The following is a 57,671-nucleotide window of genomic DNA, read 5'->3' as shown; positions in this document are numbered from 1 at the left end:
AGGATTCACATTTTCTATCCCAATTTTGGCAAAGATAGTTGTCAATGCTGCAAAGCCAGCTGACAATAATGCATATATCCACCATGTTGTGGTGTTGCTTTCCATCTTAGCCTCCTGATTTGCTAGTCAAAATTAGCAGTGTAATTTAAGAAGAGTGTTAAATTCAATTACTTGTCTGTAAAGTTTGACTTGCTAGGTTCGTAGTTTACGCTCTACCGTTTCACTCTCTTAGCCACTCAGCACTACTGAAGCAGACGATTCTCGTCGAACTTGCGCTAACTTAATATCAGGAACAAATTTCAACTGCTATTAGGTCTAAAGTTTAAACATTTTATCAAAATTATCACATTACTTTAAGTTCCTAATATGTTAAGCTGAGTATAATTAAATAACTACTAGTAGCATCTATTACTAGTATTCATCTAAGTTATGAAGCGATCGTATTTGTAATACTAGTACTATCTCTGACTAAAGTTAACATTTAAAGTAACTAGGATGGGTTGCCCCAGATGAAATCCCCACCTTCTTCAAATTCTTGGAATGGTCGCTTCGTAGGTGATAACCAGCGATACCGTTTGGACAGACGGTTAGGCGGGGGTGGCATGGGAGAAGTCTTCCTAGCAACAGATACCCGTGTTGGTCAACAGGTAGCGTTGAAGTTGCTCAAAGATACGCTAGTGGCATCACTCGAAATGAGAAAGCGTTTTGAGCGGGAGGTGGCAGTTTGTGCTGCTTTGCAAAGCGACCATATTGTTAAGATTAGTGATTGTGGTGTAACCCCGGAAGGTTTTCCATTTTACGTCATGGAATATTTGCGGGGGCAAACGCTTAGACAATTACTGCTGCGCGAAAAGCGGCTGTCTGTTGAGCGGACGGTGAAGATTATGGCGCAAGTTTGTCAAGGTCTACAGCTTGCCCATCAAGGAGTTACTCTCCAACGGGATGGCGGCAAAACCACTGAACATATTCAGGTAGTTCACCGCGACCTGAAGCCAGATAATATATTTCTAATGTCGACAGATTTGGGAGAGTGGGTGAAGGTTTTGGACTTTGGTGTTGCCAAAATTCGTAGTGAATCTTCAGAAAATTCCAATATTACAAATATAACTAGTACCTTTATCGGGACATTTCGTTACGCACCTCCTGAACAAATCCAAAGCGATCGCAACCTGGATGCTAGAGGTGATATTTACAGCTTAGGGATTATCCTTTATGAAATGCTGAGTGCAGCCGACCCTTTTGGAATCAGCATTAAGGGTAGTCATATCAGTGAGGCTTCTTGGGTATTAGCTCACGCTTATGAGCCACCAAAACCACTGCGCGAGCAACCAGGGTGTGAGCATTTACCCGTACAATTGGAAGAAGTGGTGATGAAATGCCTCCACAAGAACCCAGCTAACCGATTTGCAACGGTAGAAGAACTGAATCAAGGTTTACAAGCTGCTGCCAAATTTGCCACAGATAATAGTAGTGTACCCGGACAAATTACTGGGCGATCGCAACCTTCTTCTAATCAAGGCTCAAATCACGAAACTGTTCCCAGACAATCAAACGACGATACGATTCTGCGTCCTCCATCTGGTTTCAATCAGGGTTCAAATCACGAAACTGTTCCCAGACAATCAAACGATGACACGATTCTGCGTCCTCCATCTGGTTTCAATCAGGGTTCAAATCACGAAACTGTTCCCAGACAATCAAACGACGACACGATTCTGCGTCCTCCATCTGCTTTCAATCAAGGCTCAAATCACGAAACCGTTCCCAGACCATTTAACCCAGTTGAGCAAAATCAACAGAGTCCTGGGAATAATCCGAACGCCAGCAAACCTGATGTGACGTTATATCAACCACGACCAGGAGCTAATCAAGGCGGGCAACAAGTACCACCAGATAAGACGTTGTTTCAACCGCGACCAGGAGCTAATCAAGGCGGTCAACAAGTGCCACCAGACAAGACGTTGTTTCAACCGCGACCAGGAGCTAATCAAGGCGGGCAACAAGTGTCACCAGACAAGACGTTGTTTCAACCGCGACCAGTATCTAATCAAGGCGGGCAACAAGTGCCACCAGATGTGACTTTATATCAGCCACGACCTCCGTCTAATCAACGCAGACCACAAGCGCGAACGGATGATACTATTTACCAACCAAAGCTAAGTGAGCAGCTAACTACGAGAATTACTCCCAATTTCTTGCGAATTGTAGGGGTGGTGTTGGCTATTGGGCTGACTTTAGCAGTAGTAACCTATATATATACTCAATCGCAATCTGGTAAACAGCCAAACAACCAGCAAAATTTACCTAACAGCGATCAGCGCATTTAGAACTAATCAGTTTTCAATCAATACGGTTCGGTTAAGTTAAGGTTTTTTGATGAAAATTATAGATCGCAAAGCAAAGACGCGATAAATCGCCGTCTCTACAATATGAGTCTGTTGTAGAGACGGCGATTCATCGCGTCTCCCGACTTGGGCGAATTGACGTACTACTCATAGGGGTACACCAATCAGCATTGCTGTGCCCCTATAATTCATCCCAAACTATGGGAAAAGAATAATCTGAAAACGCCGAGAAATCACGATTTTCGCTGCGGGTTTCTTCATCCAGAACTTTGACAACTTTGTTATAAATGTCTTGTGCTTGTTGCGGTGAATCACCGATGCTGGTTAATCCCACCTTGCCAAACTGCGAAAGGCAACCCATAAGATGAAACACTGTACCCGTTTCTGTACCGCTGTCAAACTGCAATCTGTGGTGAGCGATGATATCCATTAAATCATTAGGTAATAATCCCTGATAACGCTCTTTTTGGAGATTATCAGTGGCTACGTAGTATTTTGGACGACCTTGTTGACTATAAAATAAACCCGTGGAAAGGTCATAGCGACCGTTCGTTAATAATTTCAGGGTCATGAATGGATGAGTTGTACCGCCTTTACGTAGGTTAATTTCGATCGCCTGAATATCCCACTCTCCATTACCCTTGTCAACGGCGATAAAATCTACACCAAACCGCTCTAAAGTACCTTTCTCTGCTAGCTTTTTGCCAACTTTAAGTCCCAATTGCTGTAATTGCAATCGATATCTTTCATCAGCAGGAAAGCTGCAACCAAGATAAATTTGACCGTCTGGGCCTCCGAGAATTTGGTCGTGAGTTGAAAGGATTTCCACTTCACCTTGGGGCGTGATCCGTCCTTGAACGCTGGGCGATCGCTTAATTTCCCCTTCCACAAATGCTTCAGCGATTGCCCCTAACTCAGGCATTTTTCCCAAAAAACTATCCCAAGTTTCTTGTTTTGCTTGAAAGCGCATCGTTGATAAGCGATCGCTAATTGCTGCTATCCTTTCAGCATGAGTACCAATGTTTGGTGCTAAATTCTCAATCGGTCTAAGATCCAGCAATGCATTGCCCTCTCCAGAAATGCCCTCGTTGAGTTTTACTACTACCCGTTTTAATGTTGGTTGGCGTTCCCACAAATCAACGGTAGCTTCTGCCATATCTGTGTGGTTCCAAACTTTTTCGCTGCCATCTGGATGTGGTACTCCGCTTTCCTTGAAAATTTGCCGACTACCACTTTTTGTCCCCCAAATCTGTAAATCTGGTGCAGCAGCATACAGTGGTACACCTAATTTTAAAGACAATTCGCCTTCCCAGTGCGAAGAGTTGTAGCAGATCATAAATGATTTATCTAGCCTCAAAGATTGCTGAATCCGCTCTAGCAGACGGGGGCGTTCTAAAATCTTTTGGCTCAGAGGCTTAAGGGAGGAATCGTAAGTTGAAAGTAACAGCAAGCGATTGCGAGCATGAGAAAAGGGAATTCCTGGCAACAGTTGCAAATAATAATCAATGATACTTGGATGCAGCGGTACTGATGTTACATAAATCAGCCGAGTTTTGGGATTCCGCAACCGAATTAAAGAAAATAGTAATCTTTCTTCATAATGCTCGCAGCCCTCGATCTTTTGGAGTTCGCGCTGGTCGAGACTCAAGGAGGGAATAATTAAAATATCCGCTTCGCTATTGTCAAATAGTTCGCTCGTTTTCCAGCGATCGCGCAGGGTTAATTGTAAGTGGTGAAACTTTTCAACCTGTTCTAACTCGGAAATATTTAATGTTGCCATAACCCCTGCCCTCTAATGATCTCAATGTAGCGCACCACGCACCCTTTTGGACGATGTATAGTCGCCGTGTCAGGATTCAGATAGTTTTGCAAAAAATTTCTGGAAGTCCGCAAGGATCGAGCAAACTATAGCAACCCGCAAATCGCCGACTTCTTTAATTCTTTTCCCTCTTAAGGTTGAGCTAATTGCTGCTTACTTTACCTCTAGGGGGCGATAAAGTACAGCAATATAATAGTTAACTTTAAAGCAGATCAAAAAGATAAATTCTTCATCACATGAGAGTTGTGTACTTATTTTCATGGTGAGGCGTGAGGATAACTAATGTTAGTTGCGTAGAGTTGCGGAAATAAGTAAGTTTGGCAAACATCCAGGATATAAATGCCTAAAATTGCAAATGGCTAGTGAAAGCCAAAGCAAAAAATAAACCTTGGGTTGAATTTTCGATCCAAGGTTTAGTTATGAAATAGGAGAAATATGGAGTGTAACTAATTCCCAATGCCCCATTCAATATTCAATTATCAAGGTAAAACAGATGGCTAAATCAAAAGAACCAAAAGAGAAAAAAGAGCAAAAATTGCAACCGCCACAGCAACAAGAAGCACCAGGTGTTGAATCAGAAATGACACCAAAACCCAAAGCTGACGATGCTCAGTATCGGGGTAGTGGCAAGTTACAAGATAAAGTAGCATTGATTACGGGTGCAGATAGTGGGATTGGTCGTGCTGTTGCGATCGCATTTGCAAAAGAAGGTGCAGATGTGGCGATCCTTTACCTTAACGAACACGATGATGCCAAAGAAACAAAACATTTAGTAGAAAAACAAGGGCGTCGTGCAGTAACCATTGCAGGTGATATTGGCAATGAAACTTTTTGTCAGCAAGCCATACAGCAAACAGTTGGTGAATTTGGCAAACTTGATATTCTCATCAACAACGCCGCCGAACAACATCCGAAAGAAAGTATTGAAGAAATCACCGAAGAACAACTAGAGCGAACCTTCCGCACTAATATCTTCTCGATGTTTTTCATGACTAAAGCTGCACTTAAGCATCTACAAGCGGGCAGTACTATCGTCAATACCACATCGGTAACAGCTTATAAAGGTAGCCCACAACTACTAGATTATTCCTCTACAAAAGGTGCGATCGTTGCTTTTACTCGTTCCTTATCAAAAAATTTGGTATCAAAAGGAATTCGGGTTAATGCTGTTGCACCAGGGCCAATTTGGACACCTTTAATTCCCTCAACTTTCCCCGAAGAGAAAGTTGAAAATTTTGGGAAACAAGTACCAATGGAACGAGCAGGACAACCTGAAGAAGTTGCTCCTAGCTATGTATATTTAGCCTCAGATGATAGTTCTTATGTCTCTGGACAAGTGTTACACGTCAATGGTGGAGATGTTATCAATGGTTAAGTGAAAAACTTAGTCATTAGTTATTAGTCATTAGTTATTCACTTGGGATCGAAGACTAATGACTAATGACAAAGAAATAATTACTTCTAATTCTACCCTCATGGTCTTCCATTGGAGGGATGAGTAAATGTGGGAATATTGATAGTCTATCTAGCAGCAAACATTTAATAAATAATAACTACGTCTATGGCATCTCCTACACCACTGAATGGCAGAGAACTAGTAGATTGTGCTAGAGCAAATGCCCAGCAAGGAATTGAAACTGCTGCTTATCAATGTGGCTATGGTCAAGACCTCAACAAATTTGCCACAGAACTTAGACAAGCTTGTGAAGACATGAATTTACAAGTGAAGGAACTTAGCGGATTGATTACTGACCAGGACATGATACTGCAATTGGGTACTGGCGAAATTGTTGCCCCAGATTCGGAATCAGAATTGTAAAAGTTAAGTTAGTCATTTGTCCTTTATCATTTGTAGTGTGTTATTCACTAATGACTAATGACTAATGACTCTTTTCATAACTTTAAAATTACCCGCGCCAAATTGAAATAAATTAAAACACCTACGACATCAACGGCTGTGGTAATGAATGGTGCTGACATTAATGCCGGATCTAAACGAAGATAGCGAAATAGAAATGGCAGTGCTGAACCGGAGATCGAAGCTAAAATAGAAATAGCTATCAGACTAGTGCCTACAGCGATCGCTACTTCTAATCGTCCTTGCAGAAAATAAGCCCAGACAGTAGCGATCGTACCTAACATTCCTCCCAATAGAGCGCCTGCGATCGCTTCCCGGCCGATTACCTGCAATGCACCAAGCGATCGGATTTCATCGGTGTTCATCCCGCGAATCACCACTGTGGAAGATTGAGCGCCTACATTACCCCCAGTACCAGTCAACAAGGGGATAAAGGCCGTCAGTGTCACCACTTTTGCTAAAAGATCCTCTTGTGACTTAATAATTGTCCCTGTGACGGTATTGGTTATAAGTAAGACCAATAACCAGACAACTCGCTTCCGAGCAATTTCTAGCAAATTCATTTGAAAATAATTGTCGCCCCCCGACTGCACACCACCACCCAAGGCATAGATATCTTCGGTGGTTTCTTGTTGCAAAATATCAATTACATCATCTACGGTGACAATACCTACTAGAAGCTGTTCTCGATCTACCACAGGCACAGCCAAAAAATCATATCTTTGGATTAATCTTGCGACTTCTTCCTGGTCTGTATCAGTGTAGACAAACACCACATCACGGGTCATAATCTCGCCAATAATTTGCTCAGGCTGAGACGTTACTAATTCTCGCAACGATACAATCCCCGTCAAGCGCCTTGCCGCATCCATGACATAAAGATAATAAATCATCTCACTGGCATTAGCTAAGTTGCGAATTCGCTCTAGAGCTTGAGATACTGTCAAGTTTTCTTTCAGCGAGATTAGCTCTAGCGTCATGATTCGCCCAGCTGTATCAGCTTCATAACCCAATAGTTGAGCTGTAGCTTGACGTTCTGCTGGACTCAGTTGTTCTAGCAAGCGATTGACGACTTTTGCTGGTAATTCATCAAATAACCTAGCTCGGTCATCCGGCGACATTTGATCGACAATATCGCAGACTTCCTGGCTTTTAAGTTCTTCAATTAACCGTTCTTGAACACTGTAGTCGAGATATTCATAAACTTCTATAGCTTCATCCTTAGAAAGCAAGCGAAAAGCCAAAGCGTGCATCGCTTCTGGCAAACCCTCAATCGCCTCGGCTATATCCGCAGGCTGCACAGGCACGAGAATAGATTTTGCTCCCTGCAAGTCTCCTGCCTCTAGGAGCATTTGCAGCTGAGTCCGCACTAAATCTCGCAATTCCCTGCGTGAGAGATTCTGGATGGTAGAGTTTAAATTGTTTGTCTCAGTCAAAATCCACTTTCCTCAGCCAGTTTGAACAAGGTTGCTGCCCCTAGTCTAGGGGAAAGTGGGATGTGCAAGGTCAAACTTGTAATTTTTCTGACTTTGAGTAAATTGAAAACTTATGTAAATGAACGAAAGAGTAGGGTTTCGGATGCTGACAATTCTTTGCGTTCAGCGATATCACAGCGTCTCGTTGACGCTGCGCTATCCACCAGTCGTACAGAATACCCGACTGAATTCTGACTCCTGACTCCTGAATTCTGTTCGATAAAGTAATAGTCAAGATGAAGTATGGATAAATATTAGTTTTTTAAATCTTTAAATATTAAAAGTTTTCTTTATCTAATTTTTATATAGTTAATAAATCTGTAGATAAAATACGCTAAATTATCCGGTATTTTGGCAATTTTTACTTAAACATCATCAAAACTTTTGTATTCCTTTAAAAAAGAATATATTAATGTGAATATTTAAACAAAGTTCCATAAACAAGATAGACATAACACCGCTATCTATTGTCAAATATGTAGAAGTAAAAGAATACTTAAGTAATCTATGTAAAGTTATTACATTTGACTAATTACGCATGTATTTGCTTTCTTGAGCATTGCTTGCCTTACTGAATATCAGTGAAATTTAGAAGGTCTCAAAAACTCAGTAATTTTTTTAAAGCAAACCAAAGACTAATATGTTCTTCAAGTAATTATTCATAATTAGTAATTAATAAAGATATATTTATAAGCCAATCAATGATTAGCCAATCAATATATTTATATCAAGCTTTATGATGCATTCTTGGTTGAAATATTCAATCTAAAACTAATCCTGCAACATTAATTATGGCATCAAATCAAAACTTATCAACATCTGTAAGCCCAGTAATTACGACTAAATCATCTCTAGAAAGCATTGACCAAGGGCAAACCAGCATTTCTGCTCGGTCTAGCCTAATCTCTCAAGGAGATGGACTCAAGGCAGAGTATTACGACAACATCGACTTCACCAATCTCAAGCAAACTCGCACAGATCCGACGGTGAACTTTAACTGGCGCGCTGGTTCCCCCGATCCGTCGATTGATGTAGATACCTTCTCAGCGCGGTGGACAGGTCAGGTAGAAGCCAAGTACAGCGAAACTTACAAGTTCTACACCACTGCTGATGATGGTGTGCGACTGTGGGTGAATGGTCAACAAATCATCAATCAGTTTATCGATCAACCTGCCACCGAATCCAGTGGCTCGATCGCACTAGTTGCAGGTCAGAAATACGATATTAAACTTGAGTACTACGAAAATAAAAACAATGCCGTTTCTCAACTGCGTTGGTCAAGCACCTCTCAGGCGAAGGAAATCATTCCTCAGTCCCAACTGTATAGTAATGTCAGCACACCTAGTAATGTTAGTAATGCTAGTAATGGCAACGGACTAAAAGCAGAGTATTACGACAACATCGACTTCACCAACCTCAAGCAAACTCGCATAGATCCGACGGTGAACTTTAACTGGGGCGCTGGTTCCCCCAATGCGTCGATTGATGCAGATACCTTCTCAGCGCGGTGGACAGGTCAGGTAGAAGCCAAGTACAGCGAAACTTACAAGTTCTACACCACTGCTGATGATGGTGTGCGACTGTGGGTGAATGGTCAACAAATCATCAATCAGTTTATCGATCAACCTGCCACCGAATCCAGTGGCTCGATCGCACTAGTTGCAGGTCAGAAATACGATATTAAACTTGAGTACTACGAAAATAAAAACAATGCCGTTTCTCAACTGCGTTGGTCAAGCACCTCTCAGGCGAAGGAAATCATTCCTCAGTCCCAACTGTATAGTAATGTCAGCACACCTAGTAATGTTAGTAATGCTAGTAATGGCAACGGACTAAAAGCAGAGTATTACGACAACATCGACTTCACCAACCTCAAGCAAACTCGCATAGATCCGACGGTGAACTTTAACTGGGGCGCTGGTTCCCCCAATGCGTCGATTGATGCAGATACCTTCTCAGCGCGGTGGACAGGTCAGGTAGAAGCCAAGTACAGCGAAACTTACAAGTTCTACACCACTGCTGATGATGGTGTGCGACTATGGGTGAATGGTCAACAAATCATCAATCAGTTTATCGATCAACCTGCCACCGAATCCAGTGGCTCGATCGCACTAGTTGCAGGTCAGAAGTACGATATTAAACTTGAGTACTACGAAAATAAAAACAATGCCGTTTCTCAACTGCGTTGGTCAAGCGCCTCTCAGGTGAAAGAAATCATTCCTCAGTCTCAACTTTATTCACCAGTTCTTCCGACCACTATCACCTTAGGTTCGTCTTCGATGACTGTGAACGAAGGCAGTGATAGTGTTACCGTTAAATTACTTAGAACTGGAGATTTAAGTAGTACATCTTCAATCAAGTATGCAACTATAGCTAATACTGCTACAAAAGGAGTTGACTATGGGAGTGAAGGCATTGAAAGTGCTGGAATACTTACTTTTGCGCCGGGACAAAGCAGCACGCAAGTATCCATTCCGATCAATGATGATTCCTCGATAGAAGGAGATGAAACCTTTAATTTTGTCATCGATCAGGCAGAGGGGGCAACACTCGGAGTCCAAAGAACTCTCGCAATTACGATTCAAGACAACGATCGCTCCGGCCTCGATTTCAGTCAGCCAGTAGTTAGTGAGGGTGACGGTACTGCTAAGGTGATAGTTACACGGGGCAACGCTTCGGCGGCGGCTAGCGTCAACTACATAACCCAAGATGGGACTGCTAAAGCTGGATCTGACTACCAAGCTGTATCTGGAAGCTTAAGTTTTGCAGTTGGACAAACCAGTAACACCATTGTTATCCCCATTCTTAATGACAACGTTGGGGAATCAAATGAAACATTTGCTTTGAAGTTCAGTAACGCAGTTGGAGTGCAGCTAACTAATCAACAGACAAGTATCAGTATTATTGATAATGACTCTGGTAACTTTGCTTTAGATACAGTAGCTTCTGGTTTGAATCAACCCACAGCTTTTGAATGGGCACCTGATGGTAACAGTATGTTCATTGCCCAGAAAGATGGGGTAGTGCGAGTCATGAAAAACGGTAGCTTATTATCCACACCATTTACTGATATTCGCCAAGAGGTAAATGATACGCGCGATCGCGGTCTGTTAGGCATTGCCGTACATCCAGATTTTGGCAAAAATCCCAACGGCAACAACTATGTTTACCTGTTGTATACCTACGATCCACCAGAAACTAATACAAGCAATTCTAAGAACAATCCCAATAGTACATTGGACGATCCTGACCAGAATGGGAATCGGACTGCACGGCTAAGTCGCTTTACAGCCGACCCCAACACTAATTACACTACTGCGATCGCTGGCAGCGAAGTTGTGTTACTCGGTACAAATGGCACTTGGGCGAATATTATCAAGCCAGATGGAAATAGTACAAATGTCACACTTGGCTATGCACCATCAGGAATTCTCAACAAAGATACTGGTAAGCCGTTTACCAGCTTGCAGGATTATCTCAATAATCTCGATAAAGTCCAAAATATCCAGAATTTTATAGCCAATGATAGTGAATCTCACTCAGTTGGTTCTGTACGTTTTGGTACTGATGGTTCTCTGTTTGTTAGCTTAGGAGATGGTACTTCCTACAATGGAGTAGACCCGCGAGCAATTCGCGTCCAGGATAAGAATAATCTATCCGGCAAGATTCTGCGGATTGACCCGATTACTGGTCAAGGCTTATCAAGCAATCCTTTCTATAACGGTGACGCCAATAGCAATATTTCCAAAGTTTATGACTTAGGTCTGCGTAACCCCTTCCGTTTCACAATTGATAAAAAGACCAATACCCCCGTAATTGGTGATGTTGGCTTCGGTACTTACGAAGAGGTGAATGTCGGAAAACCAGGAGCTAACTTTGGCTGGCCATTCTATGAAGGTGGACTTGATGCAAATGGTAATGTCGTCAGTCTGAAACAACCAGTTTACGCTAATTTAGATGCAGCAAAAGCCTTCTATAATAGTGGCTCATCTGTTACACAACCACTATACACTTACAAGCATTCTGGTTCTAATTCGATCCTTGTGGGTGACTTTTACACAGGTAATACTTTCCCTTCAATCTATCAAGGTGCCTTATTCATTGGTGATTTCAGTCAAGGAACTATCGATGCTTTGATATTAGATAGTCAAGGTAAAGTTACCTCAGTTAAGCGGTTTGCTTCCCCAGCAGACAGGCCTAATCTAGGACTGCCTACACAAATTACCACTGGCCCTGATGGTAATCTGTATTACGCAAACTTGACCGGAGGCGAGATCGATCGTTTCCGACCTGTTTAGAGATGACTTGAAGGAGGCAGGAGGCAGAAAGAAAGTTCTTGATGTCTGATTTTGACTCCTGTACTTTATACTTCATCTAGTTGAAAACTGCTGTATCAGTTATCAGTGAACAGTTATCCGACTGTTCACTGATTTTGGTTAAGATAACTTTGTCAGAAATCCCAACAGTTTTTTGGTATTTGATGTTAAAAGTGTTCGGCGATAAGCATCAGCAGCTTTTTTAATTGCTTCAGCTTGAGTGGGATAAGGATGAATTACACTGCTTAACTTGCTCAAACCGATCTTATTCACCATTGCCGTAGTCACTTCTGAAATCATCTCACCCGCGTGACTGGCGACAATAGTTGCACCGATAATTTCATCAGACCCCTTTTTATGGTGGATTTTGAGAAATCCTAACTCTTCACCATCTGCGATCGCTCGGTCTACACTATTAAAAGGTATGTTGATAGTCGTGACCTCAATACCCAATTTCTGCGCCTCGTGTTCGTATAACCCTACGTGAGCAATTTCTGGGTCAGTATAAGTTACCCAAGGCATCACCAGACTACTAAGTTTCGAGCGTCCTATGCCAAAGGGAGAAAACAGCGTATTTTTAATTACAATCCGCGCCGCTGCATCAGCAGCATGGGTAAACTTCCAGTTCATGCAAATATCGCCAGCTGCATAAATTTTGGGATTGGTCGTCTGGAGGTAATCATTTACCTTCACGCCTTGGTGCTTGTCATATTCTACACCCACAGCTTCTAAATTTAGATTTTCGACATTTGGCGATCGCCCCGCACCAACTAAAATTTCATCGACTGTTACCGAATCTCGATGACCATTAGAGGAAAAGTAAAGGCGTTTCCCTTCGGTGACAGTTACCACTTCCTCCAACTTGGAATCGAGTACTACACGAATTCCTTCGTTAATCAAAACCTTTTGGAGAATTGTAGCGGCTTCAGCGTCTTCTTTATTCAGGAGATGAGAACCGTTATGGAAAAGCACCACCTCACAACCCAAACGCCGGAAAGCTTGCGCCAATTCGCAACCAATGGGCCCGCCACCAATCACCGCCAAACGTTCCGGTCGTTGAATCAGGGAAAAAACCGTCTCATTAGTTAGATAACCCGCCTGTTCAATTCCCGGAATCGACAGTTGTGCAGGTCTTGCGCCAGTTGCAATTACAGCTTTTTTAAACTTGAGGGTTTTGTCGCCAACTTCCACGGTATTTTTACTTGCAAATCGACCGCTACCCAAAAAGACATCAACACCCAAGTTTTGAAACCGTTCCGCCGAGTCGTTAGGGCTGATATCAGCCCTGATTCGCCGCATCCTGGCCATAACTTTGGAAAAATCAACATCAATATTATGTTGGGGAATATTAACTCCCAAGTCTTTAGCATCCCAGATTTCGCCAACGACGCGGGCAGAGCGAATAATAGTTTTAGATGGTACACAACCAACATTTAAGCAATCTCCACCCATGAGATGCTTTTCAATTATCGCCACTTTTAAACCCAAATCTAGACCCGCCGCACCCGCAGCCACTACTAATCCCGCCGTACCAGCCCCAATTACTACCAAATCGTAAACATCGGCGGGTTGAGGATTAACCCAATTTGGCGGATGGACGTAAGACACCAACTTTTGGTTATACTCATCTATTGGGCGAACTGTGACTCTCTCTAAATCTGAACTGGTCATTGGCAAAACCTCTTTTAAAATTAAGAATCCCGATTAATTTAGGCGGCTCAGTCTTTTATTTTTTATGCTTGTTTATAGCGTCGATTGAGTGAACTACAAAAACCCCTTCCCTTGCGGGGCTACGGTGTACACACATCTTTGTATAAAACCAAAATCGTTGAATATCCCCCTAAATCCACGCCACTTGCTCCACTTGGGGAGACCCCAAGACCGCAGTGGCTCCCCTTAAAAAGGGGGACTTTGACTCTGGTTCCCCCTTTTTTAAGGGGGGTTAGGGGGGATCTAAACGCTGTGAGGCAACTCTCAAAGACTTGTGTGTACACCGTAGCCTTGCGGGGTGGGTTGCAATGACTATGGGAATCATAACTAATTACGCGGACATGATATTACAGCAATTTGCAGTTGACATAGACTTGTACAGTGGTGCTACCCTACAATTCCTCTTCTAAAGCTTTCCGCGCAATCCGGGTTACATAAACTGTAACAGCGACCGTTGCAATCAAACCCAAGATGCGAATTGCCCATTGTAAAGTCGGGTTGGTAGGTTGAGTCTCAGTCCCAATCATCGCCAGATTACCTGCAAGGGAACCAATATAAACGTACATAATGGTTCCAGGAATCATCCCTAGAGAGCCGATGAAGTAATCTTGAAGTGAAACTCCCGTGATGCCAAAGGCATAATTGAGCAAATTGAAAGGAAATATGGGGGACAATCGCGTTAACAGGACAATTTTTAATCCTTCTTTACCTACCGCTTGGTCAATGGCGGCAAATTTTTTGTTATCTGCGATTTTACCAGTAACCCAACCCCTTGCTAAATAACGTCCCACAAGAAAAGCAGCGGTAGCGCCAAGGGTTGCACCGATAAACACGTAGAGAGAACCCCAAACTGCGCCAAAAATTACACCAGCCCCCAAAGTGAGAATAGAACCTGGGAAAAAAGCAACGGTAGCGATAATATAAAGGGCAATAAAAGCTATGGCTCCCACGGCACCCAGGCTATCAATCCACTGCAAGGCTTCGCGTAAAATTGCTTGGGGATTGAAAGAATTTGAATTTGCCAATTCTTGTGCTAAAGCCGGGTCTGTGTTTAATGATAAACTACTTACCAATATTAGTAATATTAATACATTGAGGTTAAAAAACTTATGCAAGTTTCCGGCATCAATACTTTTAAATATCTGAATGATTGTTAGTTTTTTCATGAGTTGTGATTTCTTCTACTGCCACACTTTGAGCTAATGCTTTCTGAGCAATTTTTGTGATATATAAAGTCACAGCAACGGTAGCAATTAACCCAACTACTCGCATTATCCATTGCCAAACTTGAGTTTTTGGAGTAATTGGTTGATGAGAGGTGTTAATCATGGCAAGATTACCAGCTAAAGAACCAATATAAACGTACATCACAGTACCGGGAATAATGCCGAAGGAACCTAATATATAGTCTTTAAAAGAAACTTGTGTTACTCCAAATGCATAATTTAATAAATTGAAAGGAAAAATAGGTGAAAGACGAGTTAGCAAAACAATTTTCCATCCCTCTTTGGAAACTGCTAAATCAATCGCTTTAAATTTAGGATGTTTGTCCATTTGTCGAGAAACCCAATCCCGCGATAGGTAGCGTCCAATGAGAAAAGCCAAGGTTGCTCCAATTGTTGCAGCAATTAGCACATATATTGATCCCCAAAATACACCAAACAGACAACCACCTTTAAGGGTTAGAAGAGAACCCGGTATAAATAGTAATGTCGCTAAGTTGTAAATAACTATGTAGGCAATAGGTCCGAAAGCACCAAGACTGTGAACCCAAATGACTGAAGTCTGTAAAAGTCCCTGAAAATTTAACTGTTTAGCAGCAATTATTAGAGTGATAATCAGGCAACTTAGCAGTAGTAGTTTGAGTTTGGAATTGAATAAACGCTTGTTCATTTTTATAAGTTTCACCCTCAGAGGCTCGACGTTGACCTTTTGAAGCTCAATGTTGACCTTCTGAAGCTCAATGTTGACCTTTTGAAGCTCAATGTTGGCCTTCTGAGGCTCGACGTTGACCTTCTGAGGCTCGACGTTGACCTTCTGAGGCTCGACGTTGACCTTCTGAGGCTCAATGTTGACCTTCTGAGGCTCGATGTTGACCTTCTGAGGCTCAATGTTGACCTTGTGAGGCTCGATGTTGACCTTCTGAGGCTCAATGTTGACCTTCTGAAGCTCAACTTTAAAATTTACACCTCAAATCCAATGCCCCTAAGATATATCACCTATATGAGAAACAGCTTAAAGCCTCTTAAATTTTTCTCGCCGATACCAACTACAAATTCGCTCAGGTGAAACGCCGAGCAAATAAGCAATAATTACTATTTGATTAAGTAGCGTAGTTTTCAATACTCCCTTTTGCAACCATCTACGGGCTGAGGTGACAACTGGTGTAGGAATAATTACAACGCGTCCGATGCGTTTTAAACGACGCATGAGTTCAAAGTCTTCCATAATAGGCAATTCGGGAAAGCCGCTTATTTGCTGAAAGACTTCCTTGGTTAAAAAAATTGCTTGGTCGCCATAGGGCATTTGATAAAAATGCGATCGCACATTTACTCCCCACTCCACCCATCGTAAACTTAAAAGTGACGCATCAATCCGCAACTTAAAAGCACCAGCCACACTCCCCGGTTGTTGTAGCGCTGTGCAAATCATCTCATCAAACCCAGTTGGCAAACGGGTATCCGCGTGGAGAAATAACAGAATCTCACCGCTAGCCGCTACAGCACCCGCGTTCATTTGCACAGCACGACCGGGAGATGATGAGATAACTTTGACATTTAAAGACTGAGCGATCGCTACAGTATCATCACTAGAGCCACCATCGACTACAATGACTTCTATCTTTAGATTGGCTTGAGTAGTAGCAATGGCTTTTTTAATATTCCCCGCTTCATTAATAGCCGGAATAATAATCGAAATTTTTGCTGCGTCAATACTCTCACTCATGATGGCTGAGTTTTCTTTTCCGGTTGGTCAGGAAATGAACACTCTACTGTTATCTTAAGATTGCTTTCAGCCGTGCCTTTAGTCACGTAAGGTATACCTGCTTCACCGCCAACTTTGATGCCAAATTCAAGAGTGACTTTATCAATATTAGCAACAGGGATTTTTTTAAAAGCATTGAGTGAATAAACAGTGTAAGCCCGAATTGTACCTTCAATTGCTTGGAAATTTTGCACTATCTGTTTTTGTGCAGCATCAACATCCCATCCTTTATCAATTAGCGCTTCTTCTTCTCCCTCTGGGGATTCGGTAATGACTGGTGGAGCATTTATATTATCTGTAGCTTCAATGTAAATAATAGTGCCATCTTCTAACTGAATAGGTGTGAGTTGAGTCATGGGATAAATCTCGCCTAAAAGAATTGCGTTTAAGGTAGTCCAGCTATGCTTATCTACAAAATTTTACGGAAAATGCGGTAAATTTCTTGTAGAAGCTGGAAATAATTCGGCACAACTATCATAGGGCTTTGCAGGATGAGTCGAGACGCTTTGGTCGTGGGAATTAATACGTATGACCGCTTAAAATGTCTCAACGCACCAGCTGCCGATGCTGAAGCGATCGCTCAAATTTTACAACAATATGGGGAATTTCAGGTAACGCGGCTCCCAGCAGTCAAAGATAAGGAAAACCAGACGATTCGCATTGGTAAGCAAACTAAAGTTAGTTTAACTCAGTTAGAAAGAGCGATCGTCCAATTGTTTAAGCCAGACGGGAAGCCGCCAGACACAGCACTGCTGTATTTTTCTGGTCATGGATTGCGGAAAAACTTAGGAATTCAGGAAGGCTTTTTAGCGACAAGTGAAGTCAACCCCGATGCGGGGAATTGGGGATTATCTCTACAATGGCTGCGGCGACTGCTGCAAGAGAGTGAAGTCAGACAACAAATTGTGATTTTGGATTGCTGCTATAGCGGAGAAGTGCTAAATTTTGCTGAGGCAGATCCAGGCGATCGCGGTAAAGGCAGAGACAGGTGTTTTATTGCGGCTTCTCGTGATTTTGAAGTTGCTTTTGAAGAGATTAATAGCCAACACAGCGTACTAACTGCCGCACTGCTGAAAGGTTTGGAACCAAAAAAAGACCGTTGGGTGAGTAACTACACTTTAGTAGACTTGCTCAATCAAGAACATCACCCATTCCCCCAGCGTCCCATTTTTGCTAACTCTGGTGAAGCAATCAATTTCACCCGCAAATGGAATTACTCTGTTGTTAACTCTACGGTAAAAATATCAGCTATTTGTCCTTACAAAGGCTTGTCTTATTTTGATTGCACAGAAGCAGATGCTAACTTATTTTATGGCAGAACAGCATTAACCGACGAATTATTAGAAAAAGTGCGCTCTGGAAATTTCCTCGCTGTGTTGGGAGCATCAGGAAGTGGTAAATCTAGTGTCGTCAGAGCGGGTTTACTTTATCAATTAAAGTTAGGACGTAGGTTATCAGGTAGCGATACTTGGCAATTGAAAATATTTCGACCAGGGATTAACCCCTTACAAAATTTAGCACTGGCATTTGTAGAATCAGAATTATCAGATATTGAACGCGCATCACAATTAGCAAAAGCAGAAGAATTAATTGCCAAAGGCGCAGTTGGTTTAGGACAGTTAATTACTGCTGCACAAACTCAGCGCGTAGTGCTAGTGGTAGACCAGTTTGAGGAAGCTTTTACTCAATGTCAAGACATTACAAAACGACAGCAGTTTTTTGAATGTGTACTAGGTGCTTTGCAACGGGATGACAATAAACTCTGCCTAATAATTACAATGCGGGCTGATTTCTTTGGTAAATGTGTGGAACAAGAGTATGGCGGACTAGCTAAGAAAATTCAAGAGCATTTAGTAACAGTAACACCAATGATTTGGGAGGAATTAGAAACAGCAATTATCAAACCTGCTGAACAGGTGAACTTAGCAGTAGAACCGGAATTAGTTTCTCAAATGATTTCAGATGTAGAAAATTCACCGGGGAGTTTACCGTTGTTGCAGTACACGCTAACAGAACTATGGCAGCAAAGAACTCGACCTCAGCGATGCCGACCTCAGGGGTGCCGACCTCAGCGATGCCGACCTCAGGGGTGCCGACCTCAGCCATGCCAACCTCAGCCATGCCGACCTCATCTGGGCCAACCTCAGCCGTGCCGACCTCAGCAATGCCTACCTCAGCCATGCCTACCTCAGCTATGCCAACCTCAACGGTGCCGACCTCACCGGTGCCAACCTCAGCGATGCCGACCTCAAAGGTGCTACTTACACTCATAAAACTAAGTTTCCTGAGAATTTCGAGCCTACTAAGCAACAAATGTACTTAATTGCTCCTAATGCCGACCTCAGGAGTGCAAACCTCATCAGTGCCGACCTCAGCGGTGCCGACCTCAGCGGTGCCGACCTCAGCGGTGCCGACCTCAGCCATGCCGACCTCAGCAGTGCCGACCTCAGCAGTGCCGACCTCAGCAGTGCCAACCTCAGCCATGCCAACCTCAGTGGTGCCAACCTCAGCCATGCCAACCTCAGTGGTGCCAACCTCAGCCATGCCAACCTCAAAGGTGCTACTTACACTCATAAAACTAAGTTTCCTGAGAATTTCGAGCCTACTAAGCAACAAATGTACTTAATTGCTCCTAATGCCGACCTCAGGAGTGCAAACCTCATCAGTGCCGACCTCAGCGGTGCCGACCTCAGCGGTGCCGACCTCAGCCGTGCTAACCTCAGCCGTGCTAACCTCACCGATGTCGACCTCATCAGTGCCGACCTCAGTAGTGCCGACCTCAGCTATGTCATAAACCTTACTTCTGAGCAAGTTCAATTTGCTAAAAATTGGGAGAAAGCAAAATACGAAAACGATTTTCGTGCCAAGCTCGGTTTACCACCAGAACCAGCTAAGTGAATACTTTGGGGTTGCGTTTTTACTTCTAACCAATCTTGCAATGCAACTTTTTACAAACTTTTTCTACATTATTATTCGACTAAAAGTAGTTCTTTTGCGGTCTTTTTTGCGTCTATGGGCAAAACAAAAAGATTTATTTGTCAGAGCGAGTAAAGCGAATCGTAAGGCTCGGAGATTGCTTTGCTGGCAATGAGTTTTTATAATTAAGCGATCGCACAGTTAATCTTCAAAAATGGCATCAAAGAGCGATCGCTTTACTCTGAAATTCATTGCCAGGATGTCTTGATACAATTGGTCTGTGCTACTAATGGTGATTTTGCCATCTACCTGAAGTTTCTTGATGACTGCTAAAGTTCCCTTAACATTTAATCCCAGTCGAGTTGCTTCTTTTCTAGCTGCGAAGTCATCTAAAATTATGTAATCTGTTTGTAATTCAGTGCCTAAAGCAATGGTCTCTGATTCTCCTCTCCCTAGTCGCATATTTAGACGATTGGCTAAGGAAAGTAATTTAATTTCTTTGACTAATATTTTTTCAGCATCAATTAAAGCTTTTACCTGCTGACTAGCTGCATCAGATTTTGCACTTATTTCTTCTGCAACAAAATTAGGCAAATAAAACTCATCGGCAGAATCTAGAAAAATATCGAGAAATTCCAGACGCGATAAAAAGATTAATGGAGAAGAGTTAAAAACAATCTTCACACACCTTACCAATCCTTTTCTATAGCGATATCTTGTTCAGTTAAGTACGAAAATTCCAGCCCCATCAAATTTAATAGTTCAAGAAATACATCCGACTCTATTTCCATTAGTTCTGCGGCTTTTTTCAAACTAATAACTCTCGAAAATAGCGCCCCTATCACAAACAAAAATGTTTCTTTTTGCTCAATATTATTAAATAATGGAATTTCTGAAGCAACACTTCTTAATTCTTCCTTACTAGTCATAGGTATTTCCAGCTACCGACTGAATATCCTTAGATATTATCCCAAACTTCTGTAAGCGATGTCTACTGACAAGCGAAATGGGCAGTTAAAAACTGTACGTCAGTTGATTCCGATAAAGATTTTTGTACCAAGCTGGGTTTATGCCGCCTCAATATGTTTAATCTGAAAAAATGGCATCAAAGAGCGATGCCTGCGGTGGTCACTGAGCTTTGTCGAAGTGCGGGCTACGCCAACGCAACGCTCAGAGATTGCTTTGCTGGCAACGAGTTTTTATAATTAGCGATCGCAACAAACAAAAACCAACCCTGAAGTCACTCCCGTCAACCCTGGAGCCACTCCCATCAACCCTGGAGCCACTCCCATCAACCCTGGAGCCACTCCCGTCAACCCTGGAACCACTCCCATCAACTCTGGAGTCACTCCCATCAACTCTGGAGTCACTCCCGTCAACTCTGGAGTCACTCCCGTCAACCCTGGAGTCACTCCCGTCAACCCTGAAGTCACTCCCGTCAACTCTGGAGTTAATATTTGCAGATAATTAACTGCGGTTATCTATCTGAGCGCGTTGCAAATTTCCAGAGAAGTCAACATAGACACTTTTCCATTCTGTGAAAACATCCAAAGCAGTAGTTCCAGCCTCGCGGTGTCCGTTACCGGTTTGTTTCACACCACCAAAGGGCAAGTGTACCTCTGCCCCAATAGTCGGGCCGTTAATATAGGTGATACCTGCTTCGATGTCGCGCATGGCAGTAAAAGCCCGGTTGATATCGCGGGTGTAAACTGAAGAAGAAAGACCATAATTGCTATCGTTGAGAATTGCGATCGCATCCTCAAAAGAGCTAACCTCAATTAATGCCACCACTGGCCCAAATATTTCTTCACGGGCAACTCGCATATCAGGCGTTACATCATCCAAAATAGTTGGTTGAAAGAAGTAGCCGTTTTTCAATGAGCCTTCACTAGCAATTTCCCCACCAATTAAAACCTTTGCTCCTTCCTCACGAGCAATATCTAAATATTTGCTCACCTGTTGAAGTTGCTTTTCATTGACTATCGGGCCAATATCTATATCAGAGTCAGTGCCAGCACCCAAGCGCAACTTACTAGTACGCTCATAAAGCATAGCAGTAAATTTTTCTTTGATATCACGATGCAAAATCAGCCGACTAGTAGCCGTACACCGTTGTCCAGTTGTCCCAAATGCTCCCCACACTGCACCATCTAAAGCAAGTTCTAAATCCGCATCTTCCATCACCACTTGAGCATTTTTACCACCCATTTCCAAACAGACACGCTTGTGAGTGCGTCCACAAGTAGCACCGACAAAAGCACCCGTTTCTGAAGAACCAGTAAACGACACCAAATCTACATTGCGATGCTCAACTAAAGCTTTCCCCGCCTCCTCTCCCACACCATGCACCAAGTTAATTACTCCTGGTGGTAAACCTGCTTGTTGAAAAATTTCAATCAATTTAGTTGCACAGGCGGAAGTATCTTCAGCAGGTTTGAGGATGACTGTATTGCCACATACTAAAGCTGGCATAGATTTCCAGCAAGGAATTGCTACAGGGAAATTCCAGGGAGTAATTAAGGCACAGACTCCGATGGGCATCCGCACTGTCATGGCAAATTTATTAGACATTTCTGAGGGTGTGGTTTGCCCAAATAATCGCCGTCCTTCGCCAGCACTGTAAAAGGCGCAGTCAATACCTTCTTGGACATCTCCCCTGGCTTCCGTCAAGGGTTTACCCATTTCCCGACTAATTAACTGGGCAAGTTCTTCTTTATGTTCGAGTAATATTTCCCCAACGCGAAAGATGTATTCTGCCCTCGCTGGAGCTGGAACTTTGCGCCAACTGCTGTAGGCTTTACGGGCGGCGGCTACTGCTGTATCTACATCTTGAACTTGAGAACGGGGAAATGTGGCCACCACTTCGTTTTTGTCGGCAGGGTTGCGACTTTCTAGAGTTGCTTCTCCAACAGCACTCAACCATTGGCCATCTATATAATTACGGCAAGATAGCGGAGTTGTCATCTTGAAAATCTCCGGCTGATGATCTACTGAAACTTGTGTACTAAGTTTGCTTGCTTTCTAGGTTATCCTCAAGTTTAAGAAATTGGGGTAAGAAGCAAATATCGATATAAAAATTAAGGCACAAAGGCTAGCACCCCTACAGGAGAACCAGAACCACCACGTAATCTTAGAGGTGCGATCGCTAGAGTAGTACCTTTCGGTGGCAGTTGATCCAAATTTGTCAGATTCTCCAACACAATGCGCGGTTGTTCTAAAACTAAGCGGTTAATCGCAAAACTGCGATCGTGTCCGGGGTCTACACCATGAGTATCAATTCCTACTCCAATTATTTGCCGTTCATCGAGTAAAAATTGAGTTGCATCACTACCAAACCCTGGAAAATGGGCAATTCCTTGAGTATCATGATTGAGGAATGCACTTTTATATGACCACTTTTTTTGCCAACCAGTATACAGTATAACTACGCAGCCACCAGAAATTTCACCGTATTCTTCTTCCCAAGCCAAAACATCAGCAATAGTCAGAGCATAATCAGGATTAACTGCTGTGGCTTGGCAAATATTTATAACCACCGCAGGTACAACCAAAGACTGGGCCGGGTATTGGTCAATTCCCACGGCAGAACTATGAAAACTGTTAGGAGCATTGATATGGGTAGCGCTATGTTCCCCCAAAGAGAAACGCCGCAAATAATAGCCATCATTATTTAGTTCAGCCACAGTTTCAAATTCTACTGTGGGATCTCCAGACCATTGGGGAATATCTACGTCAATTACATGACTTAGGTGGATAACGCGTGTATAGGTGATACTATTTTGACTTTGGGGTTGTATCATCCCAGCCTTCTATCTTGTTTGTACTCAGGGATTTTTTTATCAGGTGCGTAGGTGCAATTCGTTGTGTACATCGTCTGGGTTGGGCTATGCCTACGCAAAGATAGTACTACCATTACAACTTACAACGTTTTTAAAACCTAATTTTTTATACTAAAAGAAATAATCCCCCCAATTCCTGTAAATTTTAGGTTATTGAGGGGGTTCAAATGTTGCAGCAAAAAGTGAGTTAATCTTAGTTAACAACTATTAGGTTAAGTTTTAATTAAGCTTAGATTAAGATTAGGTATTTGGTGAAATTAAATATGCGTTATCCAGAACCCTTCTAGAGGCATAGCAGTATTACATCTCTACATTTTTTCACTCATATCTCTATTGGGTGATATCTACGTTGAGGGTTCTAGCTTTAGTGGAATCATCACAACAAACTCAGCACCTTGTCCTGGTGCTGAAATACACTGGATCTGTCCTCCATGTTTTTGGACTATAATTTGGTAGTTAATGGATAATCCCATACCCGTGCCTTTACCCACAGGTTTTGTAGTGAAGAAGGGGTCAAATAGGCGTTTGCGTACTTCCTCAGTCATGCCTGGGCCATTGTCAGCAATGCTAATGATTACATAGTCTTCTTGAATAAGGCTGCGAATGCGAATTTGTGGAAAAGTCATTTGTCCTTGGGAAGCAGTGCGTTGGACGGGTTTCCCGGCTTGTACCTCTGCTCTTAAGCAAGCTACGCGCAGCGTCTGTGACAGGAGAAGCAACTGCCGTTCATTTGTCCTTTGTTCACTTTGTTCAGTGTTATTTACTAATGACATAGGCGCTTCACCTTTCTGCAAGGTATGGCTATTGACAAATGACTCTTCTAAAGAATCGATCGCATTTGTCAGCAGATTCATAAACACCTGATTCATCTGTCCAGCGTGACACACTACTGGTGGCAGGTTGCCGTAGTCTCGAATTACTTGAATTTCGGGATATCCTGGTTTGGCTTTTAGGCGATTTTGCAACAGGAGCAAGGTACTATCCATACCTTCATGAATATCCACTGCCTTTGTACCGTCTTCATCAAGGCGAGAAAAATTGCGTAAAGACAGGACAATCTGCCGAATGCGTTCAGATCCCATCTTCATAGACTCCAGGATTTTGGGTAAATCTTGCTTGAGAAAGTCTAAATCAATGTCGCAGATTTGTTGGTTAATCTCTGGTGTTGGTGGGTAGTAGTTTTGTTGATAAAGTTCTACTAAGTGCAGCAAGTCTTTGGTATATTCACTGGCGTGGCTAATATTGCCGTAGATGAAATTGACGGGATTATTGATTTCGTGGGCAATACCTGCAACCAATTGTCCCAAACTGGACATTTTTTCAGTTTGAATCAGTTGGGCTTGAGTTTGTTGAAGTTCTAGGAGTGCTGCTTCTAGTTGCTGGGCTTTGTCTTGGGCAGTTTGGGCAGCAATGCGACTTTGGGTATAAAGTTTAGCTTGGTCAATGGCGATCGCTAGTTGAACTGTAACTGCTTGTAATAATTCTACTTCGTTGTTTGACCAAGGCCGAAAGCCACTACAATAACCACAGCTAAATGCACCAATTTCGCCAGATTGGGTGTGTACAGGCAGCGACATAAAGGCAGTAAAACCAAAATCCTGCAAAAACTGCTTTGCTATGGAATCGCCCATAGTCTCAGCATCATTAATACGGATGATTTCTCCGTTCAAAGTTTTGGCTGCGATTAGTTCAATTTCTCCATTAGTTGCTTCTTGTTGTTTAAGTAGACAGGGTAAAGAGGAACTTTTCGCCTCATATACTCTTTCCCAGGATGGTACATCAGCGTCTTGCCGATACCAAAAAAAGGCGCAGCGATCGATCTGAAATAAGTTATGAATCTCCTGCACTGCGGTTTCCACAATGTGATTGAGATCCAAAGAAGCTCGAATCTGATTAGAAAGACGATTGAGTAGTGCTTCTCGCTGGGCGCTTTCTCTGAGTGCAATTTCTGCTTCTTTGCGATCGGTGGTGTCATGGCAAATACCAACGAAGTATAAAATATTGCCATTAGCGTCTTTAATCGCAGATGAGTTGCTTGTATGCCATCGCCAACTATCATTTTTGTGTTGGACTCGATATTCAATTGCTTCTTGTTTCTTGCCTGTTGTCAAAATTCTTTGAAAATAATCGACACAGATATGCACATCATCAGGATGTATAAACGGAATAAAAGATTTGCCTTCAACCTCTGCAACCTCATGCCCAAAAATCTCAGTCCAGTTAGGAGAAACGTAGGAAAATATTCCTTCAAGTGTCAACGCAAAAATAACGTTGTTGGCATTTTCCACAATGCTGCGGAACTTGGCATTACTTTCTATTAAGGCTGCTTGGATGTTGTCGCTGGTGTCGCGGATTAGAACTATGATTTGCTGGTCTGGTAATGGTAATAATCTAGCTTCAAAATTATTGTTTTTTTCTGGTAGCGGTAAGGTATATTGAAAACTGACTTCATATTGAGTTTCAATTACTTGATTTATTGCTTGATGGAAGCGATCGCCTACAGCAGTTGGTAAGCATTCTCGCAAACTCTTGCCCTGACTATCTCCTGGTGGAATATACAGACTCTGGTTCAATCCTTGCTTGTAATCAAGAATACTTCCAGCAGCATCAAGGCGAAAGTATGAATCAGGAAGTACTTGCAAAATCGCTGCAAATTCTGATGTTTTTTGGCGTAACTGTGCTTCAACTGCTTGGCGTTTGCTAATTTCAGTTTGCAGTTGCTCTAATGCTTTTGCTAATTCTATCGCCCGTTCTCTATCTGTAATTTTACGTAGGCGACGAGAGGAATTTCTAGATGGCGAACAGCTTTCTGTTAGGGAAGGTTGACTTATCCCTATCGGCACTTCTGTTAGATCGATACAATAACCGATGTAACCGACAAAGCTACCATCTGCTGCAAATCGTGGCGCGGCTGTATCTAAAATCCAGCGATATTCACCATCAGCTCCACGCAGGCGATATTGCCTCTGGAAGGAATCATGCGTCGCAAATGCTCTCAGGTATATATCTTCACATTGCTGTCTATCTTCTGAATGGACGCTGCAAGTCCAGATATTGCCTATCTCCTCTTCTCGCGCAGATGCAAACGCGGCTGTTGTTAGATGTGTTCCAGTAAATTTCAGCCAATTGGAATTGAAGTAACAGTAAAGTGCATTGCATCCAGACATCCAAATCATCAGAGGAGCAGTATCCGTTTGCTGACAAAATACTTTTTCATGCTGTTGTATTTCTTCCTCTTCAACTATGATTTGGTTAACGTAGCTCTGCACCTTTTTAGAAAACACTTTTGCCTGCCTGCTCTGCCTAAATTATTAAAGTAGTAGTCTGAAAATATGATTTGTTAATACATGGATATAATCTTGTTTATACCAACCTGCTAACGATCTTAATACTTTATTTATTTTTATATCGGCAGAAATTCCTCTTTTACTGTAAATAAATCGAAAAAATGCTGAAGTTATCATTAAGATTAACTTCAGCATTTTTTGTGAGATTTAAACTAATCTATATATCAGGGAGCTTCTTTGACTTTGTTTATTTTTGAAATCGCCAATAAATTCATCTTAGCAAGGTGATTGCATTGCTGAAAAACCTGATTCAGCTTTCCTAAAACTATATGATTCTCTGCAAAGCGTTGATGTCTTTATAATAAATTCATAATAATCAAGAATTTTATCCAAAATAAATATTGATTTTTTATCAAGATGAATTCAGCATGAATTAGAATCTGGCTGATGGCTCTAGCTTGCTTATAACAATGGGTATAAAAGAGTTACAGAGCCACATCTGTATTCAGGAATTTTTATCTAATTAGTGGTATAAAAACCAACTTTATTTATTTATAATTCTGGATGATGATGAATGTATTATTTTTTATTGTTCCCAACAAAACCCAATTTTTTAAAATTGTCTTGACTAGTCAAAATGCCTTATATAGCAATCCTATCTGAGTTATGAGAAATCTAAGTGATGACTAACCGTTTCTCTACAAGACACTAAGTATAGCTTGCTTCCTCGTAGATAAGTATGCCAAATAAAACAGAACAAAAACAGAATTCACAAATCTCACAAATGATTTAGGATTGCTATAGCAAAATTGCAAATTAAATGAGAGAAATGCTAAATGTGATATCAACAGGTTGCAACAATTACTGGAAATCACATTTTATATGTTATAAAGCTCACAGAAATTAATGTTAGGCGGAAACTACTTTATGGAACCAGATCAACTAGGCCGTTTTAAGGAGTACGGCGAATTCATCCTCCGAAAGATAGATTCTGTGCCCCAGTACCCTTCTAAGCAAGAAGATTGGGTTCCAGCTAGTCTTGATGACTGTCTTCTTCGTTTGCGATCGGCTGCCCAGAAAACTGTAGACCTGGCAACTTCGCCTGTCAAAATTGGTGTGATGGGGGAATTCAGTAGTGGAAAAACCTTACTTTTAGGCAGTCTAATTGGATATGCAGATGCTTTGCCAGTCAGTGAAAACCCCACTACAGGTAATGTTACCGCCATACATATTATCCCGCAAGACGATTTTGCCACGACACAATTAAGTAATTTTACGGTTGAGTATCTTTCTCATGAAGGAGTACATGAGTGTCTACGCTTTATGTTAGGGGAAGCCCATAAACGCACGACAGCAGCAGGGCTTCCTCCGATACCAGTATCGAAACTCAACTCTGGCAACGATATTATTAGCTGGTGTGAAGAAGCCTGGAATAGCAGTAACAATTTAGAGCTACGTTATTTACTCCGGGAGTTGGTATTATTCCTGCGCGCTTATCAAGCTTATGGGGAAGTTATGTGTGGTGGGCACTACCAGATTGATGCGGTGACTGCCCGCGAGGGGCTACAGCTAGTCGAGCAGCCAATGGCAATCCAAACTCTGAAATTCGAGGATCTGCCCCCAGCACACATCCGATTACCGAGTCCGCCCCAAAGGCTACCAACAAAGTTGTTACAGAATAGCTTTCCACTGATCCGCCGCGTAGATATTGATGTGAAAATCTCACGGGAAATTTGGGATTTTGCAGACGCAGCTAAATTTATTCTCATCGATTTTCCGGGATTGGGGGCTGCTAATTCCGGGGCTAGGGATACCTTTTTGTCATTGCGGGAATTGGCAGAAGTACAGACAATTTTGGTATTGCTAAATGGTAAATCTCCGGGTAGCGATCGCGCCAATAAAATCTTCACGATGATGCAGCAGCAGCGACCGGGACAAGACCTGAAAGATTTAATTCTCGTCGGTGTGGGTCGTTTCGATCAACTACCTCTAGATAGCGAGGGTGGCGAAAGAGAACTTGACCATCTGATTGAAGATAGCCATTTAGAAGAGGAAACGGTTCTCCAAAAACTCAAAGTTCTGCAAACTACCATTGACGGTGCAGCAGCATTTACAACCGAAAAAGACCGCATCGTTTTACTATCGCCACTGTTGGGGTTGGCTGAATTAGCAAAACGTTCTAGTACCGTGAAAGCAGGTTCACCAGAATTTTTGGCTAACTTAGACTATCCTGATTATCTAGATCGGTCTAAACGCCTACAACAGAAATGGGAGCTATTAAGTGAACGGCTGCTAGAATCTAACACCCGTAGCTATTTAGGCAGACAGCTAGGTTACTTTAGTCAAGATGGGGGACTTAGTAAGCTGCGGGAATTGATTCAAACCCACGTAGCAACTCATGGTCTAAAGCAACTCTATGAAGATACTAGAAGAGCTGCTGATGTGGTGAGTCAGCAACAAGATCACTTGAAAGACATCATAGATGAAATTCACGATCAAGGCATCCCCACAGGCGATAGTCCCGCTTTTATCGAATTGCGTTTTGTGGTCGAAAGCTTAGATAAAACCTACAGAAATTTTCAAAAAGATATCGGGAAAGAACCACTTAAAGATCGGCGCGGTGTTGTTGTCAGCGATGTAGTTAAAGACGAACTTACCTTTAGAATCCTTAATTGGAACCAGTGGACTTTACTCTTCAACAAAGCCAATAATGGAGCGATCGCTCTGGCAGAATCTAAAGGTGCAGCTGGGAAATTATTCGATCGGGGAAACCGCGTAAATACTTCCCTTCCAACTAAGAGCGATGATTTTTATCCAGTATTTGAGAAAACCGTTAAAGAAGTAGAAGATTTTGCGCGCGATCGCATTCAGCAAGCAGTGGTAGATTTGTTGAGCCAATTATCAAATTATATAGCCCCAGAACGCGAACAATTGCAGGCATTTTTCCATCCAGAAATGGAACAAGAAATCGAAGAAAAATTTGGTTTTGAAGATGCCGATCTCTTTTACAAATTATTACTAGGATGCGATCCTAACGAATGGAAAGAAGCAATCATCGCTGAAATCAGTAGTAAAGACAAAACCGTTGCACCCGAAATTATCTTTCCTTTAGCACGTCAAGACGATAAACACAACGTTGGTCAAATCTTTGATTGGGCACCAGAGAAAAGCCAAGGCTTACCCAGATCCAGCAATCACCAACTTTTAGTACTGCGACTGCGAGATGAAATTACTGCTAGTGCCAGCCTCCATCTTGTGCAGTATGTTAGCGAAGTTAATCAGCAAATAAATGCCGAACTAGAAGGCATTTTGGATCAAATTATTCCTAGTTTGCAAAACCTTTCAAAAAAAGAAACTTTGCTAAGATATTTGGCGGCTGGCGAATTGCCATCTGAGATCCAAATTCCTACTTGGTTGCAAATTATTGCTGAAATAGCGGCTGTTTCTCCCTCAGATGATTTGGATTTGAGATGAGGCGATCGCTTAGAGATATGAGGATGTATTTGTGAGACGTGATGCAATTTTTTATACAATTTTCAAGCGTGTCCCAGGATTGTTTTTCGAGTTAGTAGAACAACCACCGCCTGAAGCTGCTAGCTATCGCTTTGAATCAGTTGAGGTTAAAGAACCAACATTTCGGATTGATGGGGTATTTTTACCTCCACCGGATGCAACCTCTCAGACGATCTTTTTTGCTGAGGTACAATTCCAAAAGGATGAGTTACTGTACCATCGATTTTTCACCGAATCCATGCTGTATATGTATCGTAACCCTTCGCTTTACGATGACTGGTACGGGGTAATTATTTTACAATCTCGCAGCTTGGAACCGGAAAAAACCAATATTCACAGATCGTTACTGAACAGTTCTCAAGTACAACGAATTTATTTAGATGAGTTAGGTAGTCCTGATGAGTACAAAGTAGGTATCAGTTTGATGCTGTTGACTATTGCTTCAGAGACTCAAATGGTTCGGGAAGCGAAACGTTTAATTGAGCGGGTGCAACAAGAAGAGATAACTCTCTTGGCTAAGAAGGAGATAATAGATGTAATCACAACAATTGCAGTTTATAAATTCGCAAACTTAAGTCGTGAAGAGGTAGAAGCAATGTTAGGAGTTAAGTTAGAAGAAACTAGGGTTTATCAAGAAGCTAAACAAGAGGGGATAGAACTAGGACTAGAACTAGGACTACAACGAGGACGAGAACAAGCAAAACTTGAAGTTGTACCTCAGTTCTTAGCCCTTGGTATGTCGATGGAAGAGGTTGCCCAATCACTTAATTTAACCATCGAACAAGTAAGACTTGCAGCTGAGTAATCACAACAATTACTGGTTATAAATTTGCAAACTTAAGTAGTGAAGAGGTAGAGGCAATGTTTGAAATTACGTTACAAGAAACTAGGGTTTATCGAAAAGCTAAATAAGAAGGACGACAAGAAGCACTAGAAAAAGTAAAACTTGAACTTATACCTCGGTGTTTAGATTATGGTATTTCTATAGAAGAGGTTTCCCAGTTACTTGATTTAACTATCGAACAAGTAAGACTTGCAACTGAGCAACAGTCTTCAACATCAACTTAGTAACATACCGTAATTTTCATAGCAATGCCTAGTTTGAGCTACGCCTACGTCCTTTCATCTAAAAGCGTAGGCGTAGATATCGCGCTAAATAAAAAAGCCAGTGCTAAACAGAATCAGTGGTACAGGAGCAAAAATTAAAAGTTTTTACCATAAGGATTCTCTGAATTTGTAATTTTATAATGCAATATTACAGTTTTTAGCCAGCTATAAAATAAACAACAGAAAGTGATACTATAATGAACCCTTTCCAATTAAATAACTATAGCGATCGCGAACCAAGCGAGAAACAACAAAAAAGATTTCCGGGATGGTTTGCTTTAGATTTTGGTACATCGAATTCGACAGTCACACTTTTCGATCCAATGGAAGTACCGATCGCAGAAATCTTACCAAAAGAACAAGAAATGCGGTTGCGCGATCGCTTATCGCAATGGCTAAGTTCTCCCGTATCTGTGGCTTTACCGGATGTCAGCGCTGATGATTGGGCAAAGTTTATCACAGAAATTAGCAAAAATTTGGAGATAGAACCCAGCCGATTGAGCGAAGTATTTGAAAGTGATAATAAAGAGCGATTTTTGGAAGCAATTCGCCAAATTGAACTTTCTTTAGGAAACAGCGAGAGATTCCGCCGTGCTGTCAGCAAAAAACTTTACCAAATTTATCATGAGGTGTTCCGCGTCCCTACCCTAGAGTCACAAAATCTGATCCCAGTTGTGCTGGATATCGATCGCCGCGATACGGAAATTCCCAGCGAGTCGGAAATTTCGCATTTAGAAGACTTAAAACTACGGATGGGAAGGGAAGCTAGAGATAACCGAAAAAAAGCGATCGCTCAAGGTACAAGCGGTTCTTTAAAGGAAATTATCAGCAGGTTTCACCATTCACCCAAACGTTATTTTGGCCAGGAGCGATCGTTTTCAATTATTTTGGATGGTGAAGAAGAAACAATTACCGCAAATCAGTTAATCCAATCTGCTTGGGCGCATTTAATCGAGTTAACTGAAGATTATCGCCAACACGCACGACGCAGATTTTCGGAAGGAGATTTTTTAACAGCAGTTGTCACCTACCCAACAGTCGCTCCTCCAGTTGTTCGTAAAGAAGTTAGAGAACTGGTTGAGCAGTTGGGGATCGATGATGTACAAACTGCTTATGATGAAGCCGTTTCTGTGGCAATATTCTTTTTATGGCGAGAATTTGGTGGTAATCTCAACATTGGCATTGAGTCATTCAAAACTCGTTGTCGCCAAGTAGGAAATAAATGGTCACAAAATGTCCTCGTTTTGGATATCGGCGGCGGAACTACAGACTTAGCTTTAATCGAACTGACTTTAGAAGATAAAACCCCAGCTTTTGCTGATTATGAAGACCGAGGTTTAGGAGGACGTTACTATAAACTCACTCCCAAACTATTAGGTTCATCTGGTCATTTACAGCTAGGTGGTGAGTTAATTACACTGCGAATTTTTCGATTATTAAAGGTTGCGATCGCAGACTTTTTATTGACAGCAGTAACAACAGGTGATATTGAAAATGAAAAGCTAGAAGATTTAATTAACTCTGAGTTAAACGAGCGCTTCTTAGAACAAGGCAAATTTAAAACTGGCAGTCTTTTAAAATGTCTGGATAGAGAGAATCCTGAAGGTGATATTTCTTACAAAGATGCCCTAGATACTGCTGAGAAAGTATTGCCCACCCGTTGGCAACAAGCACCTCAACGTCTGCAATCTTTTTATATTCTCTGGGATTATGCAGAAGCAGCCAAACTTAAACTTGGGCAAAAGCCACCAGCAGAGAATTCTCTATTAACCTTCACACTTTCTGAGCAGCAAATTTCTGAATTGCTCACCCAAAGCGCCGTTAAATTGCAAGTCCAAGATCCAAATAACATCTGTGTCACCTTAAATAACCAACAATTTGAACGAGCCGCCGCATCTGGAATTAAAGAAGCGATCGGGATTGCCAAAGGATTAATGGAAAGTCGTTTGCGTCCCGACGAACTCACCAAAGATTCTTGGAATTCTCAAAAAGTTGATTGGTTAATTTTGTCTGGAAAAACTTGTAATTTAGACATAGTACAGCGCCAAATTTACCAAGAATTTAGTAAATCTCCATATTTTGTCTGGAATCCAGAACGAATTACTTTTGTGTTGGAATTTACCAAGCTGGCTACATCCGCCGGGGCTTGCTATGCCGAAAAGTTACGAAGATTGAGATTCGATCCAGAAGAGTCTAAAAGCTTGCTGCGTAAAGGAGCAAACCAGCTAGAAATTGATGTCAAAAACCTCTTTTATTATTTGCCCTGCAACTTCAAACGCAAAACCCAAAGCAACGATTTACTAACTATATTCAAAGCTGGACAAGAGCTCTATCAACTCGCACCTTGGGAAACTGTTGCTAAAGTTCGTACTCATTGGCAAGGCATACAATTAACTAACATTATCTACCGTCAAGATTACGAAGAGGGAGATTTACGACTATGGGGAAGCTTTGACGGCAAAAACCTCATGAATCAACTGGAAATGCCAGAAGCAGAATTTCTGAAAAAAATCAAAGTCCAGTTTGAAATTGACCAAACTCTCGAATTTAACGTGTTGCTTTGTCAGGGAAATCCCCATTACTTGATTGATATTTCTGGTATTGATTTAGAAGCGGTAGTTTCAGAAACTTCAGCGCTATTTGCTGATGGTAAATTGAATTGGAATATAGCTGTAGAAGGCTTCAATAAAGACTTAAATGATGGTGATATTGCCGTCAATGTAATTGAGTCAGCAACTGTCGATCAACCAGATGCCTATCATCTTGTATTTGAAGTAGGAAATGATGGTAGTAAAACGTTCCAAAAATTTCACTATCTCCGCGATGGTGTGACGCAACCAGGAATTGGGTTAATTAGTAATCCCTTACCTCCATTCCCACAAACTGGCCAGCACACCTTTTATGTTTATCAAACAGATGCCGAAACCAATAGCAAAAAATGGATAAGAATTGGCGCACTCAGTAAACCAGATATAACCACAGATTACCCTTGCCAATATCGTGTAACTCTCGACGATCGAGGTATTCTAAGGATGCACGCTGGTGAAGTGCCTTACTGGACATCACAAAATCAAGAATGCTTGAAAGAAGAAGGATGTGTTTATCGTGCTGAATTAGAATTGCAACCTAATGAAGTTGATAAAGAACGCGATCCCTTTTGTGGCATACATTAAACCTCTGTGTTCCTCTGCGCTAACCTTCTCTGCGAGACGCTTCTCTTTCAGAGACGCTAAAGCGAACGCGAATGCGTTCCTCTGCGTTAAATAAAAATTAATATTTTTAAACGAAAAGGGGCGCAGAGGTTTGCCAAGTTTAATTCTATGAATATATTTGGAGGTGATATTTATGCAGCACTTGCGTCAATTATTAGAGATAGAAAACTCAGAGTTAGCCCAATTACTGCGGTTTAGTTTGTATGGACTAGAGGCTACTTTAAATCAGGCTCACACAGAATTACCACTAGATCCAGGATCTAAAATATGCGATGAGGTGCTGCAAGAACTCCATAACCTGTTGGAACCTTCACCCCCACAGCAAAATACTGGTTGGGAAGATACACAAGATGAGTTAAAATTAAGCCACCTTCGAGAAGCTTTTAATTCTGACTCAGAACTTAGTTATTATCTGGGTAATTCCCAACTACAAAGCCAAACAGACTCAGACTTGTGGAATGAGATTCAACGCAAACTGCTGCGAGTTCCAGAGGATTTGGCTGCATCTTGGCAACAGCGTACCTTAGATATGGCTGAAAAAGTTGGTGCGATCGCAGATAATTCTAACCTTTATCAACTTCCCTTTATCCGCGATGAAATTATCTACCCCGGACTTAGTGGTACTATTCAAACTCAGGGATTGTGCTTATATCAACAAGCACTTTCAAATCCACTAGTTACCCAAGGCAATGCATCTGATTTACCAGCGGCATTCCTATTTTTATATATGAATTTTATTGAAATTGACCCAGATTTACATCATGCTTTAAAGAGCGTTTTTAGTTTTGATGTCATTTCCTTACACTCTAAACCAGAACAGCGCGATCAATATATTGAGGCTTTAAGCGATCGCTTCCAACGCACTCAAAAAGCAGAAAAAAACACCGATCCCCTATCAATTCTCCGTGCCTGGATTGATATGGACGAGGCTATACATTCCCTAATATTCGTACCACCCGCTGAACGCTATTCTTGGTGGGGAAAGCTACAACATGAATCACGGCGCATCCTGAAGAAAGTCGCTGATGAAGCTATTAATGCAGGTAATGAAGTGCGAATTCGCCAATTATCGGGACTTTATGCAGATATCTGTGCTTTATCCAAGGATGACTTACAACTAGACTGTGGTGGTATTCCTGGCGAAGTCTTAACTTGTCTTCGAGTGTATGCGCGAATTAATCAAGAAGAATCTCCAGGGCGTGTAATATTTCGCTCATCACGCTAGCTGCTAGCAACTTTTCTAATTCTTGAGATTATGAGGCAAGGCAGACAATTTTACTAATCTCCGCCTTGCCTCATAATCTAATGAAGCTAAAAACGTTTAAATCTAAAGGATGCCCCAGAAGTGTAAAATCCCTTGACCAGAAAATACTTCAAGTGCAACAGCGGATAAAAAACCAATCATTGCAAAACGACCGTTCCAGTTTTCGCTCTGAGGAGTGAAGCCCCACCGCAAAGCATTAGGATCTTCTGAAACCGAAGGCGTAGTCTTCTTAACGTCTGCCATAAATAATACTCCGAGCTTTTATGTTGTAACAGTTATCACTGTCTGTAAAGTAATGTAACAGACTTTTACGAAAATGCAACATAAACTATAGATAAAATTCAGTAAGAGATATTACGGCTACGTAGTTTTTTGTTGGTAGGTTTGCGATCGCCTATGAGGGCAAGCTACGCCCCAACAGCCAATTACTTCAGAAAACTGTAGCCATTCAGGAGGAAATTAACTCTTGCTTGGTCATTTCTATGCTTTAATAACCAGTGCTGAACTAAACTATGGCAAAAAGAAATATTAAGAAAAATTTGGATATATGGCAGAAGTTCTTCATTTTACAGGATTTATCAAAGGAGTGACCTATAAAACTTACTTGGATGATAATTTAAGTAGGATTAGTTTAGATGTATTTGATGTCAATAAAGAAAGGGGTTATGGATTAATCAAGTCACCTACAACTGAAATTGCTTATTCAAAATGGGTCTCACCTAAGAGAACCAGAAGTTACCCATTTGCGAGAATTTATAATACATATAATTCCTCGAAAGTTATAACTATTATCCCAGTGATTAAAGATGAGGGCAAAGATGGCGATATAGATAAAATTCAATACTCTACAATTTCTTGGATGAATTTGCTTAATATCTATATAGTACTTGCTTATTACGAAACAGCAAAAAAAAGTACTAAAAAAGGGCAAATTGATAAGAATAAGTTGAGTAATCAGAAATTTGCTAATGATTTTGTTAAATTTCAAATCAGTGAAATATTAGCATATCGCCAAAGCGCACTTCATTGGAATAATAATCTATTTGAAGAAAGATTTACACAAACGTTTGAAAAAGCTCTAGATTCTTATGATTCGATTTTTCATCAAACTGGAGTAATAATTCACTCACGAGAAGGATTAGATAAATATTTACATAAAATCAGAGAAGAGTTTGAGGAATTTAAGAATATTTCTCTTAAAGGTTCTCAGAGTGCTAGTAAGAGAGAAGCGCTGACTTCTCATAAGCTAGAATGTTTAGTGGATGGATTAAAAGCAACTTTTAGTATTGAAAACTATCTTGGCGGAATTTACTATTTGACTCCTGATGAGATAATATTCGAGAACAACACTTATATTATACAAGAGTCAAAAAATACTTCAACAGCATCTTTGCCAAAGCTCCCTGATATTCAAGATGGCTTATTCAAGCTAATTTTATTTTCTAATTTAGATTCTTTAATATTGAATGGTCAGGAAGTATTATTTGCTACAAAGCTCAAGCTTACAGGTAACAATATTATTGGTTCTATTGTCTTTCCAGATGCATCACTAGAAGAACTCAAATATTTTTTAGAAGTTAATATTAAAAGTTTTAATACAAATCAAAAAATAATTATTAAAAAATTGGCTTTAGAAGCTGAAAATAATCAGAAACTTCAAATAGAAGTATCCAGTAATTTTTAAACCTTATAATTTTTGGTTATGATCAAAAGTCCTCTGCGATATCCTGGTGGTAAGTCAAAAGCAATTAATCAAATATCTGAATACTTACCAGAAAGCTTTTCTGAATTTAGAGAACCTTTTGTAGGTGGTGGTTCTGTATTTATTTATATAAGACAAAAGTTTCCTCATATCAAAATTTGGATTAATGATTTAAACCGCGAACTATTCTTATTCTGGAAGTTTGCTCAATCCGATCTAGCCCAGTTAGTTCAAGAAATTCGGCATATTAAAGTTAAATATACAGATGGTAAATTATTATTTGCAGAATTAACTAGCGTAGATGTCAATAATTTATCTGATTTAGAAAGAGCAGTTCGCTTTTTCGTACTCAATAGAATTACTTTTTCAGGAACTGTAGAATCAGGCGGTTTTTCTGAACAAGCATTTCATAAAAGATTTACTGATTCTTCAATAGAACGGCTAGAAAAGTTAGAAAATATTCTCTCAGAAAATGTCCAAATTACTAATTTAGATTACAGCCACCTATTAAAATCAGAAAGTGAAGATGTATTTTTATTTTTAGATCCGCCATATTTTAGTGCTACGAAATCAAAGCTATATGGTAAAGATGGTGACTTGCACACTTCTTTTGAACATCAGAGGTTTGCTAACCTTTTGCAACAATGTCATCATCGCTGGCTAATTACCTACGATGACTCATCGCACATTCGAGAAAATTTTCAATGGGCTAATATTTCAGAGTGGGAATTACAGTATGGGATGAATAACTATAAGCAGAGTGGTGCAGCTAAAGGAAAAGAGTTATTCATTACTAACTACGAAGTTAAACTTGATTTGGATAAAAAATCACAAGTTCAGAATCTTGCTAATCCAGCTTTGCAATTAAGCCTTGAGATTTAAACCTAACTTTGATAGCTTCCAATTTTCCGGTAGGATAACCCCATAGCTCTCAATATAGCTACAACATACAAACCTTAGCTATGATAACTCCCTCAATCCCTGCTCAAGAATTCTCTGCTAGCTGGTATGTCCTGCTACAACAATTAATTGATGGCCAATCCTTATCCCGTAATCAAGCTGCTGAATTGATGCAAGGTTGGCTCAGTGAAGCGGTTCCCCGAGAGTTGTCAGGGGCTATTTTAACAGCATTGAACTTTAGAGGCATTTCTGCCGACGAGTTGACCGGCATGGCTGAAGTATTACAATCTCAATGTTCCCCACTCAGCACTCAGCACTTAGAACTCAGCACTGTAATAGATACCTGTGGCACTGGTGGAGATGGTTCATCAACCTTTAATATTTCTACAGCCGTTGCATTTGTCGCCGCAGCATCTGGTATACCTGTCGCCAAACACGGCAATCGTTCAGCCTCAAGTCTCACAGGAAGTGCAGATGTATTGGAAGCTTTGGGTGTAAACTTGAGTGCCTCTAGTGAAAAAGTACAAGCCGCACTACAAGAAGTCGGGATCACTTTCTTGTTTGCCCCTGGTTGGCATCCAGCACTCAAAGCGGTTGCGTCATTACGGCGGACTTTGAAGGTGCGAACAATTTTTAATTTGCTCGGGCCGTTAGTAAATCCCTTGCGTCCAACTGGGCAGGTAGTGGGCTTATTTACTCCTAAGCTTTTGGCAACAGTTGCCGAGGCTTTACAGAATTTGGGCAAGGAAAAGGCGATTGTGCTGCACGGACGAGAAAAACTTGATGAGGCTGGGTTAGGAGATGAAACTGATTTGGCGGTGTTATCAGACGGAGAAGTGCAGCTAACTACCATTAATCCCCTAGATTTAGATTTAACGCCTGCTTCCATAGGTATGCTTCGGGGTGGAGATGTCCAAGAGAATGCGGTGATTCTCAAGGCGGTACTCCAAGGTAAGGGAACTCAGGCGCAACAGGATGCAGTAGCTTTGAATGCCTCGTTGGCACTGCAAGTAGGAGGTTCGATCGCACTTCTAGATCACGCCCAAGGCATTAAAATTGCTAAGGATATCCTACAAAGTGGGGCTGCTTGGACGAAGTTGGAGGAGTTAGTTGAGTTTCTGGCGGATTGATTTGCGATCGCAATTGCGGGCGAAACTCTACGACATTACGCTTAATGGTGACATCGTAGTTACCAAAAAAGTCATGTCCTAAAAGTCCAGTTTCTAGTTCCGCACCTGCGATCGCAACTGGTATTTTATTCACTATTACCCCGCCAACTGCCATCGAATTAACATAGCCCACGGGAAATTCTACCGCTCTAGAACTCGCGGTGTTTGCCTTAGCTTTTCCCACTGTCACGATTCCCAAAGCATTAGCCATATCTTGGGTAATTACAGTGCCACTTGCTCCAGTATCGACAATCATCTCAAATTGTTGCTGGCCATTGAAGGTGACTTCCACAATTGGCGTACCACCAATTCGTCTTTTTATCGGCGCTGTAAATACTGCTTCATCGGGAATCACCACTGCTGATGACGGCAAACCTGGCTCTGGTGATAACGGTTTTACTTGTATAGGAGGTAAAGTGAACTTTGGTGTGGTTTCTCTTTGAGGAACAACAACGACTATTTTCTGAGGTTCTCTAACTACAACAGGGCGGGGATTAGCTTGCTGTTGGGCATATTTAACTTGGCGGCGATATTCCTTAATTTTGGTTTGAGCGATCGCAAATTCTGGGCTTTGTCGCCGTACTTTTTGCATCAGCGCGATCGCCTCCTGGTACTGACTCGCCACCAACTTCCAATCATCTGGAGATTGAGCCGATTGGCTGATACTCCAAGCGCCAACAGCTTTGTCTCGTCCGATCTCAAAAAGACTTGGTTCACTTTCAAACGGATCTAGCGGCTGCGCTTCTGGGCTAGCTGCTGGTCTTACTGGTTCAACGGTAGGCTTTCTTGATGCAAGATCCCCAACTGGTGTTTGTTGCTCATTGCCAACAATCGCAGTGTTCTGTTTGTCTTCACTACAGGCAACACACAAAACCGCTAGAGCGCTTGATACAAAAATTAGGGTTGCACGGGATAAAAAAGACTGAAGCATAATTAATTTTAACTGCCCAAGCTTTGCCAAATCCACTCCCGCTACTTTAATTCCCTTTTAATTTTAATTAACTATCTTAAAAACTCCCAATTGCTCAACTCATGGGATAATTAGCAATCGCAGTATTGGGTACTAGGAATTAGATACTAGGGAAGAAGCAAGGGAGTAAAGAGAAAGGGAGTAGAGTTTTCCCCACCCTGTACCTCTCTATCCAATACCCAGTACCCAATCCCCAGTACCCAATCCCCAATCTACTATGCCCCTGACTGACTCAATACCAGCTTTACTTGTCCTAGCAGATGGAACCACTTATCGCGGTTGGTCTTTTGGTGCAACGGGAACCGCGATCGGAGAAGTGGTGTTCAACACTGGCATGACCGGCTATCAAGAAGTCCTGACTGACCCTAGTTACCGCGGTCAAATTGTCATTTTTACCTATCCTGAATTGGGGAATACTGGCGTCAATCCTGAAGATGAAGAATCAGATGGCCCCCAAGTGCGGGGTGCGATCGCCCGCAATATTTGTCAGCGTCCAAGTAACTGGCGATCGACACAATCTTTACCTGACTACCTCAAACAAAATCATGTGCCAGGGATCTACGGCATCGATACCCGCGCCCTCACACGCAAAATTCGGATGTTCGGAGCGATGAACGGTGGCATTTCTACAACCATTCTCGATGAAGCGGAATTGCTAGAGCAGGTACTAGCAGCCCCAAATATGGCAGGATTGAATCTGGTTCGTGAAGTCACCACCCCAACGGCTTATGAATGGTCTGATCCCACAATTCCAGCTTGGGAATTCAACGCTGAAGCTGCGGAAAATGTTGAGGAAGCCTTTACTGTTGTTGCCCTTGACTTTGGCGTTAAACGCAATATCTTGCGTCGCTTAGTAAGTTATGGTTGCCGGGTAATTGTTGTACCCGCTGATACACCACCAGAAGAAATCCTCAATTACAATCCAGATGGTGTGTTTCTTTCTAATGGGCCTGGCGACCCTGCTGCGGTCACTGAAGGGATTGCAACTGCCAAAGCACTCCTGTTAAGTGAAAAACCCATCTTTGGTATTTGTATGGGACACCAAATTTTAGGTCATGCACTAGGGGCAGAAACCTATAAACTCAAATTTGGTCATCGTGGTTTGAATCAGCCTGCCGGTTTACAACAACGGGTAGAAATTACTAGCCAAAACCATAGTTTTGCTATTGACCCAGATTCTTTACCTACAGCAGTTGTGGAAATTAGCCACCTAAACTTAAACGATCGCACCATTGCCGGGGTACGGCACAAATCTCTACCTGTGTTCTCCGTACAGTATCACCCAGAAGCTAGTCCTGGCCCACACGATGCTGATTACTTGTTTGAGCAATTTGTTCAATCCATGCGAACAGCACGTCAAGCCGTGGCAGAGGTGAGGTAAAAATAGGGAATGGGGACTAGGGACTAGGGACTAGGAAATAAGATTAAGAATACTATTTTCCAATCCCCAATCCCCAATCCCCAATCCCCAATCCCCAATCCCCAATCCCCAATCCCCAGTACCCAATCCCCTATTCCAGCAGATTGTAGACAATATGCTCAAAAACCATCTATACTTGAGCGTTCACTTTAACTCATGAGGAGGGAATTATTGCTGAGCCACTGAATCTAACCGTTAGCCTGAGAGGCACTCGTGAAGTCCGGGATAACTGTCAGCTATTCCGCCTCACAGGTTTGTTAGATGCTTTTTCCGAGCCGACATTTCGCAAGACACTTGGCAGCAAGATAGACGAGGGTCCTAAGCACATTATTTTGGATCTCTCACAAATTGATTTTGTTGATAGCTCTGGCTTGGGTGCTCTGGTGCAGCTAGCCAAGCAGGCTCAAACTGCCGATGGCACTTTGCAAATTGTTACAAATGCCCGCGTAACTCAAACGGTCAAGCTTGTTCGCCTAGAGAAGTTTCTCTCCCTGCAAAAATCAGTTGAAGACGCTCTAGAAAACGTCAAGTAGTCTTGATTGCTCGATCTGAGAGTTAAATTTAGCTATCCAGATTCAATATCGGATAGCTTAATTTTTAAAACTTCTGGCATAAAACCTCTCTCCTTGTGGGAGAGGCATAAAGCCAGTTGAGCTATTATGTTTAAAGTTGAGTAATAACTAAAGATATAAACACCCAACTCTTGGGTATGTAATCGTTGGCTAGAATATTGGATAAATAATCAAATCTGAGATATTTGTAAGAAATACAAAGCCAGCAGATTTGTTTATAGATAGACTTGACTCGATGCTGTATAGTTAAAAGTTGTCGTTTACTCAGTAAGCATGGCAATGCTACCAAGTGAAAGGGTGAATTTGATGTCAAAATTTTACCCTGTCTTAGGCGCAGACCACAAGAAGTAGGCGAAATTTGGTTTATAGATGTTGACATCAGGGTGATTTAAAATGCCAACTCTCAATCAAAAAGATGAAATTAGGAAGTAAGTTTGATAGTATGGATTATGCTAAGTATACTATCATGACATACTTCAGAAAAATCAGTCTTTGCGAAGAATGCTTGCCGAATGTAGCCCGTCAAGGAATGATTTATTTGTGAAGTCACAGGAGGAAGAGCTATTAGATGGACAAGATGAAACTCTCAAACAGAGCTTGTCTTGGACTGAAGCACTCTTGGCAACCACAGCGCCATTCCAACAGATTTCCCTCTCACAAGTGCAACAAATTTCTCCTAGTGCTTTAGCATATTTGGGGGATGCAATTTATGAGTTGTATGTTAGAATGTTCTATCTGCTGCCATTGCAGCGGTCAGGAATTTACCATCGTCTGGTAGTGGAGCAGGTAAGAGCAGAAACACAAGCGCTACATTTGCGATCGCTAATTCCTCATCTCAGGGATACCGAATTAGAAATTGTCCGACGGGGTAGAAACGCCGCAACAGGACGCCCTAAGCGACTTAATCCCGAAATTTATCAACAGGCAACTAGTCTAGAAACTTTAATAGGCTACTTATATATCACCGATTACCAACGTCTAACCGAACTGTTGCAAATACTTCATCTAGAAAAAGAGTGAAAACTCAATTTCGCAGTAGCCACAACACTAGATTAGGTTCAAAAAATTGAGGTAATCGGAACTATCAACCATACGCTATATTCATAACTCAAATGCAGGATAAACCCAGAAAAGTCAAGACTTCTAGCGAACCAAATCGTGGACAACCCGTAAAAATTAAAGGTAAACGTGTTGTTACTAATCCGGCTCGCAATCCCAGGAAAATAGATAGCAACCCCATCTCTGTTGCCAATCCAACTCGCAATCCCAGGAAAGTAGATAGCAACCCCATATCTGTTGCCAATCCGACTCGCAATCCCAGGAAAATAGATAGCAACCCCATATCTGTTGAGAATCCAACTCGCAATCCCAGAAAAGTAGATGGCAACACCATCTCTGTTGTTAATCCGAATCGCAATCCCAGGAAAATAGATAGCAACCCCAGCTATGGGAACTCGCGACAACGAAATAGCAACTTCTCCCAGCCGTCTGTATCTACACAGCCGACAGAAGAAGATAACGATCTCATCTACGGTCGTCATCCAGTATTGAGTGCATTGCAAAATCAGCGCAATCTCAACCGTCTTTGGATTACTACCCGTCTGCGATACGATCCCAGCTTTCACCATTTTCTCTTGCAAGCAAAGGAAAATGGCACAGTTATTGATGAAGTTGAACCCAAGCGTTTAGACTATCTCACCAACGGTACTAATCACCAAGGTGTGGCAGCACAAATTGCTCCTTACGCTTACACCGAATTGCCCGATCTAATTGAGCAGTGCAAATCTGTAACCGATGCTGTAATTGTCGTGGCTGACGGAATTACCGATCCCCACAACTTGGGAGCAATAATTCGCACTGCCGAAGCAATAGGCGCTCAAGGATTGGTGATTCCTCAAAGAAGGGCATCTGGGATCACTTCCACTGTCATGAAAGTGGCAGCAGGTGCTTTAGAAAATTTTGCTGTAGCAAGAGTTGTCAACCTCAGCCGCTCCTTAGAAGAATTAAAGGAAGCTGGCTTTTGGATTTACGGTACTGCTGCAAGTGGTAGCGAACCTTTACATACAGTCAATTTTACTGGCCCAATCGTTTTGGTAATTGGCTCAGAAGGTGAAGGTCTGGGTATGTTGACTCAACGCTCCTGTGATTTTTTAGTATCGATTCCTCTACAGGGTAAAACTCCCAGCCTGAATGCTTCTGTAGCAGCGGGTATGGCGCTTTATGAGATTTATCGCCAGCGATCGCTAAATACGCTGCACTTAGATAAATTGCAAAAATTCTCTTTGAAAAAATAACAGTAACAGAGTATAAAGAAATGTAAAAGATAATAAAGCAGCATATCGTTTAACACCCTGTAGACGTTTATAAATCGGCTAAAACCATGAAAACCATTTGGCATAACCTCAAGGAAGTGTTAATTAACACATTCGACTACATCGGCTTGGCTTGGTGGGTAGAGATTGTGACGCAGAATCCCCGTTGCACGTATTACTTCGGGCCATTTCTAAGTTCTTCTGATGCAAAATTAGCAAGCAAAGGATACATAGAAGATTTGGAGATCGAAGGAGCGCAGGGAATTATTGTGAACGTCAAGCGTTGTAAACCTAATAATTTAACAATTGCTGACGACTTGGGGGAAAGATTTGACCGCAAAGTACAGCCTGCCTTTGGCGGTCAAATTTAAGTTAGGCCAGAGAATGAAAAGGATGCTCTGATGCAAAGACGTAAAGACATAAAGACACAGAAAATCCTTTTACCCGGGGTTATTGCGTCTTTTTCATTCATTGCGTCACCACATCTTCCCTTTCCTTTTCTTCTTCGTCAATAGTCAAAATTTTTTGAATATTAAATATTTAGACTATTGACTACCAATTACCTGCGGATGAACTTCGAGCCAATGGTCAATATCATTTAGCACCTGCTGGGGAACTTCCCACGGAAAAAGATGGGCGGTGTTGGGATAGCACTGCCACTGAGAATTGTTGAGATGTTGAGCAGTTTGTAAGCTGGAATCAGATGTAATGTGGCGGTCTTGTTCACCAGCAAGTACTAAACTGGGACATTGTATTTGTTGCAAATCTAAAACCCGATTGTATCCTGATTGAATTGCACTATAGAGAGCGCGAGTAGCAGCAGGAGAAGTTTGCAAGTAAGCCGGTACTGCTTCCTTGGCGATGTAATTGTAAGTAATAGATGTATGTTGTTGGATTAAGTAGCGGAAAAGCGATCGCTTACCAAAAGTTTCAATATTCCATTGCCAACTCGGTTTTATATAGTTCAAGAGCGCAGCAACGCCAGTATATAAATTATCTTGCCAAGTTATAGGAGGATAACTGCCACGGGGCTTTGCAGCTGTCGCCACTAAAATCAGCCCAGTAACACGCTCTGGCAAACGTAATGCCATCTCCATTGCTAGAATACCCCCAAGTGACCATCCCAATACTAGGCACTTTTCAATCTGTAAGCGGTCTAACAGCGCTTCTAAATCGGTCAAATGGTCATTCATGTCAAAATTGCCCTTGTAGCGGCTTTTGCCGTATCCGCGTAAATCAGGGGCAAAAGTTTTGTAGCGTTTTGATAAATGATTGGTAAAGACAGAAAGACTACGACCAGTACCAGGATGACCATGTAAGCCTAAAATTGGGAATCCTTGACCTTGGGTGTAAACATTGAGACGTGCAGCAGTTGTGGTGTGGGGATCGCTCATTACTCTCCCTTTTTCTGTCTATCGATACTGCCAACTGCATCGATCGCAGCTTCGAGTGCGATCGCTACATGAGTCCAATGAGTTCCCCCTTGGCAATAAACTACATACGGTTCACGCAAAGGCCCATCTGCTGATAATTCCAAGGTACTCCCTTCAATAAATGTCCCCCCAGCCATCACTACCTTGCTCTCATACCCCGGCATTTCATCTGGAATAGGGTCTAAATATGAACCTATAGGAGAATGCTGTTGTATGGCTTTACAGAAAGCAATTAGCTTTTCGGCTGAACCAAGTTTAATTGCCTGAATTACATCTCCACGGGGAGCCAGAGGTGCGGGGTTCACTGGATAACCGAGTTTGTCAAATACATAACCAGTTAGATAAGTCCCTTTCATCGCCTCTCCTACCATTTGCGGCGCGAGAAATAAGCCTTGGAACAGCAGGCGATTTTGGTCAAAAGTAGCACCGCCATAACTACCGATACCGGGAGCAGTGAGGCGACAGGCGGATGCTTCTACTAAGTCAGCGCGACCAGCAACATAACCGCCAGCGCTGACAATGGTGCCACCAGGATTTTTAATCAATGACCCCGCCATTAAATCAGCACCTACGGCCGTCGGTTCCTTAGTTTCAATAAATTCGCCATAGCAGTTATCTACAAAGCAAACGGTATTTGGGTTCTGCTGTTTGACTAAATGAACGATTTTTTCAATATCGGCAATTGATAAACTAGGACGCCAAGAATAGCCACAAGAGCGCTGAATTAACACTAAACGAGTGTTTTCATGCACACTAGTACTTAAAGCTTGCCAATCTATAGTTCCTTCTGAGGTTAGCTCCAATTGGCGGTAATTTATGCCAAACTCGATAAGTGAGCCTTGACCTTGACCCCGTAAACCAATGACTTCTTCAAGCGTATCGTAAGGAGAACCGACCACTGCCAACATTTCATCTCCAGGACGGAGAACACCAAACAAAGCACAGGCGATCGCATGAGTTCCCGAAACGAACTGCACTCGCACTGCCGCAGCTTCAGCACCCATAACTTCGGCAAAAACTTTATCTAAAGTTTCTCGTCCTAAATCATCGTGACCATAGCCACTTACACCAGCAAAGTGGTGTGCGCCCACACGGTGATTACGAAAAGCATCCAGCACTCGTTTTAGATTATGCTTGACCTGAGTGTCAATTCCAGAAAAAATTTCTAATAGTGCCTGTTCTGCTTGCCGCAGCTGTTCTAAGCTGTTCATCAGTTCCTCGTTCAAAAAAATTAAGATTATAGATATGCGGATTTTAAGATCCCGCAGACTAGGCTGGAAAATTCAAATTCAGGTTACTGCATGACAATTGCTACTTCAACCAAACCTCAAGTTAACTGGGTTAATACCCTGTTTTTCATTGGACTGCACATTGGCGCTTTATTTGCCTTTGTTCCTGGTAACTTTAACTGGACGGCAGTTGGTGTAGGTTTCTTGCTGTACTGGGTAACAGGTGGCTTAGGAGTTACTCTAGGATTTCACCGCCTTGTCACCCACCGCAGTTTTCAAACTCCCAAGTGGCTAGAGTATCTCTTGATTTTCTTCGGCACACTTTCCTGTCAAGGAGGCCCAATTGAGTGGGTAGGAACACATCGTATCCATCATTTACACTCGGATACTGATGCCGATCCCCATGATTCTAATAAAGGCTTCTGGTGGAGCCACATGGATTGGCTGATTCACTACTGTCCCGCTCACGCTGATGTTCCTCGTTTCACCAAAGACATTGCCGAAGACCCAGTTTATCAGTTTTTAGAAAAATATTTCATTTTGATCCAGGTTGCTCTGGGTGTATTGCTTTTGCTTCTGGGTGGCTGGCCCTTTGTGATTTGGGGAATTTTTGTTCGCATTGTTTGGGTTTACCACTGCACTTGGTTGGTAAACAGCGCTACTCATAAATTTGGCTATCAAAGCTATGATTCTGGCGATCGCTCGACTAATTGCTGGTGGGTAGCTGTACTAGTTTTCGGTGAAGGCTGGCACAATAACCATCATGCCTTTCAATACTCAGCTCGTCATGGGCTGGAATGGTGGGAAATCGATTTAACCTGGATGACAGTTCAATTGCTACAAGCAGTTGGTCTGGCTACTAATGTGAAGTTGGCCCCAACAAAAGTTAGTTAGGAGAGACGCGACGCCAGTCGCTACAACGGGGAGGCAGTACGTTGGGCGGGCAACGCCCGACTTGAAGGAACTGCCGTGGAAACTCCAACGCGAGTTGTTCATGGGGGAAACCCCCAAGACCACACTCGCTCCGCAACGCACTGGCTCATTAATCGCCTCTGTACAGGAGTTAGGATGTGTAACGTTTTTAATCGATCGCTCCTAACTCCTAACTTTTCAAAAAGCTATTTACTTACGGGTGCGCTTGTGTCGGTTAGGTTGCTATAATCCGAAGCGCTAATGTGAAGAATTTTTACGGCAAGTTACTTTTTGGTGACTTGGTGGAGGAGTTTGTTGTTTTTTAGGTGTCCATGACTACATCAATAATTAATAGCCAGAAACTAAGTGACGAGCCTAGTAATTCCGACTTTCGGCTCAAAGATATTGTCAAAACCCTGCCACGCGAATGTTTTCAGCAGAACCGTCGCAAAGCTTGGACACAAGTTTTACTCAGTGTCTTGGCAGTCGCCTTGGGCTATTACAGCCTGATTATCACTCCTTGGTTTCTCTTGCCTCTTGCTTGGATTTTTACGGGCACTGCTTTAACAGGTTTTTTTGTAATTGGCCATGATTGTGGTCACAGGTCTTTTGCCAAACGTCGTTGGGTAAATGATTTGGTAGGGCATTTCTTTATGATGCCGTTAATTTACCCCTTTCATAGTTGGCGCATTAAGCATAATTATCACCATACTCATACCAACAAACTGGATGAGGACAACGCTTGGCATCCAATTAGACCAGAAGTGTTTGAAAATTGGGATAAAACCCGACAGTCTGCTTTTGAACTATTCATGCGTAAACGCTTCTGGTGGGTAGGTTCCATTGGACATTGGGCTGTGGTGCATTTTGATTGGCGGAACTTCAAAACAAAAGACCAATCGAGTATCAAGCTGTCTGTAGCTGTAGTAGTTGTGTTTGCAGCGATCGCTTTCCCGCTTCTTATCGCCACAACTGGTATCTGGGGCTTTGTCAAGTTTTGGCTAGTGCCCTGGATGATTTACCATTTTTGGATGAGTACTTTTACTATTGTTCACCACACTGCCGCAGATGTTCCTTTTACAACAGCGAACAAGTGGAATGAGGCTCTAGCACAGCTATTTGGCACTATTCATTGCGATTATCCGCGTTGGGTAGAAGTCTTGTGCCACGATATCAATGTTCATGTCCCTCATCATATTTCCACTGCTATTCCTTCTTATAATTTGCGGCTAGCTTACAGCAGCATCAAAGAAAATTGGGAGCCTTATCTACATGATGAGTGTCAGTTTTCTTGGCCTTTAATGAAGCAGATTACAGACCAATGTCAGCTATACACAACTGATATTGGCTATAAGACTTTCGACGAACATTATACAGAGCAATAAATAGCGCTGTGACTACACTCACGCTCTTGAACTCAACGAGAGCGTTTATTATGCTGTGTTTAAATAGAATTTGGCGACTTTTTACTAACTAAAAATTGTTAGGTAAATTGCCAAAAATTATCTTCTTTGGTGTTAGCGATCGCTAGTTTCGTGGGCATCCTAGAGGTGAGATTATCTTGTCTCAAATCAAGTTCCGATTTATATCTAACAAAAGAATCCAGTGCAATTAGATACCATCAGTTTCAATAATCCTCCTACCTGTGAAACGTCTGAGAATCCGACTAAATTACCTTTCACTCTTCAAGATTTAAAAGCTGCAATCCCTGCTGAATGCTTTCAGCCCAATGTAACAAAATCACTTTTTTACTTTTTTCGTGACATCCTAATTATCGGTCTGCTTTATGCAGTAGCTAATTACCTGGATTCTTGGCTTTTCTTCCCGATTTTCTGGCTAATGCAAGGAACGATGTTTTGGGCTTTGTTTGTAGTCGGGCATGACTGCGGACATCAATCTTTTTCTAAGCATAAATGGCTCAATGATTTGATTGGACATCTTTCTCACACACCAATACTTGTTCCTTATCATGGTTGGCGGATTAGTCACAGAACTCATCACAAAAATACGGGCAATATCGATAACGATGAAAGCTGGTACCCTGTGACCGAATCACAATATAAGGAGATGCCCTTAGCCCAAAAGATAGGCAGGTATTATGTTTTTCTCTTGGCTTATCCTGTATATTTGTTTAAGCGTTCTCCTAATAAAGAAGGCTCCCACTTTTTGCCCAGCAGTCCGCTTTTCAAGCCATCGGAAAAATGGGATGTCATCACTAGTACTGTACTTTTGATTGGTATGGTAGGTTTGCTGGGTTTCCTCACCTACCAATGGGGTTGGATATGGTTGCTGAAATATTATGCTGTGCCCTACCTTGTGTTCATAGTTTGGCTAGATTTGGTGACATTCTTGCACCACACTGAGGCAGAGATTCCCTGGTATCGTGGAGAAGATTGGACTTTTTTAAAAGGCGCAATTTCTAGTATTGACCGTGATTATGGTTTGGTTAATCATATCCATCACGATATTGGTACTCATGTTGCTCACCATATATTCCTTAACATCCCTCACTACAATTTACTGAAGGCAACTGAGGCAATAAAACCAGTGATGGGTGAGTATTTCCACAAATCGGAAGAACCTATTTGGAAGTCATTATGGCGTTCATGTGTCAGCTGCCATTTTGTACCTGATAGTGGTAGTAAGGTTTACTACACATCCAACAACAAGTTAGCAAAAGGCTAAAACTACTAACACTTTGCGTAATTCTTAATTACCATTGTGTGAAAGTTTTAGACATTAGACTTCTTGCAGAAATCACAAAAAGAACCCCACCCCGCCTTTGACTTAGGTCAAAGTCTCCCCTCCCCGCAGGCGGCTATGGTGTACACACAAGTCTTCTAGAGTTGCCTCATAAGCTTTTGATCCCCCCAACCCCCCTTAAAAAGGGGGGAAAAAGTCTCTTAAAGTCCCCCTTTTTTAAGGGGAGCCACTGCGGTCTTGGGGTCTCCCCAAGTGGAGCAAGTGGCGTGGATTTAGGAGGATCTCCAACGATTTTGGGTTTGTACAGAGATGTGTGTACACCGTAGCCCCGCAGACGGGGAGGGGCTGCGGGTGGGGTGTTAAGGGACTTTTGCAAGAGGTCTATTTTAAATAGGTGGCTTATTTACGCCGTACTGTACTAGCCCTGCCAAGGTAATAAAAGTAACTTTGGCAGGGCTAGGTGCGCTGATGGGGACTTTTGCAAGAAATCTAATGACTACAAGCTGCCTTGCTTTTGATGTTGTTCGCCATGATGGTTACAGCCACCCTAGTGATTATGGTGTTGATGACTATGATCTTTACCGTGGGAACAGTTTTGCAAGTCTTGCTTCAGAAGCTTGTCGCTGATTTCTTGCAAGGATTCATCTACAGCTTGTAAGCCAATCCAGGCATCAATCTTTTGTACATCAAATCCTACCTCGCGCTGTTCGCCTACTTCTAACAAAGGACGACGAATTAACAGTGGTTCTTTCAGCATCAGCGCCAAAGCGGTTTGTTCATCCACTTTTTCAGGAACTACCTCACCAGATTTTATCTTGGGGGCGGAAAGATTGAACCATTCGGCTACGGGGCGATCGCCAAAAAATGAACGCAACCGTTCAGCTGTCCAAGATTCTTTTAGCAGATTCTGTGGTATCACCTCATGACCGGCAGCTGTTAGCAAAACTTTTTGCTTAACACCACCTTTACAGCCTGGTTTGCTATAGAAAATTACTCTTGCCATTCAACTATCTCCTAATTACTCTTTTGCGCTAAAGCGCCAACTACGAACCGATGAAATTAAAAATTCCTCGCTTTATGGCTAACTAAGTCAAACTCAAACCTTTCATTTGGATCGGTTTCGCCATAAATATTAAAAGTCACAGTTGGTTCATCACCCACTGCTTCTACACTGTGAATTGCATCGGGAGTAAAGCTAATAATGTCTCCTGGGGATAGAGTTACCTCTCCCGTTGCTTCAATTTTGTCCTGAAATTCGGGGCTATTAGTGCGTCGCCAAAAAGTATTTTTTTCCTGACCTTTTAACACCGCGACTATTCCCCATGTCCCATGATTATGAATGTTTGATCGGGTTCCCGGTGCAAATGTTACTGTTTGCACTGTCAAGGGAAAACCCAATTCATCGTATAGAAGTAAAACAGAGGTTCCCGTTTTGGGTGAAGGCTCTAAACGTTGACTTCGTACCCAGTAGGAATTTACTATCAAGCGCCTTACAAGCATCCGAATTTCTGGCAAACAACTGACTTCATCATCCCCGCTATTGAGAACATCTTCCACCTCAGTTAAAAACCGATAAAGGCGGTAATTTTCTCTCAATAAATCCCAGGCTCTTACAGATTTACAAGCTTGATACTGACCGTCCCCCGTTAGCAGCCAATCCCTACCTTTCATAACTTTTAAATTGATAACGGAGAAGATTGGACGATCAGGATCGGAGAGATATTAGGAATATTACCTACAGGAAGTTTAGTAGGTATAGTGATAGGAGGAAAGATAGAGTTACTATCAGTAGCTGCTCCTAATAGGGAGTAAGAGGAATACGATCTGGTAGATAACCAATTGTTCATGATTTTTCACAAAAAGGGCATTCATTGGGCATTGGGCATGGAGAAGAGACAAGGTAGAGGGGGTATTCTGACTCCTTTTCATTAATTAATCATCTTCTTCTGCTGGACGTGTCAAAATATCCAGAAGAATTCCGGCGCCAAAATCATGCTTTTCGTCTATTTCTTTGACTTTGGTGCTGATTTCTTTCGCTTCCTCAATTTCTCCTAACTTTGCTAGTACTAATCCAGAAGCAGCATAAGCATTTAAGTACAATCGAATTTGTGGTTCTTCTTTGCGACTGACTAGTATCGGCTTAAGTTGCTCCCAGTTATCAGGAAGTTTTTCTAGTTCTTTAATTTTATCTAATAATTTTATTGTTGTTTGTAATGCAAGAGAATAATTATTTTTATAATAGAAAAATCTATACGCTGCTACCAAGACATCTGTATTTTCACCAGTTTGTGCTAAAGCTTGTTGAATATATTTTTCTGATTCTGATGTATTCTCCCAGTTTTGTGCAGCTAAAACTAATAGGTTTTTAATGTCATCTGGAACCTGGAACCATGAGAATTGGTTTGTATTAGCTTGCATAATAAAGTCCTGGAGAGTTATGAGTTAGGAGTTATGAGTTAGGAGTTATGAGTTAGGAGTTATGAGTTAGGAGTTATGAGTTAGAAGTTGTGAATTATGAGTTAGAAGTTATAAATCCTTAACTCTTCACTTCTGGCTCCTCACTCCTAACTTTTGTTAAAACAAAGTCAGAATGTACACCAAGGTGAATAATACAATCCAAATAATGTCTACGAAGTGCCAGTAAATTTCTGTCATTTCGATGAAAGTATGATTGGTTGCAGAATATTCACCGGGAAGACGCGATCGCCACAATGCACGTAATATCAATAACAGCCCTACAAAAACGTGCAAACCGTGGAACCCGGTCATGATATAAAAGCAGTTGGCGAAGACGTTGGTAGTCAGTCCGTATCCTAATGTTGAATACTCATAAACCTGACCACCTAAGAAAATTGCCCCCATAAGTGCAGTAATTGCATACCACAGTTGCATTCCCTTGAGGTTATTCTTTTTAATCGCTGTATCACCGAAGTGAATCACGAAACTACTAGACACCAAAATAATGGTGTTAATTGTCGGCACAAGTAGTTCTACTTCACTTCCTTCTGGAGGCCAAACCGCTGTAGTACCTCGGAAAAATAAATAGGTGGCAAAAAATCCTCCAAACATCAGAGATTCAGAGGCGAGGAATGTCAAAAGTCCCCAAACTCTTAAATCTGGATGTTCTTCGTGTCCTGCACTGCGATCTTCGCTTGTCGTTGTAGCTATAGTCATAGATTTTTTGACAATATTATCCGCTGCGTCTGTTGTGGAAGCTTGAATGAAGAATGAAGTCTGAAGCGGCAAAATTTTCATTCCTCATCCAAAATCCTTATTTAACCCAACTCTTAACTTGTTCAGGAATTCTCAAAATTCCGAGTTTCGAGTTCTGAAGCTCAAGTTTCGAGTTCCAAGCTCGGAGTTCTGAACTCGGCCTTTCATGTTCTGAACTCGGCCTTTCGAGTTCCAAGCTCGGCCTTTCGAGTTCTGAACTCGGCCTTTCATGTTCTGAACTCGGCCTTTCATGTTCTGAACTCGGCCTTTCGAGTTCCAAGCTCGGCCTTTCGAGTTCCAAACTCGGCCTTTCGAGTTCTGAACTCAAATGAATAAGACTTGCAGTCACCTTGAGAGCGATCGCATCACTCACTCTACGAACTAAGCACTAGCTTCGGGTGTTGCAGATGGCTGTACTTGTGTACTATGACCATGACCGTAGTCATAAGGGCCATGAGTAACAACCGGCAACACTTCCCAGTTTTCAATTGCAGGTGGCGAGCTAGTTGTCCATTCTAAAGTCAAAGCTTGCCAAGGATTATCACCAGCCAAAGGCCCCTTCAGCCAACTGTAAATCATGTTGATGGCAAAGGGAATTACCGATATCGCCAAAACAAATGAACCAAAGGTACAAATCTGATTGAGGTCGATAAATTGGGGGTCATACATTGCCACTCGTCGGGGCATTCCTTTCAAACCCAACTCGTGCATGGGTAAAAAGGTCAGATTAGTACCGATGAAGGTAAGGGCAAAATGAACTCGACCCCAGTTTTCATTCAGCATTCGTCCGGTCATTTTGGGGAACCAGTGATAAATGCCGGCGTAAATGCCAAACACGGAACCGCCAAACAGAACGTAGTGGAAATGTCCGACAACATAATATGTGTCGTGGACGTGAACATCAAAAGGGGCTGTTCCCATCGTCACACCACTTAAGCCGCCCATGACAAACATGGATAACAAGCCAATGGCGAAAAGCATCGCCGTGGTGAAGCGGATTTTACCACCCCAAAGGGTAGCAACCCAGGCAAAAATCTTCACACCAGTGGGAACTGCAACTATGAGAGTGGAGATAGTGAAGAACATCCGCATCCAACCGGGTGTACCACTGGTAAACATATGGTGTACCCAGACGAACAAACCGACAACGCAGATGGCGACACTAGAATAAGCGATCGCTTTATAACCAAAGATTGGCTTGCGGGAGTGAACTGGAATTACCTCCGACATAATGCCGAAGATGGGCAGAATCATTAAATATACTGCCGGGTGAGAATAAAACCAGAATAAGTGTTGATAAATTACAACGTTTCCGCCTGCATCTGGTTTAAAGAATGATGTGCCAAAGTTGAGGTCAAACAACAGCAGAACTAAACCGGCTGCTAATACAGGTGTGGAGAGAAGTGCTAGCAGAGAGGTTGCTAAGATTGCCCAGCAGAATAGGGGTACTTGATCCCATTTCATGCTCGGAACCTTCATCATCAAAATGGTGATTACGAAGTTCAGCGAACCCAAAATTGAGGAAGTTCCCACCAAAACGATCGCAAGTATCCACATAGTTTGAGCAATTGGCGCTGTCACCAAACTCAAAGGTGGGTAAGCTGTCCAACCAGATTGCGAACCGCCAAAAATGAAACTACCTAATATAAGCGCACCGGCTGGTGGGTTTAACCAAAAGGCGATCGCGTTTAGTTTCGGGAAAGCCATATCCCTGGCACCAACCATCAACGGCACTAAATAGTTACCAAATCCGCCAATGGCGCTAGGGACAATCCACAGGAAGATCATGATCGTCCCGTGATTGGTCATGAAAGCATTATACAGATTGGGGTCGAGTACGTCTGATTCTGGTGTTGCTAATTCGACACGCAGAGCGATCGCCATCAGTCCGCCGATGAGATAGAAGACAAACGCCGTCACCAGGTATTGAATACCAATAACCTTGTGGTCAACATTAAAAGTAAAATAATCTTGCCATTTCCACGCCTTCGGATGGGAAGCGTGGCCAGCCACCATTTCCGGTTTCTTTCCTTCTGGTGGAGTATTCCGTGGAAATTCTACCTGCGTCATATTTTTGTCCTTTGTCGTTTGTCATTTGTCATTTGTCCTTTGTCTTTTTGTCCTTTGTCATTTGTCCGTTGTCATTTGAATGACTAATGACCAATGACCACTGACTAATGACTAATGACTCATGACTACTGACTCTAGAGTTGCTGCACTGATTCCCATATCATGGGTGTGGGGCGCGAGAAACTCTGATGTTGATAAGTCGGCTGGATTAACTGCAACAACTTGAGTGGGGTTTTGCTGTTGAGCAATCTGGTTTTCTGTCCGCCAGCTTTTATATTCTTCCGGTGTGTGGACAATTACCTGTGTCCGCATTGAACCGTGATAACCACCGCACAACTCAGCACAAACTACGGGATATGTACCTGGTTTTGTGGCGACAAATCGTAGTTCGGTAGGGATACCGGGAAGTGCATCTTGCTTCAAGCGGAAATTTGGAACCCAAAATGAATGAATTACATCTTGTGCTGAAAGGTTGAGTTGAACATCAGCACCGACGGGAATGTGCAATTCCCCAGAAGTAATGCCACTATCAGGGTAATTAAATAACCAGGCATACTGTATGCCTTTGACATCAACAACTAAATCGGCTGGTTTGTTTAGGGTTTGAGGAGACGCACCGATACCAATTGTTGGGGCAATTGCTGGTGCAGCTGTTGCTTCAGAGGTATCGCTGAGTGTAGCTGCAAGAGCAGTTCCTGGCTGATGAGCAACATGAGCTGCTGAATGAGGATGACCCGCAGGATCAAAGCCTCCCATTCGGTTAAAAACATCTACACTGTAGATGCCCAAGAGGAGGACAATCACTGTTGGAATTGCTGTCCAAAAGACTTCTAAGGGCAAGTTACCTTCTATTGGCACGCCATCGGTATCGTCACCCTTGCGGCGACGAAACTGAATCAAAAAAAGCACAATGGTTCCTTCTACCACCAAGAAGAGTGCGATCGCAATGGTAAACATGACGTTAAAAAAACCGTCTACCAAAGGCGCTTGTAACGATGCCTGCACCGGCATGAGAGTGTGGTTTTGACCGATCCAAATACTGATTGCTGTAACTACTATCCCAGCAACCAGAGTCCATAGTGAAACAGGAACTTGTTGCATACCTGCTACCTGCTTTGTAAACCGTCTTTAGAGGTGTTGTTTTCTGGAAATTGGGTATTGGGGAGCCACTGCGGTCTTCTCCCAAGTGGAGACGCTAAAAGCGATGGGGTCTCCCCAAGTGGAGCAAATGGCGTCACTGGGCATTGGGCATTGTTACTTATTCCCCATTCCCCATTCCCTATTCCCCATTTACCATTTCCTTTTCACTTATTAACTTTCTAACGTGTAGCCGTTAAAAAAGGGGGAAACTTCCAGATTTTTTCCATATCCTTCCCCCACAAAATTACAAATTATATTTCAACTCATACCACAAAGTTAG

46 protein-coding genes and 2 pseudogenes (1 of these 48 only partly in view) are annotated in these 57,671 nt (G+C 42.2%); 24 read left to right on the top strand and 24 right to left on the bottom strand.

Annotated elements, in window-relative coordinates:
• Positions 1–105 carry the 5' end (the start) of an EamA family transporter gene (locus V7K44_RS12595; protein ID WP_334931865.1) on the bottom strand. The gene continues 327 nt to the left of window position 1, outside the view, so the window shows 105 of its 432 coding nt (coding positions 1–105); it begins with the start codon at positions 103–105; its stop codon lies beyond the left edge, outside the window.
• A 404-nt stretch (positions 106–509) separates the two neighbouring features.
• On the opposite strand from V7K44_RS12595, the gene V7K44_RS12590 reads away from it, so the two are divergent.
• The gene (locus V7K44_RS12590; protein WP_334931863.1) at positions 510–2,327 is read left to right on the top strand and encodes a serine/threonine protein kinase; all 1,818 of its coding nucleotides are present in this window, start codon (positions 510–512) and stop codon (positions 2,325–2,327) included.
• Between the two features lie 199 nt (positions 2,328–2,526).
• On the opposite strand, the gene V7K44_RS12585 is transcribed toward V7K44_RS12590, so the two are convergent.
• On the bottom strand, positions 2,527–4,125 hold the full coding sequence (locus V7K44_RS12585; RefSeq protein ID WP_334931860.1) for a peptide ligase PGM1-related protein: 1,599 nt from the start codon (positions 4,123–4,125) through the stop codon (positions 2,527–2,529).
• A 532-nt stretch (positions 4,126–4,657) separates the two neighbouring features.
• Here V7K44_RS12585 and V7K44_RS12580 point away from each other — a divergent pair.
• Positions 4,658–5,539: an SDR family oxidoreductase gene (locus tag V7K44_RS12580; RefSeq protein ID WP_334931858.1), complete on the top strand. Its 882-nt coding sequence runs from the start codon at positions 4,658–4,660 to the stop codon at positions 5,537–5,539.
• Positions 5,540–5,725: 186 nt separating this feature from the next.
• Positions 5,726–5,983: a hypothetical protein gene (locus V7K44_RS12575; protein ID WP_334931856.1), complete on the top strand. Its 258-nt coding sequence runs from the start codon at positions 5,726–5,728 to the stop codon at positions 5,981–5,983.
• Between the two features lie 74 nt (positions 5,984–6,057).
• On the opposite strand, the gene mgtE is transcribed toward V7K44_RS12575, so the two are convergent.
• Complete coding sequence (gene mgtE / locus V7K44_RS12570; protein WP_334931854.1) at positions 6,058–7,458, bottom strand: magnesium transporter; 1,401 nt, start codon at positions 7,456–7,458, stop codon at positions 6,058–6,060.
• Positions 7,459–8,288: 830 nt separating this feature from the next.
• On the opposite strand from mgtE, the gene V7K44_RS12565 reads away from it, so the two are divergent.
• A complete protein-coding gene (locus V7K44_RS12565; protein ID WP_334931852.1) occupies positions 8,289–11,795 on the top strand; it encodes a PA14 domain-containing protein in 3,507 nt (1,168 codons plus the stop codon).
• Positions 11,796–11,933: 138 nt separating this feature from the next.
• Here the strand turns inward: V7K44_RS12565 and V7K44_RS12560 are convergent, their stop codons facing one another.
• From V7K44_RS12560 to V7K44_RS12550, 3 genes are all read right to left on the bottom strand, one after another.
• Complete coding sequence (locus V7K44_RS12560) at positions 11,934–13,484, bottom strand: mercuric reductase (protein WP_334931850.1); 1,551 nt, start codon at positions 13,482–13,484, stop codon at positions 11,934–11,936.
• A gap of 431 nt (positions 13,485–13,915) precedes the next feature.
• A complete protein-coding gene (locus tag V7K44_RS12555) occupies positions 13,916–14,689 on the bottom strand; it encodes a TVP38/TMEM64 family protein (protein WP_334931848.1) in 774 nt (257 codons plus the stop codon).
• Positions 14,658–15,416 carry a TVP38/TMEM64 family protein gene (locus V7K44_RS12550; RefSeq protein ID WP_334931846.1) on the bottom strand — a complete coding sequence of 253 codons (759 nt, stop codon included), beginning with the start codon at positions 15,414–15,416 and terminating at the stop codon, positions 14,658–14,660. The genes V7K44_RS12555 and V7K44_RS12550 overlap by 32 nt, the downstream gene beginning before the upstream one ends.
• A 39-nt stretch (positions 15,417–15,455) precedes the next feature.
• On the opposite strand from V7K44_RS12550, the gene V7K44_RS12545 reads away from it, so the two are divergent.
• Positions 15,456–15,812, top strand: a complete 357-nt coding sequence (locus V7K44_RS12545; protein WP_334931844.1) for a hypothetical protein — start codon at positions 15,456–15,458, stop codon at positions 15,810–15,812.
• Here V7K44_RS12545 and V7K44_RS12540 read toward each other — a convergent pair.
• Together V7K44_RS12540 and V7K44_RS12535 are read right to left on the bottom strand one after the other, a co-directional pair.
• Positions 15,759–16,469: a TIGR04283 family arsenosugar biosynthesis glycosyltransferase gene (locus tag V7K44_RS12540; RefSeq protein ID WP_334931842.1), complete on the bottom strand. Its 711-nt coding sequence runs from the start codon at positions 16,467–16,469 to the stop codon at positions 15,759–15,761. The two genes, V7K44_RS12545 and V7K44_RS12540, sit on opposite strands and share 54 nt — an antisense overlap.
• Positions 16,466–16,864: a CU044_2847 family protein gene (locus V7K44_RS12535; RefSeq protein WP_334931840.1), complete on the bottom strand. Its 399-nt coding sequence runs from the start codon at positions 16,862–16,864 to the stop codon at positions 16,466–16,468. The genes V7K44_RS12540 and V7K44_RS12535 overlap by 4 nt, the downstream gene beginning before the upstream one ends.
• A gap of 135 nt (positions 16,865–16,999) precedes the next feature.
• Here V7K44_RS12535 and V7K44_RS12530 point away from each other — a divergent pair.
• From V7K44_RS12530 to V7K44_RS12520, 3 genes and pseudogenes are all read left to right on the top strand, one after another.
• A pseudogene (locus tag V7K44_RS12530) lies at positions 17,000–18,484 on the top strand (nSTAND1 domain-containing NTPase); the annotation flags it as partial.
• A 112-nt stretch (positions 18,485–18,596) separates the two neighbouring features.
• Positions 18,597–18,716: pseudogene (locus V7K44_RS12525) on the top strand (pentapeptide repeat-containing protein); the annotation flags it as partial.
• Between the two features lie 105 nt (positions 18,717–18,821).
• Positions 18,822–19,406 (top strand): pentapeptide repeat-containing protein, encoded by a 585-nt coding sequence (locus V7K44_RS12520; protein ID WP_334931838.1) that lies wholly within the window; start codon positions 18,822–18,824, stop codon positions 19,404–19,406.
• A gap of 219 nt (positions 19,407–19,625) precedes the next feature.
• Here the strand turns inward: V7K44_RS12520 and V7K44_RS12515 are convergent, their stop codons facing one another.
• From V7K44_RS12515 to V7K44_RS12490, 6 genes are all read right to left on the bottom strand, one after another.
• A complete protein-coding gene (locus tag V7K44_RS12515) occupies positions 19,626–20,108 on the bottom strand; it encodes a DUF3368 domain-containing protein (RefSeq protein ID WP_334931836.1) in 483 nt (160 codons plus the stop codon).
• Between the two features lie 5 nt (positions 20,109–20,113).
• A complete protein-coding gene (locus tag V7K44_RS12510) occupies positions 20,114–20,353 on the bottom strand; it encodes a hypothetical protein (protein ID WP_322730949.1) in 240 nt (79 codons plus the stop codon).
• Positions 20,354–20,629: 276 nt separating this feature from the next.
• Entirely contained in the window at positions 20,630–20,857 is a 228-nt protein-coding gene (locus V7K44_RS12505; RefSeq protein ID WP_334931833.1) for a hypothetical protein, read from the bottom strand.
• 34 nt (positions 20,858–20,891) lie between these two features.
• Positions 20,892–22,388, bottom strand: coding sequence for an aldehyde dehydrogenase family protein (locus tag V7K44_RS12500; RefSeq protein ID WP_334931831.1), 1,497 nt, complete (start codon positions 22,386–22,388; stop codon positions 20,892–20,894).
• A gap of 113 nt (positions 22,389–22,501) precedes the next feature.
• On the bottom strand, positions 22,502–23,224 hold the full coding sequence (locus V7K44_RS12495) for a cyclase family protein (protein ID WP_334931829.1): 723 nt from the start codon (positions 23,222–23,224) through the stop codon (positions 22,502–22,504).
• Between the two features lie 383 nt (positions 23,225–23,607).
• The gene (locus V7K44_RS12490) at positions 23,608–26,547 is read right to left on the bottom strand and encodes a PAS domain S-box protein (protein ID WP_334931827.1); all 2,940 of its coding nucleotides are present in this window, start codon (positions 26,545–26,547) and stop codon (positions 23,608–23,610) included.
• Positions 26,548–27,477: 930 nt separating this feature from the next.
• On the opposite strand from V7K44_RS12490, the gene V7K44_RS12485 reads away from it, so the two are divergent.
• The 4 genes from V7K44_RS12485 to V7K44_RS12470 all read left to right on the top strand — a co-directional run bounded on the left by V7K44_RS12485 (position 27,478) and on the right by V7K44_RS12470 (position 35,607).
• The gene (locus V7K44_RS12485) at positions 27,478–30,024 is read left to right on the top strand and encodes a proteasome protein (protein ID WP_334931825.1); all 2,547 of its coding nucleotides are present in this window, start codon (positions 27,478–27,480) and stop codon (positions 30,022–30,024) included.
• A gap of 31 nt (positions 30,025–30,055) precedes the next feature.
• Positions 30,056–30,868, top strand: a complete 813-nt coding sequence (locus V7K44_RS12480; protein WP_334931823.1) for an Rpn family recombination-promoting nuclease/putative transposase — start codon at positions 30,056–30,058, stop codon at positions 30,866–30,868.
• A 499-nt stretch (positions 30,869–31,367) separates the two neighbouring features.
• Complete coding sequence (locus V7K44_RS12475) at positions 31,368–34,343, top strand: molecular chaperone (protein ID WP_334931821.1); 2,976 nt, start codon at positions 31,368–31,370, stop codon at positions 34,341–34,343.
• Positions 34,344–34,515: 172 nt separating this feature from the next.
• Positions 34,516–35,607 carry a hypothetical protein gene (locus V7K44_RS12470; protein ID WP_334931819.1) on the top strand — a complete coding sequence of 364 codons (1,092 nt, stop codon included), beginning with the start codon at positions 34,516–34,518 and terminating at the stop codon, positions 35,605–35,607.
• A gap of 102 nt (positions 35,608–35,709) precedes the next feature.
• Here V7K44_RS12470 and V7K44_RS12465 read toward each other — a convergent pair whose 3' ends face one another.
• Positions 35,710–35,889 carry a high light inducible protein gene (locus tag V7K44_RS12465; protein ID WP_069071239.1) on the bottom strand — a complete coding sequence of 60 codons (180 nt, stop codon included), beginning with the start codon at positions 35,887–35,889 and terminating at the stop codon, positions 35,710–35,712.
• Between the two features lie 304 nt (positions 35,890–36,193).
• On the opposite strand from V7K44_RS12465, the gene V7K44_RS12460 reads away from it, so the two are divergent.
• The 3 genes from V7K44_RS12460 to trpD all read left to right on the top strand — a co-directional run bounded on the left by V7K44_RS12460 (position 36,194) and on the right by trpD (position 39,378).
• Positions 36,194–37,330, top strand: coding sequence for a hypothetical protein (locus V7K44_RS12460; protein WP_334931816.1), 1,137 nt, complete (start codon positions 36,194–36,196; stop codon positions 37,328–37,330).
• Between the two features lie 18 nt (positions 37,331–37,348).
• On the top strand, positions 37,349–38,230 hold the full coding sequence (locus V7K44_RS12455) for a DNA adenine methylase (RefSeq protein ID WP_334931814.1): 882 nt from the start codon (positions 37,349–37,351) through the stop codon (positions 38,228–38,230).
• An 80-nt stretch (positions 38,231–38,310) separates the two neighbouring features.
• Positions 38,311–39,378, top strand: a complete 1,068-nt coding sequence (trpD, locus tag V7K44_RS12450; RefSeq protein WP_334931812.1) for an anthranilate phosphoribosyltransferase — start codon at positions 38,311–38,313, stop codon at positions 39,376–39,378.
• Here trpD and V7K44_RS12445 read toward each other — a convergent pair.
• Entirely contained in the window at positions 39,308–40,348 is a 1,041-nt protein-coding gene (locus V7K44_RS12445) for a retropepsin-like aspartic protease family protein (protein ID WP_334931810.1), read from the bottom strand. The two genes, trpD and V7K44_RS12445, sit on opposite strands and share 71 nt — an antisense overlap.
• 256 nt (positions 40,349–40,604) lie before the next feature.
• On the opposite strand from V7K44_RS12445, the gene carA reads away from it, so the two are divergent.
• From carA to V7K44_RS12420, 5 genes are all read left to right on the top strand, one after another.
• Complete coding sequence (carA, locus tag V7K44_RS12440; protein WP_334931808.1) at positions 40,605–41,768, top strand: glutamine-hydrolyzing carbamoyl-phosphate synthase small subunit; 1,164 nt, start codon at positions 40,605–40,607, stop codon at positions 41,766–41,768.
• A 206-nt stretch (positions 41,769–41,974) separates the two neighbouring features.
• A complete protein-coding gene (locus V7K44_RS12435) occupies positions 41,975–42,340 on the top strand; it encodes an STAS domain-containing protein (protein WP_084227153.1) in 366 nt (121 codons plus the stop codon).
• A 579-nt stretch (positions 42,341–42,919) separates the two neighbouring features.
• Positions 42,920–43,399, top strand: coding sequence for a Mini-ribonuclease 3 (locus V7K44_RS12430; protein ID WP_334931806.1), 480 nt, complete (start codon positions 42,920–42,922; stop codon positions 43,397–43,399).
• A 92-nt stretch (positions 43,400–43,491) separates the two neighbouring features.
• Positions 43,492–44,673: a 23S rRNA (guanosine(2251)-2'-O)-methyltransferase RlmB gene (gene rlmB / locus V7K44_RS12425; RefSeq protein ID WP_334931804.1), complete on the top strand. Its 1,182-nt coding sequence runs from the start codon at positions 43,492–43,494 to the stop codon at positions 44,671–44,673.
• An 86-nt stretch (positions 44,674–44,759) separates the two neighbouring features.
• Entirely contained in the window at positions 44,760–45,062 is a 303-nt protein-coding gene (locus V7K44_RS12420) for a DUF1816 domain-containing protein (protein ID WP_334931802.1), read from the top strand.
• Between the two features lie 174 nt (positions 45,063–45,236).
• On the opposite strand, the gene V7K44_RS12415 is transcribed toward V7K44_RS12420, so the two are convergent.
• Both V7K44_RS12415 and V7K44_RS12410 read right to left on the bottom strand, forming a co-directional pair.
• The gene (locus tag V7K44_RS12415) at positions 45,237–46,085 is read right to left on the bottom strand and encodes an alpha/beta fold hydrolase (protein WP_334931800.1); all 849 of its coding nucleotides are present in this window, start codon (positions 46,083–46,085) and stop codon (positions 45,237–45,239) included.
• The gene (locus V7K44_RS12410; RefSeq protein WP_334931798.1) at positions 46,085–47,335 is read right to left on the bottom strand and encodes a methionine gamma-lyase family protein; all 1,251 of its coding nucleotides are present in this window, start codon (positions 47,333–47,335) and stop codon (positions 46,085–46,087) included. Before V7K44_RS12410 ends, V7K44_RS12415 begins: the two co-directional genes overlap by 1 nt.
• Before the next feature lie 90 nt (positions 47,336–47,425).
• On the opposite strand from V7K44_RS12410, the gene V7K44_RS12405 reads away from it, so the two are divergent.
• From V7K44_RS12405 to V7K44_RS12390, 4 genes are all read left to right on the top strand, one after another.
• Positions 47,426–48,247 carry an acyl-CoA desaturase gene (locus tag V7K44_RS12405; RefSeq protein WP_334931796.1) on the top strand — a complete coding sequence of 274 codons (822 nt, stop codon included), beginning with the start codon at positions 47,426–47,428 and terminating at the stop codon, positions 48,245–48,247.
• Between the two features lie 61 nt (positions 48,248–48,308).
• A complete protein-coding gene (locus V7K44_RS12400) occupies positions 48,309–48,452 on the top strand; it encodes a hypothetical protein (protein ID WP_334931794.1) in 144 nt (47 codons plus the stop codon).
• 145 nt (positions 48,453–48,597) lie between these two features.
• Positions 48,598–49,650: a fatty acid desaturase gene (locus V7K44_RS12395; RefSeq protein WP_334931792.1), complete on the top strand. Its 1,053-nt coding sequence runs from the start codon at positions 48,598–48,600 to the stop codon at positions 49,648–49,650.
• Positions 49,651–49,870: 220 nt separating this feature from the next.
• Positions 49,871–50,950 (top strand): fatty acid desaturase, encoded by a 1,080-nt coding sequence (locus V7K44_RS12390; protein ID WP_334931790.1) that lies wholly within the window; start codon positions 49,871–49,873, stop codon positions 50,948–50,950.
• Positions 50,951–51,515: 565 nt separating this feature from the next.
• Here the strand turns inward: V7K44_RS12390 and V7K44_RS12385 are convergent.
• The 6 genes from V7K44_RS12385 to V7K44_RS12360 form a co-directional block, all read right to left on the bottom strand.
• Positions 51,516–51,971, bottom strand: coding sequence for an ArsC/Spx/MgsR family protein (locus tag V7K44_RS12385; protein WP_334931788.1), 456 nt, complete (start codon positions 51,969–51,971; stop codon positions 51,516–51,518).
• 56 nt (positions 51,972–52,027) lie between these two features.
• On the bottom strand, positions 52,028–52,639 hold the full coding sequence (locus tag V7K44_RS12380; protein ID WP_334931786.1) for an AraC family ligand binding domain-containing protein: 612 nt from the start codon (positions 52,637–52,639) through the stop codon (positions 52,028–52,030).
• Positions 52,640–52,900: 261 nt separating this feature from the next.
• The gene (locus tag V7K44_RS12375) at positions 52,901–53,386 is read right to left on the bottom strand and encodes a hypothetical protein (RefSeq protein ID WP_334931784.1); all 486 of its coding nucleotides are present in this window, start codon (positions 53,384–53,386) and stop codon (positions 52,901–52,903) included.
• Between the two features lie 156 nt (positions 53,387–53,542).
• Positions 53,543–54,142 carry a cytochrome c oxidase subunit 3 gene (locus V7K44_RS12370; protein WP_094352728.1) on the bottom strand — a complete coding sequence of 200 codons (600 nt, stop codon included), beginning with the start codon at positions 54,140–54,142 and terminating at the stop codon, positions 53,543–53,545.
• A 420-nt stretch (positions 54,143–54,562) separates the two neighbouring features.
• Positions 54,563–56,251: a cytochrome c oxidase subunit I gene (gene ctaD / locus V7K44_RS12365; RefSeq protein WP_334931782.1), complete on the bottom strand. Its 1,689-nt coding sequence runs from the start codon at positions 56,249–56,251 to the stop codon at positions 54,563–54,565.
• Between the two features lie 111 nt (positions 56,252–56,362).
• On the bottom strand, positions 56,363–57,352 hold the full coding sequence (locus tag V7K44_RS12360; protein WP_334931780.1) for a cytochrome c oxidase subunit II: 990 nt from the start codon (positions 57,350–57,352) through the stop codon (positions 56,363–56,365).
• Between the last annotated feature and the right edge of the window lie 319 nt (positions 57,353–57,671).

This window comes from Nostoc sp. (assembly GCF_036917235.1).
Classification (GTDB): domain Bacteria; phylum Cyanobacteriota; class Cyanobacteriia; order Cyanobacteriales; family Nostocaceae; genus Nostoc.
The sequence above is the reverse complement of the archived record's forward strand: the minus strand, read 5'-3'. Positions and strand labels throughout refer to the sequence as shown.

Bases quoted from the DNA above. Each gene is read 5' to 3' on its own strand.
- V7K44_RS12460 (WP_334931816.1), top strand. From the start codon at position 36,194: ATGGCAGAAGTTCTTCATTTTACAGGATTTATCAAAGGAGTGACCTAT.
- V7K44_RS12420 (WP_334931802.1), top strand. From the start codon at position 44,760: ATGAAAACCATTTGGCATAACCTCAAGGAAGTGTTAATTAACACATTC.
- V7K44_RS12495 (WP_334931829.1), bottom strand. From the start codon at position 23,224: ATGATACAACCCCAAAGTCAAAATAGTATCACCTATACACGCGTTATC.
- V7K44_RS12565 (WP_334931852.1), top strand. From the start codon at position 8,289: ATGGCATCAAATCAAAACTTATCAACATCTGTAAGCCCAGTAATTACG.
- V7K44_RS12410 (WP_334931798.1), bottom strand. From the start codon at position 47,335: ATGAACAGCTTAGAACAGCTGCGGCAAGCAGAACAGGCACTATTAGAA.
- V7K44_RS12385 (WP_334931788.1), bottom strand. From the start codon at position 51,971: ATGGCAAGAGTAATTTTCTATAGCAAACCAGGCTGTAAAGGTGGTGTT.
- V7K44_RS12580 (WP_334931858.1), top strand. From the start codon at position 4,658: ATGGCTAAATCAAAAGAACCAAAAGAGAAAAAAGAGCAAAAATTGCAA.
- V7K44_RS12555 (WP_334931848.1), bottom strand. From the start codon at position 14,689: ATGAAAAAACTAACAATCATTCAGATATTTAAAAGTATTGATGCCGGA.
- V7K44_RS12520 (WP_334931838.1), top strand. From the start codon at position 18,822: ATGTACTTAATTGCTCCTAATGCCGACCTCAGGAGTGCAAACCTCATC.
- V7K44_RS12550 (WP_334931846.1), bottom strand. From the start codon at position 15,416: ATGAACAAGCGTTTATTCAATTCCAAACTCAAACTACTACTGCTAAGT.
- trpD (WP_334931812.1), top strand. From the start codon at position 38,311: ATGATAACTCCCTCAATCCCTGCTCAAGAATTCTCTGCTAGCTGGTAT.
- V7K44_RS12445 (WP_334931810.1), bottom strand. From the start codon at position 40,348: ATGCTTCAGTCTTTTTTATCCCGTGCAACCCTAATTTTTGTATCAAGC.
- V7K44_RS12380 (WP_334931786.1), bottom strand. From the start codon at position 52,639: ATGAAAGGTAGGGATTGGCTGCTAACGGGGGACGGTCAGTATCAAGCT.
- V7K44_RS12405 (WP_334931796.1), top strand. From the start codon at position 47,426: ATGACAATTGCTACTTCAACCAAACCTCAAGTTAACTGGGTTAATACC.
- V7K44_RS12590 (WP_334931863.1), top strand. From the start codon at position 510: ATGAAATCCCCACCTTCTTCAAATTCTTGGAATGGTCGCTTCGTAGGT.
- V7K44_RS12560 (WP_334931850.1), bottom strand. From the start codon at position 13,484: ATGACCAGTTCAGATTTAGAGAGAGTCACAGTTCGCCCAATAGATGAG.
- carA (WP_334931808.1), top strand. From the start codon at position 40,605: ATGCCCCTGACTGACTCAATACCAGCTTTACTTGTCCTAGCAGATGGA.
- V7K44_RS12475 (WP_334931821.1), top strand. From the start codon at position 31,368: ATGAACCCTTTCCAATTAAATAACTATAGCGATCGCGAACCAAGCGAG.
- V7K44_RS12535 (WP_334931840.1), bottom strand. From the start codon at position 16,864: ATGACTCAACTCACACCTATTCAGTTAGAAGATGGCACTATTATTTAC.
- V7K44_RS12500 (WP_334931831.1), bottom strand. From the start codon at position 22,388: ATGACAACTCCGCTATCTTGCCGTAATTATATAGATGGCCAATGGTTG.
- V7K44_RS12510 (WP_322730949.1), bottom strand. From the start codon at position 20,353: ATGACTAGTAAGGAAGAATTAAGAAGTGTTGCTTCAGAAATTCCATTA.
- V7K44_RS12575 (WP_334931856.1), top strand. From the start codon at position 5,726: ATGGCATCTCCTACACCACTGAATGGCAGAGAACTAGTAGATTGTGCT.
- V7K44_RS12465 (WP_069071239.1), bottom strand. From the start codon at position 35,889: ATGGCAGACGTTAAGAAGACTACGCCTTCGGTTTCAGAAGATCCTAAT.
- V7K44_RS12470 (WP_334931819.1), top strand. From the start codon at position 34,516: ATGCAGCACTTGCGTCAATTATTAGAGATAGAAAACTCAGAGTTAGCC.
- V7K44_RS12485 (WP_334931825.1), top strand. From the start codon at position 27,478: ATGGAACCAGATCAACTAGGCCGTTTTAAGGAGTACGGCGAATTCATC.
- ctaD (WP_334931782.1), bottom strand. From the start codon at position 56,251: ATGACGCAGGTAGAATTTCCACGGAATACTCCACCAGAAGGAAAGAAA.
- V7K44_RS12585 (WP_334931860.1), bottom strand. From the start codon at position 4,125: ATGGCAACATTAAATATTTCCGAGTTAGAACAGGTTGAAAAGTTTCAC.
- V7K44_RS12395 (WP_334931792.1), top strand. From the start codon at position 48,598: ATGACTACATCAATAATTAATAGCCAGAAACTAAGTGACGAGCCTAGT.
- V7K44_RS12540 (WP_334931842.1), bottom strand. From the start codon at position 16,469: ATGAGTGAGAGTATTGACGCAGCAAAAATTTCGATTATTATTCCGGCT.
- rlmB (WP_334931804.1), top strand. From the start codon at position 43,492: ATGCAGGATAAACCCAGAAAAGTCAAGACTTCTAGCGAACCAAATCGT.
- V7K44_RS12370 (WP_094352728.1), bottom strand. From the start codon at position 54,142: ATGACTATAGCTACAACGACAAGCGAAGATCGCAGTGCAGGACACGAA.
- V7K44_RS12360 (WP_334931780.1), bottom strand. From the start codon at position 57,352: ATGCAACAAGTTCCTGTTTCACTATGGACTCTGGTTGCTGGGATAGTA.
- V7K44_RS12375 (WP_334931784.1), bottom strand. From the start codon at position 53,386: ATGCAAGCTAATACAAACCAATTCTCATGGTTCCAGGTTCCAGATGAC.
- V7K44_RS12455 (WP_334931814.1), top strand. From the start codon at position 37,349: ATGATCAAAAGTCCTCTGCGATATCCTGGTGGTAAGTCAAAAGCAATT.
- V7K44_RS12415 (WP_334931800.1), bottom strand. From the start codon at position 46,085: ATGAGCGATCCCCACACCACAACTGCTGCACGTCTCAATGTTTACACC.